The organism is Pseudomonas sp. LBUM1653 (assembly GCF_059716115.1).
Genome location: NZ_CP166803.1, coordinates 2,803,693 through 2,861,363 on the forward strand (window position 1 = coordinate 2,803,693; position 57,671 = coordinate 2,861,363).

General features: G+C 57.6%; 48 protein-coding genes, 5 pseudogenes and 1 riboswitch (2 of these 54 only partly in view). Of the genes and pseudogenes, 27 read left to right on the forward strand and 26 right to left on the reverse strand.

Annotated features, from left to right (window positions below; genetic code table 11):
* The 5 genes from ACA054_RS12785 to ACA054_RS12805 form a co-directional block, all read left to right on the forward strand.
* Positions 1-104: the 3' portion of an MOSC domain-containing protein gene (locus ACA054_RS12785; RefSeq protein ID WP_497689703.1), read on the forward strand. The gene continues 565 nt to the left of window position 1, outside the view; the window shows 104 of its 669 coding nt (coding positions 566-669); the start codon falls outside the window, past its left edge; the stop codon is at positions 102-104.
* 310 nt (positions 105-414) lie between these two features.
* Positions 415-1,932, forward strand: a complete 1,518-nt coding sequence (locus tag ACA054_RS12790; protein ID WP_497689704.1) for a CoA-acylating methylmalonate-semialdehyde dehydrogenase — start codon at positions 415-417, stop codon at positions 1,930-1,932.
* Between the two features lie 128 nt (positions 1,933-2,060).
* On the forward strand, positions 2,061-2,450 hold the full coding sequence (locus ACA054_RS12795; RefSeq protein ID WP_497689705.1) for a tautomerase family protein: 390 nt from the start codon (positions 2,061-2,063) through the stop codon (positions 2,448-2,450).
* A gap of 34 nt (positions 2,451-2,484) precedes the next feature.
* Positions 2,485-3,534, forward strand: a complete 1,050-nt coding sequence (locus ACA054_RS12800; protein ID WP_497689706.1) for an NAD(P)H-dependent flavin oxidoreductase — start codon at positions 2,485-2,487, stop codon at positions 3,532-3,534.
* A 68-nt stretch (positions 3,535-3,602) separates the two neighbouring features.
* Positions 3,603-4,157, forward strand: a complete 555-nt coding sequence (locus ACA054_RS12805) for a nucleotidyltransferase family protein (protein WP_497689707.1) — start codon at positions 3,603-3,605, stop codon at positions 4,155-4,157.
* Positions 4,158-5,217: 1,060 nt separating this feature from the next.
* Here ACA054_RS12805 and ACA054_RS12810 read toward each other — a convergent pair.
* Both ACA054_RS12810 and ACA054_RS12815 read right to left on the reverse strand, forming a co-directional pair.
* Positions 5,218-5,424, reverse strand: coding sequence for a hypothetical protein (locus ACA054_RS12810; protein WP_497689708.1), 207 nt, complete (start codon positions 5,422-5,424; stop codon positions 5,218-5,220).
* Between the two features lie 191 nt (positions 5,425-5,615).
* A complete protein-coding gene (locus tag ACA054_RS12815; RefSeq protein ID WP_497689709.1) occupies positions 5,616-6,362 on the reverse strand; it encodes a hypothetical protein in 747 nt (248 codons plus the stop codon).
* Between the two features lie 271 nt (positions 6,363-6,633).
* Between ACA054_RS12815 and nspC the strand changes: the two genes are divergently transcribed.
* The 3 genes from nspC to ACA054_RS12830 all read left to right on the forward strand — a co-directional run bounded on the left by nspC (position 6,634) and on the right by ACA054_RS12830 (position 10,300).
* Positions 6,634-7,731: a carboxynorspermidine decarboxylase gene (gene nspC / locus ACA054_RS12820; protein ID WP_497689710.1), complete on the forward strand. Its 1,098-nt coding sequence runs from the start codon at positions 6,634-6,636 to the stop codon at positions 7,729-7,731.
* 27 nt (positions 7,732-7,758) lie between these two features.
* Positions 7,759-9,003, forward strand: coding sequence for a saccharopine dehydrogenase family protein (locus ACA054_RS12825; RefSeq protein ID WP_497689711.1), 1,245 nt, complete (start codon positions 7,759-7,761; stop codon positions 9,001-9,003).
* Between the two features lie 238 nt (positions 9,004-9,241).
* Positions 9,242-10,300, forward strand: a complete 1,059-nt coding sequence (locus ACA054_RS12830; RefSeq protein ID WP_497690286.1) for an IS110 family RNA-guided transposase — start codon at positions 9,242-9,244, stop codon at positions 10,298-10,300.
* Positions 10,301-10,625: 325 nt separating this feature from the next.
* Here the strand turns inward: ACA054_RS12830 and ACA054_RS12835 are convergent, their stop codons facing one another.
* The gene (locus ACA054_RS12835; protein WP_497689712.1) at positions 10,626-12,017 is read right to left on the reverse strand and encodes an aldehyde dehydrogenase family protein; all 1,392 of its coding nucleotides are present in this window, start codon (positions 12,015-12,017) and stop codon (positions 10,626-10,628) included.
* A gap of 100 nt (positions 12,018-12,117) precedes the next feature.
* Here ACA054_RS12835 and ptrR point away from each other — a divergent pair, with 100 nt between their 5' ends.
* Positions 12,118-12,990: a putrescine utilization regulator PtrR gene (gene ptrR, locus ACA054_RS12840; RefSeq protein WP_497689713.1), complete on the forward strand. Its 873-nt coding sequence runs from the start codon at positions 12,118-12,120 to the stop codon at positions 12,988-12,990.
* A gap of 21 nt (positions 12,991-13,011) precedes the next feature.
* On the opposite strand, the pseudogene ACA054_RS12845 reads toward ptrR, so the two are convergent.
* Positions 13,012-13,161 (reverse strand): annotated as a pseudogene (locus tag ACA054_RS12845) (LysR family transcriptional regulator); the annotation flags it as partial.
* On the opposite strand from ACA054_RS12845, the pseudogene ACA054_RS12850 reads away from it, so the two are divergent.
* The 3 genes and pseudogenes from ACA054_RS12850 to ACA054_RS12860 form a co-directional block, all read left to right on the forward strand.
* Positions 13,160-13,936: pseudogene (locus tag ACA054_RS12850) on the forward strand (isocitrate/isopropylmalate family dehydrogenase); the annotation flags it as partial. The pseudogenes ACA054_RS12845 and ACA054_RS12850 overlap by 2 nt on opposite strands.
* Positions 13,937-14,043: 107 nt before the next feature.
* Complete coding sequence (locus tag ACA054_RS12855; RefSeq protein WP_497689714.1) at positions 14,044-15,399, forward strand: dicarboxylate/amino acid:cation symporter; 1,356 nt, start codon at positions 14,044-14,046, stop codon at positions 15,397-15,399.
* An 881-nt stretch (positions 15,400-16,280) separates the two neighbouring features.
* Entirely contained in the window at positions 16,281-17,684 is a 1,404-nt protein-coding gene (locus tag ACA054_RS12860) for a DHA2 family efflux MFS transporter permease subunit (RefSeq protein ID WP_497689715.1), read from the forward strand.
* Here ACA054_RS12860 and ACA054_RS12865 read toward each other — a convergent pair.
* Complete coding sequence (locus tag ACA054_RS12865; RefSeq protein WP_497689716.1) at positions 17,681-19,144, reverse strand: sensor histidine kinase; 1,464 nt, start codon at positions 19,142-19,144, stop codon at positions 17,681-17,683. The two genes, ACA054_RS12860 and ACA054_RS12865, sit on opposite strands and share 4 nt — an antisense overlap.
* A gap of 361 nt (positions 19,145-19,505) precedes the next feature.
* Between ACA054_RS12865 and ACA054_RS12870 the strand changes: the two genes are divergently transcribed.
* Complete coding sequence (locus tag ACA054_RS12870) at positions 19,506-20,351, forward strand: helix-turn-helix transcriptional regulator (RefSeq protein ID WP_497689717.1); 846 nt, start codon at positions 19,506-19,508, stop codon at positions 20,349-20,351.
* 45 nt (positions 20,352-20,396) lie between these two features.
* On the opposite strand, the pseudogene ACA054_RS12875 reads toward ACA054_RS12870, so the two are convergent.
* Positions 20,397-20,908 (reverse strand): annotated as a pseudogene (locus ACA054_RS12875) (YkgB family protein).
* A 305-nt stretch (positions 20,909-21,213) separates the two neighbouring features.
* Here ACA054_RS12875 and ACA054_RS12880 point away from each other — a divergent pair.
* A complete protein-coding gene (locus tag ACA054_RS12880) occupies positions 21,214-21,915 on the forward strand; it encodes a glycosyltransferase family 2 protein (RefSeq protein WP_497689718.1) in 702 nt (233 codons plus the stop codon).
* Positions 21,916-21,977: 62 nt separating this feature from the next.
* Complete coding sequence (locus tag ACA054_RS12885) at positions 21,978-22,409, forward strand: DNA methylase (RefSeq protein ID WP_497689719.1); 432 nt, start codon at positions 21,978-21,980, stop codon at positions 22,407-22,409.
* Positions 22,410-22,428: 19 nt separating this feature from the next.
* Here the strand turns inward: ACA054_RS12885 and ACA054_RS12890 are convergent, their stop codons facing one another.
* Positions 22,429-23,703, reverse strand: coding sequence for an MFS transporter (locus tag ACA054_RS12890; protein ID WP_497689720.1), 1,275 nt, complete (start codon positions 23,701-23,703; stop codon positions 22,429-22,431).
* Positions 23,704-23,803: 100 nt separating this feature from the next.
* On the opposite strand from ACA054_RS12890, the gene ACA054_RS12895 reads away from it, so the two are divergent.
* The gene (locus tag ACA054_RS12895; protein ID WP_497690290.1) at positions 23,804-24,262 is read left to right on the forward strand and encodes a winged helix-turn-helix transcriptional regulator; all 459 of its coding nucleotides are present in this window, start codon (positions 23,804-23,806) and stop codon (positions 24,260-24,262) included.
* Positions 24,263-24,297: 35 nt separating this feature from the next.
* Here ACA054_RS12895 and ACA054_RS12900 read toward each other — a convergent pair whose 3' ends face one another.
* From ACA054_RS12900 to ACA054_RS12940, 9 genes are all read right to left on the reverse strand, one after another.
* Positions 24,298-24,693 (reverse strand): GFA family protein, encoded by a 396-nt coding sequence (locus tag ACA054_RS12900; RefSeq protein WP_497689721.1) that lies wholly within the window; start codon positions 24,691-24,693, stop codon positions 24,298-24,300.
* 83 nt (positions 24,694-24,776) lie between these two features.
* A complete protein-coding gene (locus ACA054_RS12905) occupies positions 24,777-25,142 on the reverse strand; it encodes an avidin-fold protein (protein WP_497689722.1) in 366 nt (121 codons plus the stop codon).
* Positions 25,143-25,237: 95 nt separating this feature from the next.
* Positions 25,238-25,891, reverse strand: a complete 654-nt coding sequence (locus ACA054_RS12910; protein ID WP_497689723.1) for a hypothetical protein — start codon at positions 25,889-25,891, stop codon at positions 25,238-25,240.
* A 95-nt stretch (positions 25,892-25,986) separates the two neighbouring features.
* Positions 25,987-27,321: an OprD family porin gene (locus ACA054_RS12915; RefSeq protein WP_497689724.1), complete on the reverse strand. Its 1,335-nt coding sequence runs from the start codon at positions 27,319-27,321 to the stop codon at positions 25,987-25,989.
* Positions 27,322-27,341: 20 nt separating this feature from the next.
* Positions 27,342-28,133: an ABC transporter ATP-binding protein gene (locus tag ACA054_RS12920; RefSeq protein ID WP_497689725.1), complete on the reverse strand. Its 792-nt coding sequence runs from the start codon at positions 28,131-28,133 to the stop codon at positions 27,342-27,344.
* A complete protein-coding gene (locus tag ACA054_RS12925) occupies positions 28,130-29,146 on the reverse strand; it encodes a FecCD family ABC transporter permease (protein ID WP_497689726.1) in 1,017 nt (338 codons plus the stop codon). Before ACA054_RS12925 ends, ACA054_RS12920 begins: the two co-directional genes overlap by 4 nt.
* On the reverse strand, positions 29,143-30,156 hold the full coding sequence (locus ACA054_RS12930) for an ABC transporter substrate-binding protein (RefSeq protein WP_497689727.1): 1,014 nt from the start codon (positions 30,154-30,156) through the stop codon (positions 29,143-29,145). The genes ACA054_RS12925 and ACA054_RS12930 overlap by 4 nt, the downstream gene beginning before the upstream one ends.
* A gap of 144 nt (positions 30,157-30,300) precedes the next feature.
* Positions 30,301-30,495: riboswitch (cobalamin riboswitch) on the reverse strand.
* Between the two features lie 33 nt (positions 30,496-30,528).
* Positions 30,529-31,701: an acetyltransferase domain-containing protein gene (locus tag ACA054_RS12935; RefSeq protein ID WP_497689728.1), complete on the reverse strand. Its 1,173-nt coding sequence runs from the start codon at positions 31,699-31,701 to the stop codon at positions 30,529-30,531.
* Between the two features lie 1,048 nt (positions 31,702-32,749).
* Positions 32,750-34,966, reverse strand: a complete 2,217-nt coding sequence (locus tag ACA054_RS12940; protein WP_497689729.1) for a TonB-dependent siderophore receptor — start codon at positions 34,964-34,966, stop codon at positions 32,750-32,752.
* Positions 34,967-35,247: 281 nt separating this feature from the next.
* Here ACA054_RS12940 and ACA054_RS12945 point away from each other — a divergent pair, with 281 nt between their 5' ends.
* Positions 35,248-36,444: a patatin-like phospholipase family protein gene (locus ACA054_RS12945; protein WP_497689730.1), complete on the forward strand. Its 1,197-nt coding sequence runs from the start codon at positions 35,248-35,250 to the stop codon at positions 36,442-36,444.
* Positions 36,445-36,523: 79 nt separating this feature from the next.
* On the opposite strand, the gene ACA054_RS12950 is transcribed toward ACA054_RS12945, so the two are convergent.
* The 8 genes and pseudogenes from ACA054_RS12950 to ACA054_RS12985 all read right to left on the reverse strand — a co-directional run.
* On the reverse strand, positions 36,524-36,904 hold the full coding sequence (locus tag ACA054_RS12950; protein WP_497689731.1) for a response regulator: 381 nt from the start codon (positions 36,902-36,904) through the stop codon (positions 36,524-36,526).
* 35 nt (positions 36,905-36,939) lie between these two features.
* Positions 36,940-37,962 carry a sensor histidine kinase gene (locus ACA054_RS12955; RefSeq protein ID WP_497689732.1) on the reverse strand — a complete coding sequence of 341 codons (1,023 nt, stop codon included), beginning with the start codon at positions 37,960-37,962 and terminating at the stop codon, positions 36,940-36,942.
* A 9-nt stretch (positions 37,963-37,971) separates the two neighbouring features.
* Entirely contained in the window at positions 37,972-39,453 is a 1,482-nt protein-coding gene (locus tag ACA054_RS12960; protein ID WP_497689733.1) for an ATPase domain-containing protein, read from the reverse strand.
* On the reverse strand, positions 39,450-39,884 hold the full coding sequence (locus ACA054_RS12965) for a hypothetical protein (RefSeq protein ID WP_497689734.1): 435 nt from the start codon (positions 39,882-39,884) through the stop codon (positions 39,450-39,452). The genes ACA054_RS12960 and ACA054_RS12965 overlap by 4 nt, the downstream gene beginning before the upstream one ends.
* A 292-nt stretch (positions 39,885-40,176) precedes the next feature.
* Positions 40,177-41,133, reverse strand: a complete 957-nt coding sequence (locus ACA054_RS12970) for a 2-hydroxyacid dehydrogenase (RefSeq protein WP_497689735.1) — start codon at positions 41,131-41,133, stop codon at positions 40,177-40,179.
* 33 nt (positions 41,134-41,166) lie between these two features.
* Positions 41,167-41,925, reverse strand: coding sequence for an SDR family oxidoreductase (locus tag ACA054_RS12975; RefSeq protein WP_497689736.1), 759 nt, complete (start codon positions 41,923-41,925; stop codon positions 41,167-41,169).
* Between the two features lie 42 nt (positions 41,926-41,967).
* Entirely contained in the window at positions 41,968-42,660 is a 693-nt protein-coding gene (locus tag ACA054_RS12980) for a fumarylacetoacetate hydrolase family protein (RefSeq protein WP_497689737.1), read from the reverse strand.
* A gap of 495 nt (positions 42,661-43,155) precedes the next feature.
* Positions 43,156-44,361 (reverse strand): annotated as a pseudogene (locus ACA054_RS12985) (MFS transporter); the annotation flags it as partial.
* 593 nt (positions 44,362-44,954) lie between these two features.
* Here ACA054_RS12985 and ACA054_RS12990 point away from each other — a divergent pair.
* The 8 genes from ACA054_RS12990 to ACA054_RS13025 all read left to right on the forward strand — a co-directional run bounded on the left by ACA054_RS12990 (position 44,955) and on the right by ACA054_RS13025 (position 54,277).
* Positions 44,955-45,887: a helix-turn-helix transcriptional regulator gene (locus ACA054_RS12990; RefSeq protein WP_497689738.1), complete on the forward strand. Its 933-nt coding sequence runs from the start codon at positions 44,955-44,957 to the stop codon at positions 45,885-45,887.
* Between the two features lie 136 nt (positions 45,888-46,023).
* Positions 46,024-47,292, forward strand: coding sequence for a cystathionine gamma-synthase family protein (locus ACA054_RS12995; protein WP_497689739.1), 1,269 nt, complete (start codon positions 46,024-46,026; stop codon positions 47,290-47,292).
* Positions 47,293-47,434: 142 nt separating this feature from the next.
* Complete coding sequence (locus tag ACA054_RS13000) at positions 47,435-48,874, forward strand: amino acid permease (protein ID WP_497689740.1); 1,440 nt, start codon at positions 47,435-47,437, stop codon at positions 48,872-48,874.
* A gap of 50 nt (positions 48,875-48,924) precedes the next feature.
* Complete coding sequence (locus tag ACA054_RS13005; protein WP_497689741.1) at positions 48,925-49,815, forward strand: LysR substrate-binding domain-containing protein; 891 nt, start codon at positions 48,925-48,927, stop codon at positions 49,813-49,815.
* Positions 49,816-49,833: 18 nt separating this feature from the next.
* Positions 49,834-51,222: a threonine synthase gene (thrC, locus tag ACA054_RS13010; protein ID WP_497689742.1), complete on the forward strand. Its 1,389-nt coding sequence runs from the start codon at positions 49,834-49,836 to the stop codon at positions 51,220-51,222.
* A complete protein-coding gene (locus ACA054_RS13015) occupies positions 51,219-51,656 on the forward strand; it encodes an Lrp/AsnC family transcriptional regulator (protein WP_497689743.1) in 438 nt (145 codons plus the stop codon). Before thrC ends, ACA054_RS13015 begins: the two co-directional genes overlap by 4 nt.
* Before the next feature lie 148 nt (positions 51,657-51,804).
* Positions 51,805-52,845: a homoserine dehydrogenase gene (locus ACA054_RS13020; RefSeq protein WP_497689744.1), complete on the forward strand. Its 1,041-nt coding sequence runs from the start codon at positions 51,805-51,807 to the stop codon at positions 52,843-52,845.
* A 13-nt stretch (positions 52,846-52,858) separates the two neighbouring features.
* A complete protein-coding gene (locus ACA054_RS13025; RefSeq protein ID WP_497689745.1) occupies positions 52,859-54,277 on the forward strand; it encodes an aldehyde dehydrogenase family protein in 1,419 nt (472 codons plus the stop codon).
* A 240-nt stretch (positions 54,278-54,517) separates the two neighbouring features.
* Here the strand turns inward: ACA054_RS13025 and ACA054_RS13030 are convergent.
* Positions 54,518-54,757 (reverse strand): annotated as a pseudogene (locus tag ACA054_RS13030) (zinc-binding dehydrogenase); the annotation flags it as partial.
* A gap of 60 nt (positions 54,758-54,817) precedes the next feature.
* On the opposite strand from ACA054_RS13030, the gene ACA054_RS13035 reads away from it, so the two are divergent.
* A complete protein-coding gene (locus tag ACA054_RS13035) occupies positions 54,818-55,723 on the forward strand; it encodes a LysR family transcriptional regulator (protein WP_497689746.1) in 906 nt (301 codons plus the stop codon).
* A gap of 164 nt (positions 55,724-55,887) precedes the next feature.
* On the opposite strand, the gene ACA054_RS13040 is transcribed toward ACA054_RS13035, so the two are convergent.
* A complete protein-coding gene (locus ACA054_RS13040; RefSeq protein ID WP_497689747.1) occupies positions 55,888-56,847 on the reverse strand; it encodes a LysR family transcriptional regulator in 960 nt (319 codons plus the stop codon).
* Positions 56,848-56,925: 78 nt separating this feature from the next.
* Here ACA054_RS13040 and ACA054_RS13045 point away from each other — a divergent pair, with 78 nt between their 5' ends.
* Positions 56,926-57,671, forward strand: partial view of a nucleobase:cation symporter-2 family protein gene (locus ACA054_RS13045; protein WP_497689748.1) — the 5' portion only. Its footprint extends 628 nt past the window's final position; only the first 746 of its 1,374 coding nucleotides appear in the window; it begins with the start codon at positions 56,926-56,928; its stop codon lies off the right edge, out of view.

Below are 57,671 nucleotides of genomic sequence, written 5' to 3' on the forward strand. Positions count from 1 at the left end.
TGATCGACGATTTGCTGGCATTGGCGGGCAGTCATGGCCTGGCCGAGGACTGGAAGCGTCGCTTGTCCGAGCGGGCGAAGTATCTGCATAAAAACGCTTGCTGATTCAGCCAGCAATCCCGCGCCCAGACGGTGTTCGCGAAACAAAACACCCCCCTGTGGCGAGGGGATTTATCCCCGCTGGACTGCGCAGCAGTCCCTTCTCCAAGAGAGAAGCGGGGGCCGCTGCGCAGCCCAACGGGGATAAATCCCCTCGCCACAGAAAACATATTCACAATTTATGATCCATAAGATCATTAATCATCATTTTACATGATTTATCGGCGGGCCTACCTTGGCCATGTCGGGAGCGCTCAACAGCCCCGGCCTGACAACAAAAAGAGATGGCTCTTATCCACCACCAGGGACACCCGCCATGAGCACCCAGCCTGCAGACATCGCACACTATATTCACGGTGGCCTGACAACAGGGACTTCCAGTCGCTCGCAGCACGTCAGCAACCCCGCCACCGGTTCGGTGATCGGCAAGGTGGCCCTGGCCAGCGCATCTGACGTCGACGCCGCGGTGCAGTCGGCCGCCGCCGCATTCCCAGCCTGGTCGGCGACGCCGCCGCTGCGCCGCGCGCGCATTCTGTTTAAGTTCCTCGCGCTGCTCAACGAGCACCGCGACACCCTGGCCCGGATGATCACCACCGAACATGGCAAGGTCTTCACCGATGCCCAGGGCGAAGTGACGCGCGGCATCGAGGTCGTCGAGTTCGCCTGCGGCATTCCGCAGCTGCTCAAGGGCGACTACACCGAGCAGGTCTCGACCAATATCGACAACTGGACCCTGCGCCAGTCCCTGGGCGTGGTGGCCGGTATCACACCGTTCAACTTCCCGGTGATGGTGCCGATGTGGATGTTCCCGGTGGCCATCGCCTGTGGTAACACCTTCGTGCTCAAGCCGAGCCCGATCGATCCATCACCGGCGTTGCTGATCGCCGAACTGTTCAAGGAAGCCGGGTTGCCGGACGGCGTGTTCAATGTGGTGCAAGGCGATAAGGAAGCCGTGGATGCGCTGCTCGACCACCCTGAAGTCAAGGCCGTGAGCTTTGTCGGCTCGACACCGATCGCCAACTACATCTACGAGACCGGTGCGCGCCACGGCAAGCGTGTCCAGGCGTTGGGCGGGGCGAAGAACCACATGGTGGTGATGCCCGATGCCGACGTCGACCAGGTGGTCGACGCGCTGATCGGTGCGGCCTTCGGTTCGGCCGGCGAGCGCTGCATGGCGATCTCGGTGGCGGTGTTTGTCGGCGATGTGGCGGACAAGGTCATGCCGAAACTGGTGGAGCGCACCCGGACGCTGAAGATCCTCGAGGGCATGAACCTGGCCGCCGAAATGGGCCCGATCGTGTCGCAAGTGGCGCTCCAGCGCATCACCGGCTACATCGAACAAGGCATCGCTGAAGGCGCCGAGATGCTGGTCGACGGCCGTGATTTTGATGGCTCGCAGGCCGGTGCCGATTGTGCCGGGGGGTTCTGGCTCGGTGGCACGGTGTTCGACCATGTCACCCCCGAGATGAAGATCTACAAAGAGGAAATCTTCGGTCCGGTGCTGGCGTGCATGCGGGTCAAGGATTTTGCCGAGGCGGTCGATCTGGTCAATGCCCATGAATTCGGCAACGGCACCGCGTGCTACACCCGGGACGGGCACATCGCCCGTGAATTCGCGACCCGCATCCAGGTGGGCATGGTCGGCATCAACGTGCCGATTCCGGTGCCGATGGCGTGGCACGGTTTCGGTGGCTGGAAGCGCTCGCTGTTCGGCGACATGCACGCCTATGGCGAAGAGGGCGTGCGCTTCTACACCAAACAGAAGTCGGTCATGCAGCGCTGGCCGAACAGCATTGCCAAGGGCGCCGAGTTTGCCATGCCGACCTCCAAGTAGACATTCACCCGCTTTCGGGTTGGAGGGCGTGCAGGCGCGGGCTTGCACGCTGTCCGTTGTCCCAGGGGGACGGCTGTGCCTTTTCTCAAAGGCGGCTCGCTCCCAATTTCTTGCCAAGGTAAACCGCGATGCCATTGCTCAAGTTCGACATCATTCAGGGCCGTAACGACGAACAGCTGCGCTCGTTGCTGGAGGTGGCGCATCAGGCCATGGTCCAGGCGTTCGAGGTGCCCGCCAGCGATCGCTACCAGAGCGTGACGCAACATCGGCCGGGGGAGTTGGTGCTGCACGACACGGGGTTGGGTTACTCGCGATCGGACAACGTGGTTTTGCTGACGGTGATTTCGCGTCCGCGCCCACAGCAGCAGAAAGTCGCGTTCTACCGCTTGCTGGCCGAGCAGCTGCAGGCCGAGTGTGGTCTGTCGCCCGATGACCTGATCGTTTCATTGGTGGAAAACACCGATGCGGACTGGTCGTTCGGTCGTGGCCGCGCACAATTTCTGACTGCAGAGCTCTAGCGTTCACTTTCATTCATCAGGTCCAGGTGCTGCCATGTCCAATCCTCTGTTGTCCCTTTTGAACATCGAATTGCCGATCATTCAATCGCCGATGGTGGGCGTCTCCACCCCCGGGCTCGCGGCGGCGGTGTCCAATGCTGGCGGGTTGGGTTCCATCGGCATTGGCGCGAGCAATGTCGAGCAGGCGCGGGCCATGCTGCGCGAGACGGCGGCACAGACCGGCAAACCCTTCAATGTGAATGTGTTCTGCCACCAGCCGGCTGTTCGGGACGCCGTGCGGGAATCCAGGTGGTTGGAATTCCTGGCAGGGTTTTTCACCGAATTTGGCGCCGAGCCACCGGTGTCGCTGCGGGAAATCTACACCTCGTTCGTTGAAGATGCCGAGGTGCTGCAGATGCTGCTGGAAGAAAAGCCGGCGGTGGTCAGCTTCCATTTTGGCCTGCCTGCGCAACCGGTCATCGATGCACTCAAGGCCGCCGGTATCCTGCTGCTGTGTTCCGTGACCAGCCTGGCCGAAGCGCTGGCGGCGCAGCACGCAGGAGTGCATGCACTGGTGGCCCAGGGTTACGAGGCCGGCGGGCATCGCGGGGTCTTCGATCCGCGGCGGGATCTGCAGATGGGCACCTTGGCGCTGGTGCGTGTGCTGGCCGATGCCTGCCGGCTGCCAGTGATCGCAGCAGGCGGCATCATGGACGGCGCAGGCATTAAAGCCGTCATGCAGTTGGGCGCCAGTGCCGCGCAGCTGGGCACGGCGTTTATTCTCTGCCCGGAGTCGTCGGCGAACGGCGCCTATCGGGAAGCGCTCAAAGGGCCGCGCGCACACCAGACCCGCGTCACCAGCGTCATCTCCGGCCGCCCGGCCCGGGGCATGGTCAATCGCAACTTCACCAGCCTCGATGCAGCAGGTATCGCCTTACCGGACTACCCGCTCACCTATGACGCCAACAAGGCGCTCAATGCCGCGGCAGCGGCCCGGGCCAATACCGATTTTGCCGTGCAATGGGCAGGGCAGGGGGCTCCCCTGGCTCGGGAACTGCCAGCCGCGGCGTTGGTGAAGTTGCTCGTGGCAGAGATGAAATCCTGAGTGCGGTCTTGTTATGGTTTTGTTGTAACTTAGGCGCCAGGACTGAATCGGCTTCCAAGGGATGAACCATGACATTGACGGCCGAAAGGTTGGTTGGCATCGCAATGACCAACCCCATCAACGCTGAGTTGACCTCACGCTTGCCTGCGCTCGGCCTGGATCAATGCATGCTCACGGCAGGCTGCCTGTTCCAGGCGGTATGGAATCAAAAGGCGCAACGGGATCCTGGCTGGGGCATCAAGGATTACGACGTTTTTTACTTTGACAGCGACCTGTCCTGGGAGGCCGAGAACGAGGTCATTCATCGGGCTCAACGTCTATTCCAGGATCTAGGGGTTAACGTCGAGCTCAAGAATCAGGCGCGCGTGCACCTTTGGTATAGTCAGCGCTTTGGCGGGACTTACCCCAGGCTTGAATCGGCCAGGGACGGGATTGATCGCTACCTGGTGGCGGGCACCTGTATCGGCCTGGATGTCGCCACCCGCGAAGTCTATGCCCCCTACGGCCTGGCGGACGTAGAACAGGGCGTGCTGCGCATCAATCCGGAAAACCCCAGGCCTGACTTGTTTGAGCAGAAAGCGAAGAGTTATCAGGTTCGCTGGCCTTGGCTGAAAATTGTGTAAGGCGGGGGCCAGGGTTCCGGCGGGTGAATGCCCCTGTAGGAGCCCGGCTTGCCGGCGAAGGCGTCCTGACAGCCGACCACTCGCTCGCGGATGCACCCGATTTACTGTGGGAGCGGCGGTGCGACGATTCGACTTGCTCGCGAAGGCGGCCTGACAGCCGACCTATTGTTTGTTGACGGCGTACATATCCATTCCTGCGGTAACGGCCACCTAGGGTTTCGCTTTTACAGCGAGTCACTTGGAAGAGCCTGTAGGAGCGAGCATGCTCGCGATGGAGGTCAACGATGACGCGGGGAGCCTGACACCCCGCGGTGCTCTCAGGTTTTTCGCGAGCATGCTCGCTCCTACAGAGCCCGCCGCGATGGGCCATCCTTGGCCCAGCGCGGCTAACCCGGCATCCATGCCGGGTGGCCCACTGCGCAGAACCTCCACTCGGCCTCTCGAGGGGGCAAGAAAATCAATAGCCAAAGCAACGGCAACAGCAACAGCAACAGCAAGAGCGAGGCGGCCTTATAGCCGACCTGGCTGTGGATGCGTGCGCTTGACCTGATCGTTCCCACGCTCTGCGTGGGAATGCATCCTGTGACGCTCCGCGTCACCATTGCGCATGGCTCACGTCATGCGTCGTCAGCGGAACGCGGAGCGTCCCTGGCGGCATTCCCACGCAGAGCGTGGGAACGATCACATCGGGTACAGCCGCAAAAGTCAGGTCGGCTGTCAGGCCGCCTCGCTTTGGCTTTAGATTTGGGCGCCCCGTTAAACCACGATGGCCTAACGCAGGCATTGCGCAGTGGGTAAACCGGCAGGACGCCGGTTTAGCCGCGCTGGGCCAGGGATGGCCCATCGCGGCGACCCACGGAGCAATGCCGGAGAGAGGGCATGCCGAGCCTAAGCGAGGCACCGAGTGGTGGGGCAAGAGCCTTTTGCTTACTTTTGGCTGGGCCGGCATTCCGGCTCTTTCAAAAGTGAGTCGCCGTAAGGGCGAAACCATAAGCGGCCGTTACCGCAGCAATGGATATGTACGCCAAAAGAATCCAGCAAAAAAGGCCATCGAGCGCCCTCAGGCTACAAAGGCCGTTACCTGGGCGAGGTTGTTGTCCTGGGCTGCGGCAACCAGATGCAGAGGGACATGCGGTTGCTCGGCGGGTGTAAGAATTTCAAAGCTTCCTACAATATGAAGCTGTCGCTCGCTCAGTCCGGTCGACTCTTGTTCCTTTGCTTTAGCCATTCTCGCGTGGTTCGCTGCGATTTCGTTGAGAGTTGACACGTTACATCTCCGGTGACTGACCAAGCGTATTGCTGGAGTCCTTTAGCGTTGATTGGATGGCCGTCGCGTCAGATTTATGTCGTTCGCGACAGCTAACGCGGGCCGGTGCAATCCCCACGCCAGAGAAGACCGGGATTTAGCCGAGGCGATTCCATTTGCGACGAAAGGTTATGGGCAAGGCCTGGGTCGGTTTAAAACACGATGCCAAGCTTTACGCCGTACTCGTCTCGGGTCTGTTTGTCGAAGTCGGTAAACTGAAACTGACCGTCCAACTCATACTCGTAACGGTTGAAATAAAGGCTGGCTATCACAGGAACCGACCCTTGCTGGTTGAACAGCCAGCTCAGCTCGACGTAAGGATTGGTGGTGTCCTTAAGGTCCAGCTCCTGGCTGCCCAAATCGTGGATTTCCAACTGCGAGTCGCCGTCAATAACCTGGCGAACCCCTGCTTCCAGGCGCAAGGTTGAACTGCTGAATGCGTGGTTGTAGCCGGCTGCCACTTTTGCGAAGGGAGTGCGGTTGGTGAGATTGATGTCGTACCGGTTGTAATCCGGGTCATAACGGTTCCACTTGTAGCCTGCTCCGATCAAAACGTCTAAAAAATTGTCGGCATCCAGGGCCATTCTCCAGCCAAGGTCGAGGTCGGCCTGGCCATCGGTGACGCGCTGATGCTTTTGTTCGGAGTACTGCCCGGTGATTTCTGCCTGATACACAAGGCCGGCCCGGGCAGTCATCTTGTTGCCGAAGTTCAGGAACAATCCCGCTTCGGGGATATGCTCTGTGCTGGTGGTGCTACGGCCCGTGAACTCCAGTTCGCTATAACTTCCCAGTACGCCGACAGCAAAAACAGGATCTTCAGAAGGTGCTGCGCAAGTGAGTGGAGGGGCAACGCCCGCGAGGAGGGAGGTGACAACAGCAGCAAGACTGGTCCTATTCATGAGAACTCCAGCAGCGCACTGACGGTCCGTAATGGACCTGTCACTAACAACAATAGTCTGTTTTGGTGCGCCGTTAGACCGGTCGTCGGCAAGAATGCAAAAAAGATGGCATTTGGCCTTGACGTCATCTTTTTGTCGCCTGCCAGTGCAATTCTGCAGGGTCTCTATAGGGATACCTGTCCCACGAACTGCGCTTCTGCTCTTTCGATATGTGGCCAGTGCGGGCACAATGCGCATCCTTTTTTTGGCTGGCCTTGCCGGAGGCCTCGAAATGATCAAAACGCCGTACTACCTCATCGATAAGCAAAAGCTGCTGGGCAACATGGAAAAGATTGCCTACGTGCGTGAGCAGTCCGGGGCCAAGGCCCTGCTGGCACTCAAGTGCTTCGCCACCTGGTCGGTGTTCGACCTGATGCAGCAGTACATGGATGGCACCACGTCGTCGTCGCTCTATGAGCTCAAGCTCGGTCGGCAGAAGTTCGCTGGCGAGACTCACGCCTACAGCGTTGCCTGGGCCGATGACGAAATCGAGGAGATGCTCGACAACTGCGACAAGATCATCTTCAACTCCATTGGCCAATTGCAGCGCTACACTGAAGCTTCTGCAGGCAAGGTCCGTGGTCTGCGGGTCAACCCCCAGGTGAGCAGCTCCGATTACCTGCTGGCCGACCCGGCACGGCCGTTCAGCCGCCTGGGCGAGTGGGACCCGGTGAAGATCGAGCAGGTCATCGAACAGATCACAGGCTTCATGTTCCACAACAACTGCGAGAACGGCGACTTCGGCCTGTTCGACCAAATGCTGTGCACCATCGAAGAGCGTTTCGGCCATCTGCTGCACAAGGTCGAGTGGGTCAGTCTCGGTGGCGGCATTCACTTCACCGGTGAAGGCTACGCACTGGACGAGTTCTGCGCGCGCCTCAAGGCCTTCTCGCAGAAGTACGGCGTGCAGGTTTACCTGGAGCCGGGCGAAGCGGCCATCACCCAGAGTGCGTCGCTGGAAGTCACCGTGCTTGATACCCTTTACAACGGCAAGCACCTGGCGGTCGTGGACAGCTCGATCGAAGCGCACATGCTCGACCTGCTGATCTACCGCCTGAACGCCAAGCTGGCCCCGAGCGAGGGTGAGCACACCTACATGGTGTGCGGCAAATCCTGCCTGGCCGGAGACATTTTCGGTGAGTACCAGTTCGATCGTCCGCTGGCCATCGGCGACCGCCTGTCGTTCGTCGACGCAGCGGGCTACACCATGGTCAAGAAGAACTGGTTCAACGGCCTGAAAATGCCGTCCATCGTAGTGAAACAACTCGACGGTAGTGTCGAGGTGGTTCGTGAGTTCGGTTACAACGACTATATGTCCAGCCTCTCGTAAGCTGGCTGAGAAGGAGAGAGAGAAAAATTGAAGAAGAACGTACTTATCATTGGTGCAGGAGGTGTCGCCAAGGTGGTGGCCCACAAGTGCGCGCAGCACAACGACGAACTTGGTCGTATTGCTATCGCGTCGCGCAACATCTCCAAATGCCAGGCCATCATCGACAGCGTCAAGGCCAAGGGCAGCCTCAAACAGCCCGCTGAAATCAAGGCATTCAGCCTCAATGCCCTGGACGTCGAGGCGACCAAGACGCTGATTCGCGAAACCGAATCGCAGATCGTCATCAACGTCGGTTCCGCCTTCCTCAACATGTCGGTGCTGCGTGCCTGCATCGATACTGGCGCGGCCTACCTGGACACCGCCATTCACGAAGAGCCGGGCAAGGTCTGCGAAACGCCGCCCTGGTATGGCAACTACGAGTGGAAGCACCTCGAGGAATGCCAGCAGAAAAATGTCACCGCCATCCTCGGTGTGGGCTTCGACCCGGGTGTGGTCAATGCCTATGCGGCACTGGCCAAACAACAGTATTTCGACAGCATTGATTCGATCGACATTCTCGACGTCAATGCCGGTTCCCATGGCAAATATTTCGCCACCAACTTCGATCCGGAAATCAATTTCCGCGAGTTCACCGGGCAGGTGTGGAGCTGGCAGGACAGCCAGTGGACCAGCAACACCATGTTCGAAGTCAAGCGTACGGACGACCTGCCGGTAGTCGGTTCGCAGAACCTGTACCTGACCGGTCACGATGAAGTGCACTCCCTGTCGAAGAACCTCGGCGTGCCCAACGTACGTTTCTGGATGAGCTTCGGCGAGCACTACATAAATGTGTTCACCGTTCTCAAGAACCTCGGTCTGCTCTCCGAGCAACCGGTCAAGACCGCCGAAGGCCTGGAAGTCGTACCGCTCAAAGTGGTCAAGGCCGTGCTGCCTGATCCGAGCTCGCTGGCCCCTGGCTACACCGGCAAGACCTGCATCGGTGACCTGGTCAAGGGCACCAAGGATGGCAAGCCGCGCGAGGTGTTCATCTACAACGTTGCAGACCACGAGGAAGCCTTTGCCGAAACCGACAGCCAGGGCATTTCCTACACCGCCGGTGTTCCACCGGTGGCTGCAGCCTTGCTGGTAGCCCGCGGTGAGTGGGACGTGCAGCGCATGGTCAACGTCGAGGAGCTGCCAGCCGAGGCGTTCCTCAAGGCGCTGGACGTGATGGGCCTGCCGACCCGCATCAAGGACGAGCACGGCGACCGTGCCTGGGACTGCAACGCCTGAGGCGTCTCGGTGCAAAAAACGCCGCTCATTGAGCGGCGTTTTTGTATCTGAATCAAAAACAAGATCAAAAGATCGCAGCCTGCGGCAGCTCCTACGTGCGCCCAATCCCTGTAATTGGATGGACTCGCCCCAGCCGAGGCGTCAATGCGCCACGATGGCAGTCTAAACAGCCAACGACAGCGAGGGCGAGTCCATGAAAAATCATAGTTCGATTGATCAATCCCTGTCTTCTTCCGATTTGTCGGCCTGCACAACTTTGGCGGTCGATCTGGCCAAGCAGGTCTTTCAGGTCGCCGGTGAAGATGTCCTTGGCCAAGTGCGCTACGAGCAGCGGATCAAGTCGCGTGAGGCGTTTTATGAGTTTCTCCAACAGTTGCCGCCTCATTTCGTGGTTTTGATGGAGACCGGTCCGGGGGCTCAAGCCTGGGCCCGGCAACTGCAAGACAAAGGCAATCTGGCGCGGATTCTTCCAGCCGGTTTGGTGGCCACACACCGCAGCGGGCCTAAAAATGATCGCAACGATGCGCTGGCGATTCTGCGGGCGGGTCGCGATGAAAAAATCTGCGCGGTACCGGTCAAAAGCGTTGCGGCGCTGGCAATGCAAGCGCTGCATCGCGCCCGTCAGGGCTATGTGCGTCGACGCACAGCGGTAAGCAATCAGATGCGCGGCCTGCTGCTCGAGCACGGCGTGGCCTTGGCGCAGGGCGATGTTGCGATCAGTCAGAAAATTCCGCGGGTACTGGAAGATGCCACCCAGCCGGTGCCGGGCCTGCTGCGTGAACTGATCCACGAACTGTTGGCCGAGTGGCGCCATTTGGGCGAGCGCATCAGCGTGCTGACGGGACGCCTGGAAGTGGCCGCCAACGCCGACATGACGGCGAAGCGACTGATGACTGTGCGCGGCATCGGCCCAGTCACTGCCACGGCACTGGTGGCCAAGGAAAGCAAGCCTGAGCGATTTCCCAATGCCCGCAAGTTTGCCGCGTACTTTGGCATGGTACCTGACCAGCACAGTAGCGGGCAGACGGTCCGGCTGGGGGACATGACCAAGCGAGGTGATGTTTATTTACGCAGCCTGATGATCCAGGGAGCCCATGCGGTGCTGCAACAACTACGACCTGATTCCCAGCAACCCGATGACCGCCGCTTGTTGCGGTGGATGAGCCGACTGGGCCGTAAGGAGGCTGCGATCAGGCTAGCCAACCGCAACCTGCGAATCGTCTGGGTGCTTCTACAGAATGACCAGTCTTATCGTCGCCATGCTGGTGATGGTCAGCAAGCGACGATGAGCCACTGAGCGACAGAGTTCTGCCACCGAGGTACTGACTGTCTGACCCTTTGCTGAAAAAAATTGACCCCAGGTAAGACCGGCGTGGATTGATGCCTAAGCTCCTACTGGCCTTCGAGGCCTGACTGTAATCGGCATACCACGAGCTCTTCCAATTTTGGCCAGAGGCCGAAGACGGCTTCCACGAATAGGCCTAATACATAGATGCAACGGGGCGACAGTTTTTCAAAAGCGGGTAGACAGTGGGGGCGAGTCCATACATAGGAGCTGCCGCAGGCTGCGATCTTTTGGCGGACAGCGCTGCATCCAATGGTTGCAGCCGGCGCCAATTTGATCAGTGGCGATCCAGCCACACCGTCTGTGCATTGCAGAATTCGCGCACGCCGAAATGCGACAGCTCGCGGCCGAATCCGCTTTTCTTCACACCGCCGAACGTCACGCGCGGGTCGCTTGCGCAGTAGCCATTGATGAAGACCCCACCGGTTTCCAGTTCACTGGCCATCTGTTGGGCCTGCTCGACATTGCCGGTGTAGACAGTGGCAGCCAGACCAAATTCACTGTCGTTCGCCAGTTCCAGCGCATGCTCTGCGTCGCGAGCGGTAATGATCGAAGCGACCGGGCCAAACAGCTCCTGTTTGAATGAAGTCATCTGGTCAGTGACACCGGCCAGGACCGTAGGCTCATAGAAGTTGCCCGGGCCTTGGGCTTTCTTGCCGCCCATCAACAAGGTCGCACCTTCCTCCAGGGTGTCGCGCACCTGTTGATCCAGCTCATCACGCAGATCAAAACGGGCCATCGGGCCGATGTACGTCTCGGCGGACAATGGATCGCCGACCACCAGTTTGCGCGTGGCGTCGACAAACCGCCGAGTGAATTCCTCGACGATGCCTTGCTCGACGATCAACCGCTTGGCCGCCGCACAGACTTGTCCGGTGTTCTGATAACGACCGATCACCGCCGCTTTGACGGCGTCGTCGAGGTTGGCATCATTGAGCACAATGAACGGATCGGAACCGCCCAGTTCCAGCACGCTCTTTTTCAGCGCCGCGCCGGCCTGGGCGCCGATGGCCATGCCGGCTCGCACACTGCCGGTCAGGGTGACAGCGGCGATGCAGGGGTCGGCAATCGCGGTAGAAACACCGTCTGGCGTGACGTTGATGACCTCGAAGACGCCTTCGGCAAAACCCGCCTGCTTGAAGGCATCCAGCAGCAAGTAGGCGCTACCCATTACATTTGGCGCGTGCTTGAGCACGTAGGTGTTACCGGCAAGCAGCGTCGGGACCGCACCGCGCAGCACTTGCCAGATCGGGAAGTTCCACGGCATGACCGCGAGAATCGGGCCCAGCGGGCGGTATTCGATGCGCGCCTTGCCGCCTTCGACCAGGGTCGGTTCAGCGCTCAACATGGCCGGACCGTGTTCGGCATACCAGCCGCACAGCTGCGCACATTTTTCAATTTCACCGCGGGCCTGAGCGATCGGCTTGCCCATTTCAAGGGTGATCATGGTGGCCATGGCTTCTGCGTTGGCGCGCAACGCCTGGCCAAGGGCAATCAAGCGCTGCGCGCGTTGTGCAACCGGTTCGCGGCGCCAGGCACGGAACCCGCTAGCTGAACGCGACAGGGCAGCCTGCAATGCCGCAGCGGATTCGAAAGGGTAGTGGCCGATCTGTTCACCGGTCGCCGGGTTGATCGAAATGGCATGGGTAAGGCTGGAAACGTTGGTCATGGCACCGTCCTGCGGGGTAGGAATGCGCTCAGGTTACGGTGCTGTATGTTTTCTTGAAACTGAATAATAATGAGCGTCTTGTTCACGTTTGGAGAATGAATTGGACCTGGTACAGCTCGAGATTTTCAAGGCTGTCGCCGAGCACGGCAGCATCAGCGTGGCCGCCCAGCACATCCATCGGGTGCCGTCGAACCTGACCACGCGGATCAAGCAACTGGAGCAGGATCTGGGCGTGGACCTGTTCATCCGCGAAAAAAGCCGTCTGCGCCTGTCGCCGGCCGGCTGGAGTTTCCTCGACTACGCCCGCCGGATTCTCGACCTGGTCCAGGAGGCCCGCGCCACGGTGGCGGGCGAAGAACCCCAGGGCACATTTCCCCTGGGATCGCTGGAGAGCACTGCGGCGGTGCGGATTCCCCAGCTGTTGGCGGCCTATAACCAACAGTACGCCAAGGTCGAACTGGACCTGTCCACCGGACCTTCCGGGACCATGATCGACGGGGTGCTAGCAGGTCGCCTGACCGCCGCTTTTGTCGATGGGCCAGTGCTGCACCCGGCGCTGGAGGGTGTACCGGCATTCGAAGAAGAAATGGTGCTGATCGCACCGCTCAACCACAGCCCGATCCATCGCGCGCAGGACGTCAACGGCGAAAACATCTATGCCTTCCGCTCCAACTGCTCCTACCGCCACCACTTCGAAAGCTGGTTCGCCAAGGACGCGGCAGTGCCGGGCAAGATCTTCGAAATGGAGTCCTATCACGGCATGCTCGCCTGCGTCAGCGCCGGCGCCGGCCTGGCACTGATGCCGCGCAGCATGCTGCAAAGCATGCCCGGATGCAGCACGGTCAGCGTCTGGCCGTTGTCGGAGTCCTTCCGCTATTTGCGCACCTGGCTGGTATGGCGCAGGGGCACGGTGTCGCAGAGTCTGACCATGTTTGTGCGGTTGCTGGAGGAGCGGGGTGAAGCGATGAGTTAGCTCGAAGCGCCAGTTCAGATGCTAGCTCTCCTCAATGTTATCGATGTGCTCGAAGCGTTCGATCAGAAAGTCGATCAGGCAGCGCACTCTCGCTGATAAATGCAGCTGTTGCGGATAGACCGCGTATACGTCTGCGTGGGTGGGTGTCTGGTCTTCCAGCACCAGGCGCAGCCAAGGCTTCGATCAATACGCCAATGTGCGGCCGGCGCGAGTGCTGCCTGGAGTGAAAAGCCCTCTGCACAACGGCGACCAGATCGACTGGGTGGTGGTGCGAGAAAACTCCGAGGGCGAATACTCCGGTAACGGCGGTCGCGTGCACCGGGGGCTGCCTGAAGAAGTCGCGACTGAAGTGTCGGTGTTTACCCGTGCCGGGGTAGAGCGCATTCACCGCTTCGCTTTCGAACTGGCGCAAAGCCGGCCACGCAAGCACTTGACCATGGTCACCAAGTCCAACGCCCAACGTCACGGCATGGTGCTGTGGGACGAGATCTTCTTTGAGGTCGCCAAGGATTTTCCGGACGTCAGGATCGACAAGGAACTGGTCGACGCCGTGACCACGCGCATGGTGCTCAAACCATCGACACTGGACGTGATCGTCGCCACCAACCTGCACGCCGATATTCTCTCCGACCTGGCCGCTGCTTTATCCGGCAGCCTGGGCATCGCGCCGACTGCCAACCTCAACCCATCGCGCAGATTCCCTTCGATGTTCGAACCGATCCACGGCTCGGCCTTCGACATCACCGGCAAAGGTGTCGCCAACCCGATCGCAACATTCTGGACTGCGGCGATGATGCTCGAGCACCTTGGCGAGCCAGGCGCGGCCAAGCAACTGATGTCGGCCATCGAAGCCGTGACTGAAAGCGGTCTGCATACCCCGGATCTGGGCGGTAACGCCACCACCCGGCAGATCACCGAGGCCATCATCGCCTTGATCAACCGCTGATATTTTCCAACGATTCAAACTAGTACTGCGGCACAACGCCGAGGGGCGGATCACTGGGTCCGGCTCCTTGGCATTTCCTGACAACAATAAAAAATCAGGGCCCTGTCATGAAAAGACTATTCGGCAAACTCTACGTACAAGTGCTCCTCGCTGTCATCCTCGGCGCCATCGTCGGGGTCTTCATTCCCGAGACCGGAACTGCGCTCAAGCCCTTGGGCGACGCATTCATCAAACTGATCAAAATGCTCCTGGCCCCGGTGATCTTCCTGACCGTGGTCACGGGCATCGCCAAGATGGAGAACATGAAAGAGCTTGGGCGCGTCGGGTTTCGCGCATTGATTTATTTCGAGGTGGTTTCCACCTTGGCCCTGGTTGTCGGCCTGGTGGTGGTCGATGTCTTCAAACCTGGCGCCGGAATGAACATTGACGTCGCCACCCTCGATACTTCAAGCCTCGCTACCTATACCACTGCGGTCAAGCACGCGTCGTTCATGGACTTCATCATGAACATCATCCCTGACACCATTGTCGACGCCTTTGCCAAGGGCAATGTCCTGCAGATCCTGCTGTTTTCGATACTGCTCGGTATAGCACTGGCGTATGTAGGGCCACGGGGAACAGTGTTCGTCGACACGCTCGATAGCCTGATGCAGGGCATGTTCCGCATCGTCAACATGGTCATGCGCCTGGCACCCATCGGTGCATTCGGCGCCATCGCGTTCACCATCGGCAAGTACGGCTTTGGCTCGCTATTCTCGCTTGGCAAACTGATGGCCTGCGTCTACCTGACCTGCGCCGTGTTCGTGATTTTTGTCCTGGGGCCGATCTGCCGCTACAGCGGTTTCAGCCTGTGGAAGTTTCTAAAGTTCATCAAGGAAGAACTGTTCACGGTGCTCGGCACCAGCTCTTCGGAATCGGTGTTGCCGCAGATGATTGCCAAGATGGAAAAGGCCGGTGTTTCCAAACCTGTGGCCGGGATGATCATTCCCTCGGGCTTGACCTTCAACCCGGACGGCCAGGCGATTTACTACACCATCGCCGCGATCTTCATCGCCCAGGCCACCAACACGCCACTGACCCTGACTGATCAGTTGATTGTGCTGGCGGTGTTGATGTTCACCTCCAAAGGTTCGGCGGGGGTCACTGGCTCAGGCTTCATCATTTTGGCGGCGACGCTATCGTCTCTCGGCACCATTCCGGTGGCGGGCATGGTGTTGCTGTTGGGTGTCGACCGGTTCATGTCGGAAGCGCGGGCGATCACCAATACCATCGGCAATGGCGTGGGCACCATGGCCATCGCCAAATGGGTCGGAGCGCTGGACACGGTAAAAATGCACAAGGCCCTCAATGGGGACGCTGAAGACAGAACGCTGGAGGCCGCGCAGGCAGAGAGTGCTGCTGTGGGGTCATCGTTAGCCATCAATCCCTTGCGGTCAAATATGGAGAAAGCCACGAGGGCGTAATAAGGATTGGATTGGGGGGATATCCATTGCTGCGGTAACGGCCACTTATGGTTTCGCCCTTACGGCGACTCACTTTTCCAAACGCCGGAATGCCGGCCCAGCGAAAAGTAAGCAAAAGGCTCTTGCCCCACCACTCGGTGCCTCGCTAGGGCTCGGCATGCCGTAACGAAGGCATTGCTCCGTGGGTCGCCGCGATGGGCCGTCCCTGGCCCAGCGCGGCTAAACCGGCGTCCTGCCGGTTTACCCACTACGCAATGCCTGCGTTCGGCCATCGTGGTTTAACGGGGCGCCCAGATCAAAAACAAAAGCGAGGCGGCCTGACAGCCGACCTGATTTCAAGTGAGCACGTTGATCGTTCCCACGCTCCGCGTGGGAATGCATCCTGTGACGCTCCGCGTCACCATTGCGCATGGCTCACGTCATGCGTCGTCAGCGGAACGCGGAGCGTCCCTGGCGGCATTCCTTTGCTGCGCGTGGGAACGATCACATCGCGGACAGACCTGCAATCAGGTCGGCTGTCAGGCCGCCTCGCTTTTGCTCTGGCTTTTGATTTTCTTGCCCCCTCGAGAGGCCGAGTGGAGGTTCTGCGCAGTGGGTAACCCGGCATGGATGCCGGGTTAGCCGCGCTGGGCCAAGGATGGCCCATCGCGGCGGGCCCACGGAGCAGGACCGGAGCGAGGGCATGCCGAGCCTTAGCGAGGCACCGAACGCCAGGGGCAAGAGCCCTTGGTTACTTGGGGCTCTTCCAAGTGACCCGCTGTAAGAGCGGAACCATAAGTGGCCGTTACCGCAGCAACGGATATTCACCCAATCCAAACTCCCCGGGTCATTATTGCTAACGTACAGTGTCGAGCAACGACGCAGTCGACCAGGAATGACCAATGTCTCAACGCCGCTCAACATGGATTGCTCTATTGGTAGCGGTCACGTTCTTCATGGAGAACCTCGACGCCACAGTGATCGCTACCGCGTTGCCTGACATGGCCAGGACGTTTGGCGTCGCGGCGGTGGACGTGAACATTGGCATGAGCGCCTACATGCTTGCCGTGGCTGTGTTCATTCCCATCAGCGGCTGGTTGGCAGATCGCTTCGGTTCGCGCCTTGTCTTCAGTTCGGCGATCGTCCTGTTCACCCTGTCTTCGTTGATGTGCGGGTTGAGTGCAAGCCTGGAAACCTTTGTCGCCGCGCGGGTGCTGCAGGGTATCAGCGGCGCGATGATGGTACCGGTGGGGCGCTTGGCGGTGCTTCGTACCACCGAGAAGAAAGACCTGGTGCGTGCGATATCATTTATTACCTGGCCCGGTCTGGTCGCTCCGGTACTCGGGCCTCCCGTGGGCGGTTTCATTGTTACCCACGCTTCCTGGCCGTGGATTTTCTTCCTCAATTTGCCTTTGGGCGTGCTAGCCCTGATTGCCGCCTTGACCTTGCTTCCCAAACGGGACGACGTCAGTTCCAGAACTTTCGATTTCAGTGGCTTTCTGCTGGTCGGTATATCCAGCGCTGCATTGTTGTATGGCGTGGAGATGCTCGGGCAAAGTCGTGACGATGTTTTGCAAGACCTGGCACTGAGTGGTGCCGGTTTGGTTATCGGCGTGTTTGCCTGGCGACATATGCGTCGGCATGCGCACCCGCTATTGGCGCTGGGTGTGACAGCTATTCGTACCTTCAACGTCTGCCTGTGCGGAGGCTCGATTTTCCGGATTGCCATCAGCACCTTGCCGTTTCTCCTGCCGCTGATGTTTCAACTGGCTTTCGGACTTTCTGCGTTCGATGCGGGGCTGCTGGTATTGGCGGTATTTGCCGGCAATCTGGCGATGAAACCCTTCACTACAGCGGTGATGCAGCGTTGGGGATTTCGTCCGGTGCTGATGGTCAACGGCGTCCTTGGCGTACTGGCGATAGCGGCGTGTGCGTTGCTGGATGAGCGCATGAGTCCAGCGCTGATTCTGTTCATCCTGTTCGTCGGTGGCTTGTCGCGCTCCATGCAGTTCACCGTGTTCAACACACTGGCGTTTGCCGAAATACCTAAAGAACAGATGAGCGACGCTTCAACCTTGTTCAGCATGTTCTTCCAGTTGAGCATGGCGATGGGGGTGGCCATCGGTGCGTTGCTGCTACCCCTTGCCATGAACATCCATGGCACGGCAGGGCACGCCGAGACTGTCGACTTCCAGCTGACATTCGTGTGTGTGGCGGTGATTGCGGCCATCGCTTTGCTGGACAACCTGCGACTGCCGCCACAGGCGGGGGAGTCGGTGTTGCAACGTGCACGAGCCAAGGATTAGCGCGGTGCATTGGCTCTCCTGTCCTGAACCCTGAATCTCAAGTGCATGGAGGTTCCCTGTTTTTCATGAATTGTCAGACTCGCTTCGCCGCCGAAGCTTTCCATGATCTGCTTCACCATGATCAATCCAATCCCCAGCCTGCCTTGCCTGGTGGTGTAGAAAGATTTGCAGGCCATTATTTCCTGTTGCCGTGAAGATCCACCGCCGGTGTCGCCAATGGTGAGATTCAGCCATTGATGGGCTTCATCCACACTAGCCTGAATGTTCAGTTTTCCTGCTGCCGGCATCGCCTCTATGGCATTGGCAATGACGCTTCTTAAAATCTGCGAGAGTAAAAGCGGATTGCTGATTATCCGGGGCATGGGCTCATTTTTGAACTCGACCTGGATTTTTGATTGACTCAATTGCGCGCTGAAGCTGTTGAGGGTGGCCTGTACCATCTGCATCGGATCTACCAGTTCTGCCTCTCCGCGGATCGGGCCAAGACACAGGAGCAATTCCTGCACCCACCGCGACATCCGATCCACCTGGCTGACAATATCGTCGATCTGCTTCTTTGCAGGCTGGCCCTCCATCTCATTTGCCAATTCTGCGCTTGAACGGATGCAGGCCAGGGGGTTGCGAAGGCTATGGGCGACGGCCGTGGACATTTCGCCCAAGCCAACATAGGTCTTGTTGGCAACGACTTGAGCTTCTTGTGACGCCAACTGAATCGATATTCGTCGAGCAATCCAGTAAATCCCAAAGTAAAAAAGCAGACCACCCATGGTGGACAGCCAGATTATCCAGTGCCCGTGGTTGAGGCGTTCAATCAGGTCGACTGGCTCCCTGTAGATTTCAACCACCGCCAGAATGTTTCCCTTATCATCGACAAGAGGGATGTAACTTTCGATGAAGAACTTTTTCGGTGGGTGCAAGAATTTCTGTTCGCTGCGGTCTGCGTCGACATTGCTGTATTTAGTGGATATCCGTTCTTTGGAACTGAATGCCTGTTCAAGCTCGTCATTCGAAACGGCGCGCCCCACCAGCTTCTGGTTGGTTGACCAGACGACTGTTCTAAGTGGGGAATAGATGTTGATCAGGAGCGAGTTTGGGAGATGCGCAAGATAGTCCAGGAATTCGAAGCTAATTTCCTGTTCGCTCTGCTTCTTGTCTTCTGGCATCGTCTCATCTTGAGCGAATGCCAGAACCTCCCCGATCTGCATTCCTGCAAGTCCGTGATGACGTATCTCACCTTTCGCTATGGTCTGGATGAACTGTGCTGACATCAGTGCATCGCGTTCAAGGCTTTCGGCGACCAGGAATCTTGTCGACCAAGAGCCCACCCCGAAAGCTATCACACTGATGAGAAGGAAACTGACGATCGAAAACCATCGCAGCAGATTGAATTGTTTAGTGGGTGCAATCGAGTCAACTGTTCCAGGGTGGAAGCGTTTATACAATACGTCGATTGCAGGCATAGGGAGTACTCCTTGGGTATGCTGCGTTCCAGCAGCTTCAACCTCTCAACTAAGCCTTGGGTGAACAGCAGTATCCATGCCAATGCAACGCCGCGCTTGGTCGGTGCACCTTGCAACCATTTCGCCAGGAAAACGCTAAGCACGAAACGAGTGTTGCACCCCATATTTGGGGATAATTTCCCCTGAGTGTGGGATAGCGGTTGCGCGCCCCCCGAGGTCAAACAGGTTGCATCACAGCGTGAAGCGGCCCGTCGCTTCAGGCGCAGATGGACCAGCCAGGAAGTACAGCATTTGAACCACGTCGGAGCGCAAACCGTCGGTGCTATGATCTGAGCGTCTATGTCCCGCCAAGAGATCGCCCATGGATCGCTTGTCTACCTTGTTGTCGCAGTTCGGCGTGCGCGCAAACCTTTTTTACAACGGCAGACTGTGCGGCCTGGCGTCCTACGATGGCGCTGAACAGCGTGGTTATATCCACCTGCTGCAGGCGGGAAGCGTCACCTTGCTGGGCCCCGATCGCAAGGACGTGCTGCTGACCCGGCCCAGCCTGATTTTCATGCCACGCCCCAGTCGGCATCAACTGTTTGCCGGTGAGTCCGAGGGCGCTCAATTGTTGTGTGCGTCAATGGAGTTTGAGGGCGGGGTCGATAACCCGTTGGCGGCTTCGTTACCTGATTGCCTGGTGCTGTCCCTGGATGAGCTGCCCATGCTGGCCGATATGCTGAAATGGATGTTCGGCGAGGCGGCTGGCGCGCATTGTGGCAGGGAGGCAGCGCTGGAGCGCTTGTTCGAACTGTTGATCATCCTGTTGTTTCGGCATCTGCTTGATCACCAACAGTTGCGTACCGGAATGATGGCTGGACTGGCGGATTCGCGGTTGGCACGCTCTCTGGTACAGATTCACAACTCACCGGAGCGTGCCTGGTCAATTGCGCAACTGGCGAGCGAGTCGAACATGTCTCGCGCAGCCTACGCCGTGCATTTCCGGGCCGTTATCGGGCAGACGCCTGCCGAGTATCTGTTGAGTTGGCGTATCAGCCTGGCGCAGAAGCGTCTGCGTGAAGGGCGGTCGATCACGCTGATCGCCGCCGAGGTCGGCTATGAAAGTCCTTCGGCACTGGCGCGCGCGTTTCGACGCAAGACGGGCTACAGCCCGCGGGACTGGATGAAAGATCTGGCAGGTGAAGATGATGGGGCAATGGCCTGAAAACATCGAACTGCTTCAGGCCATTGCGCAAGGTCGATCATCGGTTCAACGGCTTTGCAACTCAGTCAGGGAGTGGCCGGCCACAAATATCGATGCGGCAAGCAACCCGATGTCTTTGAGAAGAAACTGGCCCGGCGCGACCGTAATGCCTGGAAAACCGAGGCCGGGTTCAATCACGCCGGGGGTCGAGAACATGAAGCTCAAGGTGGTGAAGAACAGTCCGGCAGACAGCGCACCGCCGATCAATGAAAGCTTGGGTGTGACAGCAATCGACCCGCAATCAGGACACCGATCGAGACCTCCAGGATGCCGAGCAGACTGGAGAAGGTATCGACACTGAAATAGTCATAAACCCAACCCAGGAAAGGGCTGTTACTGACCAGCGGAACCAGCCCGACGGCTTCGTAGTGCGTGAACTTCATCCCGCCGAACCAGAAGTAAATAACCGCGAGCGCAAAGTAGGCACCGTAGGTGCCAAGCGCCATGATTTTGATCCCGAGCGTTGAAGGGGTTTGTACGTTGTTGGTTCTGCCGTTCTCGATGCTTAAGGTTTTCATGATCAAGGCTTCCAGGAGTGTGGTGAGGAACGCTAATCAGCAACCCGGCGCGGTGTGCGTTGGGAGTGCAGACAGTGTTGCCTTTGATTCCACGCTCGTGGCGTCTGAACGTATTGCGTTCAGTGCAGATCGTCTTGACTCATTGCATGTGAGTTCCACGCCAAGGCCGACGGTTTGTGTATGTCCAGGCGGATGGCTTGAAGTGAGGCCCAAGCGTCGCGACACCCCAGATTCTTTAAACCTTCTTTTGCAGCGCAGTGTCGATAGCTGGAGTCCTCACACTTTGCCAGAACGAGAGAATGCCAATGATCGGTGTTGTGATTCCTGCCCATAACGAAGAAAAACACATCACCAACTGCCTGGCATCTGTTGGGCTGGCCGCCAGGCATCCAGGCCTTCGTGGGCAGTTGGTCACGGTACTTGTCGTCCTGGATGAATGTTCGGACAACACAGGTCGATTGGTTTCGGCGCAAAGCGTAGCGAAACTCGACGTCTCTTTTCAGAATGTGGGGAAGGCCAGGGCGACTGGCGCGCAGAAATTACTAAGCGCCGGAGCACAATGGCTTGCGTTCACAGATGCCGATACAGTCGTTCCGCACGATTGGCTTGCTCGCCAGATCGAGTTCAAGGCTGATGCGGTATGTGGAACGGTCGAAGTCGACAGTTGGAACGAGCATGGCACCTTGGTGCGCTCCAGGTATCTCGAGTCGTACCAGTTCATCGAGAACCATCGCCATATCCACGGAGCCAATCTCGGACTCAGCGCCGAAGCCTATCGGAATGCCGGAGGATTTCAGCATCTTGTCGCCCATGAAGACGTGCACCTGATAGCTGATCTTGAAAGGATCGGCGCTCGCATCGTTTGGACGGCGACGAACCCGGTGGTGACTAGCGCCCGAAGGGACTACAAATGTCGTGGCGGCTTTGGCGAATATCTCGCCTCTCTTGGCGCTTCACTTGGACTGCCCGTACTCAATCCGCAAGTGAATGCTGGCGTTGCTCCTTGAATCGAGAGACAGCAGAAAAACCGCTGTGATTGCGTTGTCCGAAGTGTGTGGAGAGGCGCCCAATGTCCAAACTCATCAGCGCGAAGGATTTGCAAATCAGTCTCGACGACGCGAACGAACAGGGGTTGTTCAGGTGGTTGATCGCCAGCTTTCTGATGGGCAAGCGAATCCAGGGAGCAATTGCCGCAAAGGCCTACCAGGTGATCGTGGATCAACACCAGCGTGATACGCCGCGAAAGCTCGCCCACTGCACTCACCGCGAACTGGTTGCGATGCTCGGTGAAGCTCATTACGTGCGCTATGACGAAACCACGGCGTCCCGGCTGTTGGCGTTAGCTCAAAAACTCAACCACGAATACGCTGGAAAGGTGAGCAACATCGTGGCGACCAGTGCTGATCGTCAGGCGTTTGAGAAACGCCTTGCTGCTTTCGAAGGGATTGGCCCCAAGACCATAGAGATCTTTATGCGGGAGGTGGGTAAGGTGATTTTTTGAAACTGCCAGTGGGTTTCGATCATCCTTGATTGGCCGTTGACAGATGAGATATGAAAACCCAGACAAACAGGGCACTTGCGCTGATCAAGGCGCCCAGCAGGCTGACGGCCGTCCAGCCCCATAGCGCATAAACCTGGGTCGCGGCGGCGGCGCCCAGCGCGCTGCCGACCGAGTAGAAGCACATGTAGGCGCCGACCATGCGACTTTGCGCGTCGGGGCGTGCAGCGAAGATGATGCTCTGGTTGCTGACGTGTACTGCCTGCACCGCAAAGTCGAGCAGGACGACGCCGCAGACCAGCGCGATCAGGGACGTCTCGGCAAACGTGATGGGCAACCAGGACAGCGTCAGGAGCCCCAGCGAAATGCCGGTCACCCGTTGCCCCAGGCCTTGATCGGCCCAGCGACCGGCTCTCCTGGCCGCCAGGGCACCGGCGACGCCGGCCAGGCCAAACAGGCCGATGGCCGTGTGTGAAAGCGACAGCGGCGGGGCGCTCAAGGGCAGCACCATGGCTGTCCATAACACGGAAAAAGCGGCAAAGATCAGTAGGGCCAGCAGGCCCCTGGCGCGCAAAGTGCGCTCGGTGATGAACAGTTTGAACAGCGAACCGACGAGCGCGAGGTAGGATTCTTGATGCCTTGGAGACATGGTGACAGGCACCACTTTCCACAGCACCGCAGCGATGGTCAGCATCAGTCCTGAGGACACAAAGTACACAGCGCGCCAGCCGGCAATGTCGGCAATCAGGCCAGAGGTAAACCGCGCCAGGAGAATGCCCAGGACGATTCCACTGGTTACCGTCCCCACTGCATGTCCGCGTTGCGTTGGCGTTGCCAACATGGCGGCGTATGCCACAAGCACCTGAACCACCACTGCCAGCAAGCCCATTACGATCATTGCAGCCAACAGGGCCAGCCATTGCTGTGCAGCACCGACCGCCGCGAGCGCCACCGCAGACAGCAGTACTTGCGTCAGAATCAGCCGCTTGCGGTTTACCAGATCCCCCAACGGGACGATGAACAGCAACCCCAGCGCGTAACCCACCTGAGTGGCCGTTACCACAACCCCGATCATTGATGAGGCCACGCCCAGGCTCTGGGCCATGGAATCGAGTAACGGCTGCGCGAAGTAAACGTTGGCTACTGCAAGCGCGCAGGTGATGGAAAACAATAGCCTGAGCGACGGCGAAAGCCCTGGTGCGCGGTCGATCCTGCTGCTCTCTCCACTTCCCGCAGGCGATATTTGCGAAGGCTGCCTGACCAGACATTGGGTGGCTGAATCGGTATCTGCTGTCATGCGCGCCTCCATGGCGTTAAGCTGGTTGCAATTGAAAACTGGATTCCATTGTTGCCGCATCAGGTTTCAAATTGCAACCACATTCCGCAAGGGTAAAAAAATGGGCGACGACGTTTCACCGCAAGGCAGCGAATGCCCGGTAGCAAGAACACTGGAGGTCATCGGCGATCGCTGGTCGCTCATGATCATCCGCGACGCTTTCGACGACATTCGCCGATTCAGCGAATTTCAAAAGAGTCTGGGCGTGGCCAAGAATATTCTGGCATCGCGACTGAAGACGCTGGTCGAGGTCGGGATATTCGATGTTCGACCGGCGTCGGATGGCAGCGCCTACAAGGAGTACGTGCTGACGGAAAAAGGACGGGAGATCTTTCCGGTTGTGGTCAGCATGAGGCAGTGGGGCGAACGTTTTCTGTTCGAACCGCAGGAGAACCGTTCCGTGCTGTTGGACAACGCGTCCGGCCAGCCACTGATGCCGATTGAGGTGCGCTCAGCAAGCGGGCAGAAAGTGGGACCCGCTGATTGCCACAGGGTGAGGCTGGTTGATGGCCAGTTGTGAATCTGCAGATGTGATCTGGCCAAGCAAACTTTCTATCATCGCCCGGGCTGCCATTTTGAGTATCCTGGCAGACCTTCCCCATTCAGCCACGCTACGTCCTGCTCCGTCCAGATGTGATATTCGGGCCTGGAGCCAGGATCCTCGTCCAACGTCGCCACGCGCACGATCATCGCGTTTGAGCCGTTACGCTCAGCCACAAGGTGCGATCCGCAGAGGGAGCAGAACTGTCGGAGCTTCCCGGGAGATGACTCGAAAGCCCTCAATGCGTCCAGGCCTCGTGTCCACCTGAAATGCTCTCTCAACACTCCAGCCGTGGAGACGTAAGCAGCGGCATGGGTCTTGCGGCAGGTACTACAGTGACAATGGCTGATTGGCATATCAATGCTATCGATCTCATAGCCTACAGCCCCACAAGCGCAGCTTCCTTTCAATTCATCCTCCGGTTTTGTAACAGTGCGAAGATCATCGCTTGCATGGCTTTTCGCAGTCTGACGGCGCCGCCGCCAGTTGTTTGCTACGCAGTAAGCTCGACGTAGCTCGACTCCCCACCTCCAGTCGCACCGGACAGCCAACCCCATACAAAGGACAGCGTGGTACGTCCCGCCTGATCAACGCCTACCGTGCCACGAGACCAGCCGGACAGAATCTCACCCTCCGTAGTCAGGCAATGAAAAAGAAGCTCGATGGTATCGGGGCCTGTCACGCGGCCGACTTGATTGCCCATGCGGATCTTGCCGCCTTGGTAGGTACCCGAAACGGCATCTCCCTCGACATGGTAATGAAAAACCGTGCCTGCACCGGATAGCCCGTGGGCGTTGCCCGCTACCGTAAATCGTCGATTGTGCAAACGCTCGTTGATTTGAGAAAAGGGGATTTCCATAAATGTCGCGTCCTTTAGTCGAGAGGGTCCATTCCAGCGTTCGATTATCCTAACCCGATACTCGTCTACCTTTCTCCCTCAAACGTCACATCAATTCACGTTCTCTGCATCAGCCTCGCAAACTCCTGTCGGCAAGAGGGCTGATTTTTTCCGGGAAGCGATGCGATCATTTGATCAAAGGCCGTTACCGAATATCGTCCATCAAGGTTTTCTACGGTGGGCATTTTTGCAGGAAACCCGAATCGCACTCTGCCGGGAAGCACTTCATCCATGGCTGAGTACCAGGTCAGCAGAGCCTGTTGGAGGCGCACGTGTAACTCGAATCTATTCCGTCGGCGGGTGGTGTCTGCTTTGGCTCGTTCTCGCGCGAGTTGAGGATCTATGCGGCCAACAATGTAACAGTCAGCAAAGCCAATACGTCCTTGTGCAATGGTTTCTCTTGTGGCGTCCAACTCTACTCGCCAGTCGTGTTCGCTCGCCTCGCCGATCTGCCAAAGGCACCAAATGTAGTGGAGCTTGAGAGGGTCACTGTCACACAAAGCCCACGAAGAAAAGTCTTCCATGGCCAACGCTTTTTGCCAGCGATCCACGTTTCGCTCTGCCCAAAAAATGGCTGCTCCGACTGGATCCTTTATCCGATCCGGCTCGTTTTCAAAGCGGCCGTTTTCAGGAATGACATGCTGCCCTCCATGCTTGGCGCACCAAGTGGTTTTCCCGCTGGCGCTGATACCTTCAACAACCAAAATCATCGTTATGACTGCTCCATTAATTGCGCCATCCTGGTAAGTCCCAAAGCATCGGGGGTTTACGTGGTTTCTGTCCAGGGAGTTGGCCGCCAACAGGCTCAGAACCTTCCTGTCAGTGGGTACTCCACAGCCAGGCGTATCTGGTCCGTGTCCAGTTCTGCCTGGGCCGTATTGCCCCGATGTACATTGTGTTGCAACGACAGGGTGGTGCCTTTCGCCACGCCACCTTGCACCACATAGCGCACCTGCAGGTCACGTTCCCAATGTTTGCCGCCTTCGCCATAACCCAGATAGGCATAGCCGCCTTGCGGGTCGACATGGCTGCCATCGATTTGGCTGCCGCGTACATAAGCGGCGCTCATGGACAGGCCCGGTAACCCCCAGGGGGTGACATCCAGATCGTAGCGAGCTTGCCAGGACTGTTCATTGGGTGCGTTGAAGTCCGACAACTGCACGGCGTTGCTGATAAAGATCGCACCGCGGGTGACGTAGTCAAACGGCGTGTGTGCATCCACCTTCTGATAACCGAGGCTAAAGCCATGCGGGCCTTGGGTGTAAGTGGACATCAGGCTCCAGGTGGTGTTGTCGATCCTGCCGGATAACGACTGGCCCTCATCAGTGGTTCGGTACAGGTTCAGGTTGAGTGTCAACGAGCGCCTTTCATCCAGCGGCTGGATGAAGGTGCCGCCCAGGTAATGCTGGTTCCAGGTGTCCGCATAGCGAGAGGTATAGACGCTGACGTTCAGTTTCTTTCCCGGTGTGAAGACCATGCCCGCGAGATCGAAGGCATTGCCTTTCACGGCGTTGGAATAGTTGACCACGAAGCCCTGGTCATGACTGCTGGCATTTCGATCGGTACTTTCGGTGAAATGTCCTGCGACCAGCTTCAGTGCCTCGAACTCGTTGCTGGAGAGGAACACGCCGGTGGCGGTCTCCGCAAGCAGGCGGCTATCGGACGAACTGAATACCGGGGTTTTCACGCGCTGCTCGCCATAGCTCAGGACTGTCGACGACAGGCGAAGTTTGACCGCCGCACCGCCGCGGCTGAACGCGTCCTTCGGATGGCCCTGGTTGTCGAGAGCGAGCAAGCGCGCTTTCCCTGCGCGGCCACCGCCGCTGTCCAGTTGTGTGCCGAGATAGGCATGCGCATCCATACCCACCCCGATCAGGCCATGAGTGAAGCCCGATTGCACCGTACCCATCAGCCCGTAGGCCCATTCTTCGGCGTAGCCATTTCGCTCGTCACGCGGTTTGTAGGCATTGCGCGCAGCGTTGTTGCGGGCGCCATTTCGGTACTCGCGATGGTCGTAAACCGTGCGATTGAGCACGCTCCAGGTGCTGTCCTGGATAAATCCATTGGATTGCGATTGAGCCGAATCAGCGAGTGCGAGTGGACTTGCCAGGGCGAGGAGAAAGGCTGATCGGGTATGCATATTGGGTGTCCACAAACGAATCAGGAAGAGCGCAAGCGCAGGATGTACGCTCCGTCAAACGGGTCAATGAGGTAGTGCGCGTGGACACCGAACGTGTCCAGAAGGCGTTGTGGGGTCAACACTTCGAGCGGTTTGCCAAGGGCCACCAGGCGTCCCTTTTCCAGCACAGCCAAACGATCACAGGTGAGTGCCTGGTTGAGGTCGTGCAGGGCAATCACGGTGGTCACGGGCAGCGCGTGAACCGCGTGCAAAATCGCCAGCTGGTGCTGGATATCCAGGTGATTGGTCGGTTCGTCCAGCAACAGGATCTGCGGGCGCTGCGCCAGGGAGCGAGCGATATGTACGCGCTGACGCTCGCCGCCAGAAAGGCTACGCCAGGTGCGCCTGCTCAGATGCGTCGCATCAACGTCACGCAAGGCTTGATGGACGATGTCATCGTCCGCCTTCGACCATGGACTCAAGGCCGACAGCCACGGCGTTCGGCCCAGGGCCACGGCATCGAACACACTGATCGCATCCAGTGTGTCGGCTTGCTGTTCAACCACCGCCAGGGTTTGTGCGATGGTTCGCCGTGACAGTGTCTTGAGGCTTTCGCCGTTGAGATGGATGGCTCCCCGGCTGGGGAGGCGCACGCCGGCCAGCAGTTTGAGCAGCGTGGATTTTCCTGAACCGTTGGGCCCGACAAGGCCCAGGGTCTCGCCCCGACGAATGTCCAGGTGGATCTCGTGCAGTAATTCAACATCGCGGATATGGAATCCGAGGCTGGAACAACTCAGCACGGCTTCGTCGATAACAGGGGCAATAGCATTCATCGGGCATTCCTCCGACCGACCAGGATCAGCGCGAACACCGGCGCGCCGACCAATGCCGTAATCACGCCGACCGGAATCACCTGGCCCTTGATCAGCGTCCGGGACAGAACATCCGCGCCAATCAGGAACACTGCACCCCCCAGCGCACTGGCCGGCAGCAGCCGCGTATGCCGAGTGCCCAGCAACAGCCTGGCGGCGTGGGGTATGACCAGCCCAACGAAACCGATGGAGCCGACAATCGACACCATCACCGCCGTCACCAGGGCGGCACAACTGATCAACAGAAATTGCACAGGCCGTACCGCAATGCCGAGCGAGGCCGCGGAGTCGGCGCCAAAGGTGAAGGCATCCAGCGCACGCCGGTGCCACAGGCAAACCGCCAGACCGGCTAGCGCAACCGGTACGGCCAGCCACACCGATGGCCAGCGCACGCCACTGAGATTGCCCAGCAACCAGAACATGATGCCGCGAGCCTGTTCGGAACTGGCCGACTTGGTGATCAGGAACGCCGTGAGCGCATTGAACAGTTGCGAACCGGCAATCCCCGCCAGGATGATCTGCCCGGTACTGCCAGGCGAACCGCTGGCGCGGCCCAGCAACACAACGACGGCGAAGGCAGCAACGGCGCCGGCAAACGCCCCGACCGACATCGAAATCGCTCCGGCACCCAAGCCCAGCAACGCCACCAGCACCGCGCCCGTCGAGGCCCCCGCAGAAATGCCGAGCAGGTAGGGATCGGCCAACGGGTTACGCAGCAGCGATTGCAGGATCACTCCGCAGGTCGCCAGGCCCGCCCCGCAAGCCGCCGCCACCAGCGCGCGAGTCAGGCGGTAGTTCCAGACGATGCCCTCGTCGATGGGATCGAGAGCATACCCGGCCGCCCACAGTTTGTTGGCCAGCACCTGGAACACCACACCGGGTTCGATGCGGGTTTCACCGATGGCCACGCCGGCAATCACGGCCAGAAGCAGCGCCACCAGTGCAAGCAGAGTACGAATCAGCGTCACGGTCATTTCGGCAGGTCGTAGCTGTTGATGGCCGTCGCCAGCGATTCGAGACCGTCGAACATTCTCACGCTGGCCTGCATGGCCATGGCGTCGAGGATAATGATGCGGTTGCTTTTCACGGCATCCATGTTGCGGGTCACAGGATCGCTACGCAGGAATTCCAGCTTCTTTTGATAGTCATCAGCCGGGAAACGACGGCGATCCATGCGGGCGATGACCAGGAACGTCGGGTTGGCCTTGGCGATGGTTTCCCAGCCAACGGTTGGCCACTCTTCGTCGGACTGCACCACATTGCGCACGCCCAAGGTGCCCAGCATGAAGTCGGGAATGCCCTTGTGCCCGGCGACATAGGGATCGATATCCAGGCTGGCACTGGAAAACCAGACCAGCGCGCTGGTGTGCTTGAGGTCTTTGTCTTGCACCGAGGCGATGGACTTGGCCAGGCTGGCCTGCAGCTGCGCGTTCAGCTGCTGCGCACGCGCCTGGACATCAAAAATCTCAGCCAGCTGGGTGATGCTCTTGTAGATGCTTTCAATACGAAATGGCTGCAGGCGGGTGCCGTCGGCGCCGACCAGGTTGTCCTTGGACTCGCAGTCCGAGGGCATGAGATAGGTTGGAATCTGCAGTTCGTGAAACTGCTCGCGGGTAGCGACTGCGCCTTGCGGGCCGACCATCCATTCCAGCTCGACGGCGACCAGTTCCGGGCGCTTGCCGATCACCGACTCGAAACTCGGCTCGTTATCGGCCAGGCGTTCGATCTTGTCGTTTTGCACCTTGTACTGACCCAGCACATCATTGAACCACAGCGAAGTACCGACCAGTTTGTCGCCAAGTCCGAGGGCAAAAAGCATTTCGGTGCCGGCCTGGCCGATCGTCACAGCCCGGGCAGGGGCCTGCGCGAACGTCAGTGGGCTGCCGCAGTTTTCAATCGTCAGCGGGTAATGAGTCGGGGAGGCATAGGCGAGGGAACAAACACCCAGGCCTGTGACGAGGGCGAAAAAGCGCGGCAACAGCATGATGCAATCTCCATTTGAACCGTACACGCAGCAAGGGTGCAAGGTCTGGAAAACACATCATCGAGCGCTGCCGAAAAAGCAGTGCAAGGCCGATCACCTGAGTGGCGCGCGCAAGGATGTCCTTCCCGGACACCCCGCCGGTTAGTGATTGTTGCTTGGCCGGCAGGTCTCCTGACTGATGCGTCATGGCGTGCTCCAGCCTTCCCGGGAATCGATCCCAGTGGCAGTTCAGGAGCAGGCTCGGCACCTACAGTTGCGGGGGCAGTTCCGTTTGATGCGTTGGCAGCATCACGGATTCCCTATTAATCCCGTTTGGGAACCGGCGGCGGCATGGTAGTCGATCATGCCGCCCGAGGCGAACCCATCTACTGATCAGAAGTATTTGAGCCAGCCGATATCGCGACGACGCGCCTTCAATGCAGCGAACCAGCGCACCGGTAGATACAGCGATGCAGCCAGGAGCACGGCCGTCAGCCACACAGCCCACATGCCGTCGAAGCCGAAGTAGTCGCCCTGGTTCAAGCCGAACGACGCCACGCTGAGCAGATACAGCATTTTCAGCACATAAAGATGGAGCAGGTAGAAGAACATCGGCGCCGCACCAAATACCGCCAGGGTGCTGATCCACTTGTGTTGCCGGGCCCGCTCAAAGCCAAGCAGCAGCAACAGCCCTACGCCTAGCGTCAGACACAGGAACAGCAGGGAAGGTGGGTATTTGGTGATGTTGAAGAAACTCATGAGGCTGTGCGTAATGCTTTCATGGACCACCCAATGCGCCTCGCCATAACCGTTGACCAGGCGCAGGGCGATGAAGCCGATCAATGCGCCGGCCCCGGCCAGCAACAGATAGCGCTGACGCACGGCGGCCGAGGTTGAGCGTGCGAACCAGGGGCCGATGCAGTAACCCAGGGCGATGACCCCGATCCACGGCAGCACGGGATAGGAGCTGCGCAGGCGCAAGTTGTCGGAGAATTCGATCCAGCCGCGATCATGCAAAATGGCCCAAGGCAGATGCAGCGCCGATCCGACCGGGAAGTGCAGGGGATCGAGCAGGTTGTGCCCGCCGACGATGACCAGGCCCACCACACACAGGATTGGCCGAGGAAGCCAGACCAGTGCGGCGAGGGCAATCATGCTGACACCAATCGCCCAGATCACCTGCAGGTAGATCACGGTGGGCGGGAGCTGGAAGGTCCAGGCGAAATTCACCAGGGTGAACTCCAGCACAACCAGGAACAGGCCACGCTTGAACAGGAACATCGATACATCGTTCTTGCCCTGGTGCTTTTCGCCGTACAGGTAAGCGGACAGTCCAGTGAGAAGCACGAACACCGGCGCACATAAATGGGCGAGTGTCCGGCTGAAAAACAACGTCGGTTCAGTGCTGTCGATGAGCATCGGGTCAGCGACCTGGCGGTGCAGAAAGAACGTCTCGCGCACGTGATCCAGCAGCATGAACAGGATCACCAAGCCCCTGAGGGCATCGATGGACATCAGGCGTTGGTTTAGGCTGGTGGCGGGCGGGGGTTGAACAATGTTTGTCATTGAAAGTCGCAGGCAGGGAGTGGATCACTCTGTCGGTAAACAACCGACGGTTAATGTATTGATATAACGTAACATATAATCTTGGCTTGTGGGCTTGTTTTCTACGAGTGTCGTGGTGCTGCAAAACAAAAAGCACAACACTGCCGTAATGCTGTTCACTTTGGGTTGGGGGCTGCTGGTGCATATTTGGATTGGGTGTATATCCGTTGCTGCGGTAACGGCCACTTATGGTTTCGCTTTTACAGCGAGTCACTTGGAAGAGCCTGTAGGAGCGAGCATGCTCCGGGCGGCGTTCCGACGATGGTGGTCAACAATGACGCGGGGAGCCTGACACCCCGCGGTGCTCTCAGGTTTTTCGTCGGAACGCCGCCCGGAGCATGCTCGCTCCTACAGAGCCCGCCGCGCTGGGCCGGAACGAAGCCTCTCGATGGGGCAAGAAAATCAAAAGCCAAAGCAAAAGCGAAGCGGCCTGATAGCCGACCTGATTGCAGGTCTGTCCGCGATCCAACTGTGGGAGCGAGCCTGCTCGCGATGGACTTCCAGACAACGCGTTCATGCAGACAGGGCGCGTTATCGTTGACGTCCATCGCGAGCAGGCTCGCTCCCACAGGGGATTGGGGGTATCCGCAAAAGTCAGGTCGGCTGTCAGGCCGCCTCGCTTTGGCTTTAGATTTGGGCGCCCCGTTAAACCACGATGGCCGAACGCAGGCATTGCGCAGTGGGTAAACCGGCAGGACGCCGGTTTAGCCGCGCTGGGCCAGGGACGGCCCATCGCGGCGACCCCTGTAGGAGCGAGCATGCTCGCGATGGAGGTCAACGATGACGCGGGGAGCCTGACACCCCCCGGTGCTCTCAGGTTTTTCGCGAGCATGCTCGCTCCTACAGTAAGGGCGAAACCAAAAGTGGCCGTTACCGCAGCAATGGATATCCCCCCAATCCAGTTCTTAAATAAAACCCCATTCTTAAGTGAACAGCATTGCAACACTGCCGGTGTTGTGCTGTCTTCGTCGCGTTCATCTCGGGTAGCAATATCACCCGGTCCGCTGCCTTAGAAGCGATACTTCGCGGAAGCGGTAATGCTACGCGGTGCGCCATACGTCAAGGCACCGTAGGCATCGAAGATGTCGAAGTACTTCTGGTCGGTGACGTTGTCGGCATTCACCTGGGCCGAGAGGTTTTCGGTGATTTCGTAGCGAGCCATCAGGTTGACCAGGGCATAGGCATCCTGCTGGATCTTCTCGGAATTGCCTGCCGGGTTGGTGGCGTAGGTGTAGATCGAGTCCTGCCAGTTGACCCCGCCGCCAATGGTCAGCCTGTTGAAAGCACCTGGCAGACGGTAGGTGGTAAAGGTGCGCAGCAACTTGGTCGGGTACAGCGTGTTGACGTCGTCGCCGTGGGCGTCTTCAGCCTTGAACTGGGTGTAACCCAGCGAGGCATTCCAGTCCGTCGCGAGTTCGCCGGAAACTTCCAGCTCGAAACCCTTGCTGGTCGCGCCTTCACTGGCCTCGTAGGCGAAGCCGCCGACAGGGTTCGAAGGATCGATCAGCTCGCCGGTGTTCTGCCCCAGATTGTCCTGCTTGATCTGGAAAATCGCCGCGGAGGCGTTCAGGCGGCCACCGAAGTACTCACCCTTGAGACCGAGCTCTGTGCTCTCGCCAACGATCGGCTCCAATACCTGGCCGCTGCTGTCGCGTACCGATTGCGGCAGGAAGATTTCCGTGTAGCTGGCATAAGCAGAGAGGTTGTCGGTGAGGTCATAGACGACGCCGGCATAGGGCGTCAGCTCATGATCGACATCGACCTTGCTCACTTCCGAGAAAATGTCATCGCTGGTCTTCTCGTACCAACTTTCACGCGCCCCAAGAATCACTTTCAAATCGTCGGTCACGTTCAGCCGGGTTGCTGCGTACAGTCCCTTCTGGCGGGTCTCGCTGTAGCCGTAGTCGGTCCTCGGGCCCCAGATCGGCTCGGGGAAATGGCCGTTGTAGGCATCGAAATTGGCGACACCGTCAAAGCCTGTTTGCGCGTCGAGTGAATCGGCGTCGAACTTCTGCTTGCTGTCCACATAACCGAAGGCCAATTCGTGCTCACGACCCAGGAACGAGAGCGGGCCATTGAAGCGGATGCCGTAGTCGTCCTGGGTAGTCTCGGTCTTGTAGGTCGCCGGGAACGAAAACATGCCCGAGCTACCGTTGCGGCCTGGATTGCCGGACAGGTACAGCAGGGACGAGTCGCCGGTGCGCTCGCCACGGTTGTAGCTGAGGTTGACTTGCCAGTCGTTGGCAAAGCGGTGATCAAGATTGACGAAGTAGGTTTCAAAGGTGGTGTCCCACTTGCTCCAGTCGGCGGAGGTGGTCTTGGAGCGACTCCAGTTGGTGCGGTCGCCGTCTGCGTACCAGACGGGCAGGCCACCCCACATCGGCGAGTCAGCGTTGCTTTCTTGCCGGCTCAAACCAAACCACAGCGTGGTGTCGGGCGTAAGGTCGATGTCCATTGTGCCGTAGAGGGTCTGGCGCTTGGTCGAGTTCATGTCGATCCAGGTGTCGCCTTCGTTGGTCTCCGCAACGAGGCGCCCACGCACAGTGCCTTCGGAGTTAAGTGCGCTGGAGACATCGGCCTCCACGCCATAGGTGTCCCAAGTGCCGGCGCTCAATTCCAGCGAGCCCTTCAAATCCGTGCTGCTGGCGCGCTTGCGCACCATGTTGATGGTCGCCGAAGGGTCGCCCGCACCGGTCATTAGACCGTTGGCACCACGCACTATTTCAACGCGGTCATACATGGCCAGGCTGCTGAAAACCTCCCCCGAACTCCATGGCTGCTCGAAGATGGTGGGTACGCCATCGATCATCAGCGAGTTGAGCTCAAAGCCCCGGGCGTTGAACTGCGCCCGGCTGGTCTCGTAGCGGTTGACCGACACACCGGTGGCATTATTGACCACGTCGAGGATGGTTTTCAGATCCTGGTCTTGTATGCGCTGCTGGGTGACGACGCTGACCGACTGCGGCGTCTCGCGCAGTGACATGCTCAACGGCGTGGCCGTGCGTGCGGCGTCTGTCGTGTAGGAGTGGGTATCTTCCGTGATGGCGCTGCGTTCGCCTGTAGCAGTCTCGGTGATAGCGATAGGCGCCAAGGTAACAGAGCTTCCCGTCTCTGCCTGTTCAGTCTGTTCCGTCGCTTGCAGGCAGGGCGCAACGAAGGCGATACCGGCTGCAAGCATGTGCACTGCGAGAGCCAGGGGGCGCAGTGCCAGAGGCGCGCGCGGCATAACGGAGTCGGGTGAACACGGGAGGATTGGGGCGGACATGCGGAACTCACATTTGGCGGTGTTATTTGAGAATCAATATCATACGCAAATGTGATTGATAACTAAACACTTGTTGCCCAATGATTTTTTTTATCATGTAAAGGAGCGCAAAATGAGCGACCTGCATTCGAGTGACGGGTCACGGTCGGCTGGCCTGTAGTCATCTCGGGCACCCTGGGTAAGGACTTTCGCGGGTACGATGAGCGCGCTTGCTGTCGACTGCGGGAGCCGGAGGACGCGTTTTGAAACCATTCCCGCTCAGACCTGGCGCCTCACCTCTGGACACGTTCCTGCAAGCGTGCCTGCCACGCCGTGACGCTGTTCCGCCAAACTTGACGGAAAAAGCGGTCATCCCAGGCATTCCCAATGCTCGCTACAGGTTGGACTACGACTTGAATCCGTTCATTCAGGATGCGGTTCAAGCCAACAAACGTGAGAGCGAGGAGCTCGCCAAGGCCGGGAAGCCGAACGATATCCTGCCGCTGGCAAGCATGCTGGCCGTTTCGGGCGGCGGCGATGCAGGCGCATTCGCAGCGGGACTGATTGCGGGATGGACCACCCATGGATCCAGACCCATGTTCAAGGTCGTCACGGGCATTAGCGCGGGAGCCCTGGTCGCCCCGTTCGCTTACCTGGGGCCGGAGTACGACGGCGTGATTCGGTATGTCTCCAACGCGATCGGTCCAAAAGACATTTTCCATTCGCGAAACGTGCTGACCCGTCTCGCCAGCGACGGCATAGCGGACAGCAAGCCACTGTCACGGCTAATCACAAAATACATCACTGTGCAGATTCTTGCGGCGATTGCGGCGGAATACGCCAAGGGAAGAATTCTGCTGATCGGCACAACTGACCTTGATTCAGGGCGACCCGTCACCTGGAACATGGGCGCTATTGCCGCAAGTGGGGCGCCAGGAGCGCTAGACCTCTTTCGCAACATCATGATCGCGTCGATGAGTATTCCCGGTGCAGTCTCACCCGTCATGATCGATGTCGACGTCGACGGCAAACAGTTTCATGAAATGCACGTGGACGGGGGCGTCATCACCCAAGTGTTTCTTTACCCACCGGGCACCCTGGTGGGGCTGAACAGAGCCACTGGCGTACCTTTGCGACACGAACGTCATTTCTATGTCATTCGTAATGGGACACTGGAGCCGCAGTGGTCCGGGACGAAGCGCCGTACATTGAGCATCGGCGGTCGAGCCATCAGTGCATTGATTCAAACTCAGGGGATCAGCGACCTGGAGCGAATCTACCGTATGGCGCAGCAGGATGGAGCGGACTTCAATCTTGCGTACATCGGCTCCGACTTTGACTTTGCGCACAATCGCAAATTCGATGGTGAGTACATGAAGCGTTTATTCGATTACGCCTTTCAACTCAGCGCGAAGGGCTATCCGTGGCATAAGTCGTCGCCGAACGAGAGTACGCGATAGAGACTTGATCCTCCTATATCTCTGTTGCAAGCGGGTTGATCGAAACACACGAATATTGAAAGTCAGTGGTAGCGCCAGTTCAATGTGGGCCAGATCTCTGGAGTGGGCCTAGCACGTCCAGGACTGAGTTGAGCATTGCATCAGCCGTCCAGGGTTTGGCGAGAAAGCTGATATTGGGGCCAAGCTCAAGCACCTTGGGCACCTTTCCTGACGTCAATATCATGGGAAGTGAAGGCCATCGGAGCGCCACGATTTTGCTCAACTCATACCCGTCCAAAAGGCCTGGCATGTTTATATCACTGACGATCAGGCAAAGTTGATGGGCGCTTTCCAGAAAAATCATTCCCTCATCGGCCGACGCGTAAGCGATGACAACTTCCCCGATGTCTTCGATGATTTCTGTGAGCAATACCCTGAGAAGGTTATCGTCTTCGAGAACAAGTACCGAGGGAGCGTTCATTGTTATGTACTCCTCTAATTAGTATTGGAAAGCTGTTAAGGACGTGCCAGCGGTAACGTCACAATAAATACACTGCCCTTGCTTTCACCTTCGCTCCTGGCAATTACCTTCCCACCGTGCGCTTCAACCAACTCACGGACCACGGTAAGGCCAATCCCCAAGCCGGAACCGTTGAAGCCTATGGCCTTTACGTCCTGCACATACGGATCAAATATGAACGGAAGTGTTTGTGCGTTAATGCCGATGCCATTGTCGGAAACAGTGATTGTCAGTTCGTCGGGTACTAACGTCACGGATAACTCAACGATGCCCTCGTTTGGCGTGTACTTGGTGGCATTGGTCAGAAGGTTGTGCAGGATTTGAGTAAGGCGCACGGAATCGACATTAATGACTAATGTTTCATGTGGAAACCGTCTACTGAACTGCAGATTTTTAGCCCGCATCATCGGGCGGCATGCCTCTATGGCATTAGAGATGAGCTGGATGATGTCAACATCGCTGCGATTGAGGCGCAGCTTGCCACTACTGACGCGAGACACGTCCAACAAGTCCTCGACCATGCGTGACATAAGTTGAATCTGGCTTTCAATCAGCGTCCGCATTCGAGGCAGCTCGACGCTGGGCATACTGACCATGCGCTCTGCAATCATGCTGATAGGCGTCAACGGATTGCGCAGCTCATGGGCCACTTTGGCGAGAACCCCTTTTTGCTGGGCCAAGGCCTGCTCGGCCTTGGCCTGCATGTCTTGAGCGCTTAGGGCGGCAATAACCAGCTGCTCGTTTGCCTCAAGGGTTTCCCGGTATAAATCGGGTAATTCTGCATCCGCAGGCGCTGGCGCCTCTGATAACGCCCCGAGCACCGACAATACTAATTGTTGATTAGCCTCAAGCAGCCGCTCCGTTTGCAGGCTGTCTCTCAATTCACTGTTGACTTCAACCAGCTCTTTTTCCAGGGATACCAGAAGAGTCCGGGCCTTGACGATTTTTTTACCCAACGATAAAAGTTCGTGGGCGGCATTTGCCAACTCACGTTCGTTCTTGCTGTCGGTTTCGCTCATACCGGGAACTCAATCATTGTCATCTCCTGGACGTCCTGTAAGGACTGTTTTTTTGGGCCGTCCACCCAACAAACCTTCCTGGCCGTGAAGCATTTCTCCAACCTGCAAACCGTTATCGTCGATATGGTACAAACGCAGTTCATCCGAATGAGCGCTGGCCCGAACCTTGACCACGCCCATGATGCGCAGTAAGCGGCTGTCAACTTCGATATAACGCTGAACGACGATGGCATCGGTCAGGAACGCTGTACCATACGGGCTGAATCGCAGATCGGTATAGCGGTCTTCGAGCTCGGAGGTCATCAGCACCGTGACACCGACACCGGTCAATGCCGTGATCAGGCGCGACAAGGATTCGCGGAAGTCGTCGCGGAATGTCGGTGCCACCGCCAGTTCGAAGCCAGAGAGTGAATCAATGACCACCCGGCTGGCTCCCAGGCGGCGGATCTCGGTGAGCAACAGTTGGACAATTTCATCGATGGACAGATCTGCCGCGTGGCTCTCCACCAGTCCGACCTGTCCATTTTGAATCAATGCGGTGAGTTCAGCATTACGCAGGTGATTAGGACGTTGCTCGAATACCGCGACGACCCCGGTTTCACCATTGCGAGCACCTTCGGCGAGGAATGTCGACGCCAGTAAGCTTTTCCCTGACCCGGAAGGACCGGCAACCAATAGCGAGTACCCTTTGGGCAGGCCACCTCCGAGCATTTCATCAAGACCCGGCACGCCTACTTTCAATCGAGCGGGTTGCTCGTTAGTGAGTGGATTCGAAGCTTTGGCGGCACTCGCGCCGGCCGGCGGGAAGACCTTAATCCCCGAACCGGCAATGCGGAAGGTGTGCAGCCCCGGCAGGGTAGGCTGGCCGCGCATCTTCATGATTTCCATCTTGCGCACCATGGAATTGCGCTGCACGTTCTGGCGCAGCCAGATCAAGCCATCGGCCACCGTGAAAATGGGATTGGTATCAGTCTCGGTGAAGTATTCGCCAATCAAAAATGTGGTCGCTTGCCAGGTGGTCATCAACATACCCAGTTGCTGAACGAACTGCGGCAGATTGTTGTTTGGGTTGACCTCGGTCTGGCTGGCGAGCACGACAGAGCGGAACGAGTCGACGAACACCAGGGCGGGTGTGTGGTTTTCCACCTCGACGACGATGCGGCGCAATACTTCGTCCAGATTACCCGCCAGGGTATCGTCCGCCAGGTTGATGTAACGAACCGATGTGTTGATCGCTTCGCTGTCGAAAAAGTCGAATTGCTGTTGGTAACGCAGCATCTTCAGGGGGGGTTCACCCAGCACGGTAAAAAACAGTGCCGGACGTTCCGGTGTCGCCAGAGCGAACATCATTTGATGCGCCAGGGTGGTTTTACCGCAGCCAGGCGGGCCGGCAATGAGGTTGAAGGAGAACTCCGGCAAACCTCCGCCCAGCACCTCGTCCAGCCCAGGTACGCCCGTAGCCAAACGGTTGATTGTCACTTTGGTACTCATGGCGAAGTTTCCTGCGCAGGTGGGGCGCTCAAGTTGTTGTCCCACACATCCAGTAGCAGGCGTGTAGAAAGCGATGGGCCGATCAGCGTGGCCAGCAACTGGTAAAGCGCTTTCAAGCATTCCTCGCCAAAGAATATGGCGTCGGTTCGATTTTGCTGGATGAGCAGGGATTTGAGGTCTGTCAGGTCCAGAGGGTCTGCCAGATCCATGTAAATGGTGGCCAGACGTGGATGCCCAGTGGTGCAGATGTGAAGACTACGGCGATAGAGTGCAGCGACGCCTTTCGGGCCGATGATCGGAACGAGAGCAGCGTTTGTATCTTGAAACATCGCAAAGATCGCCTCGGCGACCTGGCAATCGTCAACGATGTGATCAACCCGGAGCGCCAGGGACGCAACGATCCGGCGGCCCTCTTCGCTTTCCGTAGGCATGGCTCAATGATTCCCATGTGTGTCTCTGGAGTTTACACGGACCGAAGGGGGGCAGCGCTTTTTCGGGAGTGCATGTCTCCTGATCACTTTGACTATGGGTTTAGCCTATAAGTTTGAACCGGCATAAGCTGCGAGTCCGTCCTAAAAACTCAAGGAGGGGAGGTGGCCAAGGAAACTGCCCCTTGGCGCTACCTCTACCCACCGGACGCTGGTGACTGGAGAGAAAAGCGGAAAAGTGGAGCTGCTGGTGCGCCCGGTCATCAACAGCAACTTGCCATCATGCGACCAACGTTCAGTCAGTGACAGACCCCTGCGGTATTCTCCCGGCGAAGCTGTCCACCAGGCTCGCCACTACCATCTCTCCCATCCGCGTGCGGGTCTGCAGCGACGCACTGGCGCGATGGGGCTGCAGTACCACTTTCTCGTTCGTAAACAGTGTCTCGGGGACGTTCGGTTCATCGACAAACACATCCAGCGCCGCACCCGCGATTTCACCAGCGGCAAGGGCCGCCACCAGATCGACCTCGTTGACCAACTTACCGCGCGCCATGTTGATCAGATACCCGTCCTTGCCCAGCGCCTGAAGCACCTCGGCATTGATGATGGCTTCAGCCTTGTCGGCCGCGGCCGCGAGAACCAGCGCATCACTGTTGCTGGCAAGCTGCTTCAGGTCGGCGATGAAGGTGTGGTTCACATCGCTCATCGGCTGTAGATCGGTGTAACTGATCGGGCAACCGAACGCTGCGGCGCGGGTCGCCACGGCACGGCCGACCCGGCCCATGCCGACGATGCCGATGCGCATGCCGGACACTTGGCGCGCCAACGGCAACGGGGCCAACGGTGTCGGACTATGGGGCCATTGGCCCGAACGCACATAGCGATCACTGGTGCACAGACCCCGGCACACGGCAATCAACAAGCCGATGGCCAGGTCCGCGACATCTTCGGTCAGCGCGCCGACGGTCGCGGTCACGCGAATCCCGCGATCCCGAGCGTACGCCAGATCCACCGCATCGGTGCCGACGCCATTGATCGCCACCACTTCCAGTTTGGGTAATTGCGCCATCAACGCCTGGCTGATACCCGTGTGACCGCCGGTGATCACGCCACGAATGTTCGCCCCGTGTTCCTGCAAATAAGCTTGCTTGTCGGCCTGCTGGAAGTAACGTCTGACGGTAAACAGCTCATCAAGCCGCGTGTTGATTTCAGGGATCAGGATCGGGCTGAGCTGCAAGACTTCTGGCTTCATGTAAACCTCGCGTAACGGAATAAAAAGGCCGGTTCAACCGCGACCGGCAAACGGCATGGCGCTGGCCATGACGGTCATGTTCAGGACGTTCGCCTCCAGCGGCAGTCCGGCGATGTAGCGCACGGCATCGGCTACATGCTTGACGTCCACCATTGGCTCCACCGCGATGGTGCCGTTGGCCTGGCGCACGCCTTTGGTCATGCGCACCGACATTTCGGTCAAGGCGTTGCCGATGTCGATCTGGCTGCAGGCGATGTTGAATTCACGTCCGTCCAGGGCCAGGGACTTGGTGAGTCCCAGCACCGCGTGTTTGCTGGCGGTGTAGGCGCTGCTGAGCGGGCGTGGGGTATGGGCCGAGATCGAGCCATTATTGATGATGCGTCCGCCCTGCGGCTGTTGCCGGCGCATCAGTCCAAAGGCACCATGGGCACAGAGGAAAACGCCGTTGAGGTTGGTGTCGATCACGTTTCGCCACTGCTCGTACGTCAGCTCATCCAACGGCACCGCAGGGGCGTTGACCCCGGCGTTGTTGAACACTACATCCAGGCGTCCGTATACCTCGGTGATGGTGGCAAACAGTGCATCGACACTGGTTGGGTCGCGCACATCAGTGGGCACCGCCAACGCTTTGTGTCCTTCGCTGAGCGCCAACTCGGCCAATGCCTGCAAAGGCTCTGGCCGACGTCCGGCCAATACCAGGGCAAATCCGTCGGCCATCAGGGCCAGGGCAACGGCACGGCCTATGCCACTGCCGGCGCCGGTGACCAGGGCCACTTTCAAAGGACTGTTCATGGGGTTATCTCCTTTTACAATTCACGAGGGTGTGTACCCGGTTCAAGGGCGCTGACTGACGCGCATTTCCAGTTGGCCGATGCCATCGATCCCAGCGTTGATGATGTCGCCTGGTTGCAGCACATCCACGCCTGCCGGGCTGCCGGTCATGATCAAGTCACCGGCCCGGAGCGCTACCGACTGCGAAATGCGGCTGATGATTTCACTGACCGACCAGATCTGGCTGTCGAGGCTGTCGCGCTGGCGCTCTTCGCCGTTGACGTTCAGCCACAAATCGCCGTCCGGGTGTCCTGAGCGAGTGACCGGCACAATGGCGGTCATTGGGGCGGCGCCGTCGAACACCTTGGCACCTTCCCAAGGCAAACCACTGCTCTTGGCCAAGCGCTGGACATCGCGACGAGTCAGGTCAAGTCCGACGGCGTAGCCCCAGACATACGCCAGGGCCTGGCTCTGCGGAATGTTCGCACCACCTTCACCAATGGCCACGACCAGTTCTATTTCGTGGACGAACTCTTCGGTCAACGGCGGGAACGCCACTTCACCCAAGGCATCAATCACGTTGCTCGCCGGTTTCATGAAAAACACTGGCGGCTGGCGCGACTGGCCTTGAGTGTCTGGCCAGGGGTAGTTGCGGCCGACGCAAAATACCCGGCCAACGGGAAAGCGCTGCTGGCTGCCGGCAACCGGCAAGGTCACTGGCAAATCCGGAGTGAAAACATATTCGGTCATAGTCATTTTTGTAGTTGTCCTGTTGGAAGCATCAGCCTACGGCGGCTTCGTTTTGCGAAGTTGGACGAAAGCCGCTTCGTGTTGGAGAAAAACGCTTATCTGAGCTCAGCGCGCCTTGAGTTCGATGCGATACAGGCGACCGAGCAGTAACGAATAGGACAAGGTGCCAATCAGCGCCACGCCGCCAATGAACCAGAAGGCGTAGGCAAACGAGCCGGTCGCGTGGACGATGCCGCCAATCACGATCGGGGTGACGATCCCGCCGATATTGGCGGCCAGGCTGGTGACCCCGCCGGTCAGGCCGATCAGTTCCTTGGGCGCCACTTCCGACACCGCGGCCCACGACGATGAGGCGATGCCCTGGGCGAAGAAGGCGATGGTCAGCACCGCAATGCAGATCACGTTCGAGTCGGTGAAATTCACCAGTACAATCGACATTCCCAGCATGGAGCCGACCACCAATGGCAGCTTGCGAGCGAAAGACATTGAATAGCCGCGACGGATCAGCAGGTCGGAAATAATCCCGGCCAGCAGAATGCCAACTGTTGCGCCCACGAACGGCAGTACCGCGAAGATCCCCGACACCGCGGCCCACGACGATGAGGCGATGCCCTGGGCGAAGAAGGCGATGGTCAGCACCGCAATGCAGATCACGTTCGAGTCGGTGAAATTCACCAGTACAATCGACATTCCCAGCATGGAGCCGACCACCAATGGCAGCTTGCGAGCGAAAGACATTGAATAGCCGCGACGGATCAGCAGGTCGGAAATAATCCCGGCCAGCAGAATGCCAACTGTTGCGCCCACGAACGGCAGTACCGCGAAGATCCCGGCCTTGATCATGGTCAGCTTGCGTTCTTCGATCAGGTACGTCGGGAACCAGGTGAGGAAGAAGTACAGCGCCGAGGTGCTGGCGAACTTGCCGATGCAAATCGCCCAGATCTGCCGATAGCTGAACAGCTCGGCGATCTGCCGCCAGTTGAATTTGGTACGTTCCTGACTGCTCTTTACCAGGCCACCGCCGGATTCGATGTACTTCAGTTCTTCCTTGCTGACTTTTTTGCAGTTCAGCGGATCGCGGTACAGGTACAGCCAGGCCACACCAAAGACGATGCCGAGTGCCCCGGTGCTGTAAAACACATGGCGCCAATCATAGGTTGTCGCCAGCCATAACAGCACGCCGGTAAACAGCGCCGTGCCCAGATACTGGCCGCACACGTAAATGCTGCTGGCCATACCCCGTTCCCGGGCCGGAAACCACACCGTCACCGCGCGGCTGTTAGCCGGAAAGGCCGGCGCCTCCATGGCGCCGACTGCCAGGCGCAGCCCGAACAGCGACGCAAAGCCCGTGGCAAAACCCTGGCACACGGTAACTGTCGACCAACTGATCAGCGATACGCCGTAGGTAAATCGGGAGCCGAAGCGATCGGCCACAAACCCGGCGGGCACCAGGGCGAGGGCGTAAGTCCACGCAAACGCGGAAAAAATCAGGCCCATTTCGATCTTGTCCAGGCCCAGATCCTTGGCAAGGAACGGTGCCGCAATCGAAATGTTCACGCGGTCGATGTAGTTGATGATCGTTGCAATCAGCAGTAGCGACAGCATGAACCAGCGTCGACGCGTTGGCAGTCGCTGAGGCAGCACGGCGTCCCGGGCGTCGACACCCACCGACGGCGCGGTGGATGGGGAGGTTTGCGAGTTCGACATGAGTAGACCTTTTTATTGTTAGAGGAATCGAGATGTTCGCGCGCAGCCGAAGCCGATGCCTCCGGTGCCGGGGCAGAGCAATCGCTACTTGAATGAGAGGCGCGGACAGCCGCTATCAGGCGCTCAGAGACGCCTTCGGCCCAGGGCATGCGGGGGAGGGGGCGTGAGGGAAAAAAGCGGGTTCATGGGGGCGCACCTGTTGATTGTTTTTGGAAGGGTCGGGCTGCATTGGCTATCACAGTGGTCGTACAACAATTGAAAATCAACGGAGGCGTTAGATCGTTTTTTCTCTTCAAAACAGCAGTTAACGTAGATGTCCAAAAAATAAAAAATCATAAATTTTCTATTTTTCTTTTAGCTAGTTTCGTTAACTATTTGTTCTACATTAGTTTTTCTAATTTTAAGTATTTTTTAGCGAGCATCATTTGTTGGACAGTCGACGTAGCTCACACCAATACAATTATTTTTCGGATTGTCGGTGTCATCCTATGACCCGTTGATATCAACCGTGTCCGCCTACACAATCATTCACGTCGCCGCTTGCATCTCGGCGCGACGACAACCTGTCCATGTACCTCGAGGAATTCCTGGCGATGTCGTCAACCGATCGAGTGCCCACCTACGTCATGCAGCAACGCAGTGAATTGACGGACTTCTACATCCGCGACAAAAAGGGACGGCGCGCCGAAACCAGCCCGCATCGCCACGAGTATTTCCAGATCCAGGTCAACCTCGGTGGCGATACCGTTCAGCATATCGGCAACGTTGAACGTCCGTTTCCGCGCAACACGCTGGCCTTCATCCTGCCGCATCGCGTGCACGTGATTCCGCATCCAGCCGACAGCAATTTCATGGTGATCAATTTTTCCCAGACCTTTCTGCTGCCGCACTTGCAGTGCGACCCGATGGATCTGGAGGAAGTCTCGATTCTCTTGGCGCCTGAGTTGTCGCCGTTCCGCTTTCAGGAACATCTGGATTTCATTCTGGGCGATGAGGATTTCACCAGCGTCTGTGCCTTGATCGAACAGATGCGAGTGCTGGATGAAAACCGTCAGTTCGGCACCCGCGAGATGCTCAAGGGGTTGCTGCTGCAACTGGTGGGCAGCGTCTGTGCCTTGTACGCCGAGCCGCTCAAACGGTTGGCCGAAGAGAATGCCGCTGAAGTCAGCCGACGAGACGCACTGAGCAGGATGTCCGAATATTTGCGCAAGAATATCGCTGACCCCGATCTCAACCTGATCAAGGTTGCTGCCGCGACCTACCTGTCACCGACGTACCTGACGCACTGGTTGCGCAAGGAAATCGGCAAGACCTTCACCGAGCTGGTGCTCGAGCGCAGGATGCACGCGGCGCGCAATTTTTTGCTCAATGGAACACGACCAGTGGGGGAGGTGGCGAGATTATGCGGTTTCGCTGATGAAGCTTATTTCTCCCGACGCTTTCGCCAGATACATGGCCAGCCCCCGGGACAATTCAGACGCCAGCAACTCAATCCCGACACGCCGCAATCACCGTCCAATACGTGAAAGACTGTCTCTGTCATCCATTAAAAAAAGCACCCCTTAGCCCCAGATAACATGATTTTTCACACGCTCAACCCTTCCATATAGTCATCGCAAGCCCAATCGGAACATGTGTGTTCCCTCGATGCGAGATAGATTTATGGATGACGAATTAAAACCCGGTTTGAGCCAGGGTGCTGGTTTGGGGACTCGAGTGGTTTGGGGAGGGGAGCAAGTTCAGCATCCCTACAACGCTACCCAGACTCCCATCGTCGTCAGTGCCGCCTACGGTTACCATGACATCGATGAATGGTATGACGTAGCGCTGGGTAAAGAGCCTGGCTTCATCTACAGCCGCATGAGCAACCCTACTGTCTCTGTCCTGGAAGATAAACTCTGCGAACTGGAATGCGCAGAGTCGGCTGTCGCTTTCAGTACCGGGATGGCTGCAATCAGTGGTGTGCTGCATACCTTCCTGTCCTGTGGTCAGCGCGTGGTTTCTACCCGTGACAGCTACGGGGGTACAAACAAGATCTTTGAAGAGTTTCTCCCTCGCATGGGAGTTGAAGTCACGCTTTGCGATACTCTCGATACAGAAGCTATCGAGCATGAAATCTCTAAAGGCTGCAATGTCCTCTACCTTGAAACTCCGACGAACCCGACACTGAAGGTTCTGGATATTCGACGTCTTGTGGCGGCGGCGAAGCATGTTGGGGCTTTGGTCATAGCAGACAATACGTTCGCGACGCCTTTGAATCAGAATCCCCTTGCTCTCGGGGTAGATGTGGTAGTGCACAGCGCTACCAAGTTCCTGTCCGGTCATGGCGATGTACTTGGCGGTGTGGTCTGCGGCAACGAGCATCTTATGTCTCAGGTTCGCCATTACCGCGAAATCAATGGGGCCTCGCTGGATCCGTTCTCGGCTTATCTCATTATCCGGGGTATCAAGACTCTGGCTTTGCGACTTCGCCAGCAACAGGTGAGCGCGCAAGCACTGGCCGAGTTCCTATGCACCGAGCCGCTCGTTGAGTCCGTAAACTATCCGGGACTGCCTCAACATAGAGGTCACGCCATTGCTCGCTCGCAGATGCGCGGATTTGGCGCGATTGTCAGCTTTGTGCTGGTAGGGGGCATGGACACAGTGACTCGTTTGTTACCGCTGCTCAAGTACGCACATCGGGCGGGTAACCTGGGTGCGGTTGAAACTATCTATGGGCCGGCACGGACAACCAGTCACGTGGAAAACACCCTGGAGGAACGGGAGGCACTTGGGATTTCCGAGGGCTTGGTCAGGGTCTCCGTGGGTATTGAAGATACGGCCGATTTGTTGGCTGATCTTAAACAAGCATTTGCCTTGGTTCGCAGTAAACATGGGCATGCAAGCCACCACGCAGGAAACACCGAGTGTTTTACTGAGGTGGGAACCTGAACTCGGTTAAGACTTCCGAATTTATTATCGGATAGTCCTTCATGAATAGTGAAAAACAATAACAACTAGCGACAATTAATTGTGCTGCCTAATAGTCGGTTACAAGAATTTTTTTGTCCGAACATTTCATGAGAACATAAATATGACCATCCAAACAAAAAATGATCAGTCAGATCCAGGGTTAAATTTTAAGAAAGAAATGCAAACCCGCCACATTGTCATGTTGGCGTTGGGCGGTGTAATCGGTACGGGATTATTCCTCACCTCCGGCTACACGGTTAATCAGGCAGGGCCGCTCGGCGCCGTGATTGCCTACATCATCGGTGCGGTGATGGTGTATCTGGTAATGGTCTGTCTCGGTGAATTAGCGGTACAGATGCCAGAAACCGGATCTTTCAGTAGCTACGCAACTCGATACCTGGGCCCAGGTACGGGCTATACGGTGGCCTGGCTGTATTGGCTCACTTGGGCAGTCGCTATCGGCTCTGAATTTACGGCGGCGGGCATCCTGATGGTTCGGTGGTTCCCCGATACACCGGTGTGGATCTGGAGCGCGATTTTTGCCATTGCAGTCTTTTTAAGCAATGTTGTCTCTGTTCGTTTGTTTGCAGAAACCGAATTCTGGCTTTCGCTCATCAAAGTGCTGACCGTCATTACGTTCATCGTCATTGGTGGTGGGGCTATTTGCGGTCTCTTCCAGGTGCAGCATTTGCAGGGTGCCGGGCTCTCGAACTTTACCCGTGAAGGGCTTTTCCCGACGGGGTTCCTACCCATTGCGATGACACTTCTAGCGGTCTCTTTCGCATTTTCGGGGACTGAGCTAATCGGGATTGCGGCAGGTGAAGCGCAGGATCCACAGACCAGCGTACCCAAGGCGATCCGTACTACGGTGGTACGTCTTGCGTTGTTCTTCGTGGGTACGATTTTCGTCCTTGCTACCTTGTTGCCCCGCGAGCAGGCGGGAGTGGTAGAAAGTCCATTCGTGATGGTGTTCGACCTGATTGGCATCCCCTATTCAGCGGACATCATGAACTTCGTCATTCTCACGGCCTTGATTTCCGCCGCCAACTCGGGACTGTATGCGGCTTCGCGCATGCTTTGGACGTTGAGTGATCAAGGGCACATGCCTAAGCGTTACGCCAGGCTTTCGCGCCAGGGCACGCCGGTTAACGCGATCGTTTTGAGTATGGCGGGGGCATTGGCGTCGCTGCTCAGCAGTGTGCTTGCCCCTGATACGGTTTACTTGGCGCTAGTGTCGATTTCGGGTCTCGCGGTCGTGATCGTGTGGATGAGCATCGCCGCGAGCCAAATCGCCTTCCGACGCCAATACGTCGCTAATGGCGGGCGAGTTGAGGACCTGCATTTCCGTGTGCGCGGCTACCCTTGGGTTCCTATCGGTGCTCTGTTGTGTTGCTTGCTGGCCTGCGTCGGCATTGCTTTTGATCCTGAGCAGCGAGTGGCGCTTTACTTCGGTCTTCCGTTTATCGCGTGGTGCTACTTCGTTTATTGGATCACTCGCAAGAAGCGGGAAGAGCGGTTGGCATTAGCAGCGGCTGCGCATCATTCTGCTGGTGTAGCGTGAATCGCTCAGGCGATGATTGAGCACAGATAAGTCCCGATGAGGTTGCGCCGATGAGTCAAAAATCACTACCGCCCTTGAATTGGCTGAGGGCATTCGAAGTGTCGGCGCGGTATTTGAATTTCACCCATGCAGCGCAGGAACTGCACCTGACTCAAGGTGCAGTCAGTCAGCAGATCCGTCAGTTGGAGGGTCACCTCGGTGTCGCGCTATTCAAGCGTCTGCCCCGAGGGCTTGGCTTGACTGAAGAAGGGCAGTCATACCTGCCGGTAGTACAAGACGCGATCAGTCGGCTTGCAGTGGGTACGAACGAGATTTTCGGCCAGCACAATCGAAGGCATGTGAAGGTGCGTGGCAGCCTTTCCTTCCTTCACTATTGGTTGGCCCCTCGGCTCGTGGATTTTTGTCGAGAGTATCCCCAGATAGACATCCGCTATATCAGCAACCTCTGGGTGAAGGAACCGGATGGAGAAGATGACCTGGAGATTCGCTGGGGATGCGGTGAGTGGTCGGGATTGCACTCTCAGCGATTGACCTGGGACATCCTCCAGCCCGTTTGCTCGCCCGAGCTCATGGCCCGCTCACCGATACGTGAGCCTCGCGATTTGATCAACCATTCTTTGCTCCATGTGTTGGGGTACGAGGAAGGGTGGGGTTACTGGTTGAAGCGGGTTGGAGCAGACGATGTCGATTATTCACGTGGTCTTCAGTTCGACACGCTCATTTCCACAATTCGCATGGCAGAACTGGGCCAGGGTGTTGCCTTGGCGCGGTCTTCCGTAGTGGAAGATTTGCTCAAGAATGGACACCTGATTGCTCCATTCAGTCACCGAATCGAGGCCAGCGAGTCTTTTTATCTAGTGCGCGAGCAGGCCGAGGTTCTTTCGCCTGATGCCGCGATTTTTTCTACTTGGCTGGTGGCTCAAGCCCACCGCCTTTTGTAATTCTGATCTGGAGTCATCATGCATTACGTAAGCACACGCGGCGGTGACGTGGGGGCGGACTTTCGCAGTGTGGTGCTGTCGGGGCTTGCCGAAGATGGCGGACTCTATGTCCCGGCGAGTTTGCCTGCCTTCACCGAGAAGCAGATTGCCAGCTGGTCGTGGCTACCATTCGATGAGCTGGTCTGGCGCGTGGTCTCGCCCTTTGTTGGCTCTACCATTGACGAAAGTACGCTGCGTGCTTTGCTGAGCGACAGCTATCGAAACTTTAACCACCGCGCCATTACGCCGCTTGAACAGATTGGCCATAACGAGTGGATACTCCAGCTGTTTCATGGCCCGACCCATTCTTCCAAGGATTTCGCTGCGCAACTGCAATCGCGCCTGGTGGAGCATTTCCTGGGCGAAGTCGGTGCACAAGCGCTGATCGTCGGTGCGACCAATGGTGATACCGGGCTGGCTGCGCTTGAGGCGTTTGCTGACTGCCGGGGCACTCACATGGCGATATTGTATCCACGCAACGGGGTATCGGCTGAGCAACTCTGTGCCCTGCAGGCGGCAGACCCTGAGCGGGTCCAGCTTATTCCAGTGGACGGTAATTTCGACGACTGCCAGACGTTGGTGTCTCGGCTCTTGCGCGACTGGCCGTTAGACGGGGTAATACCGATCTGTTTCAACTCCACTAACTGGGTCGGTGTCCTCGCACAGATCGTTTTTTATTTCCACGCTGCCTTGCAGCTGGGCGGCGGGACACGTCCAGTAGGCTTCAGCGTGCCAGCAGCCAGCTCTGCTGAAATCTACGCCGGCTACATTGCTCAAAAAATGGGATTACCCATCAACCAGGTGATCATTTCCACGAATAGTAATGATGCACTTCACCAGTTCATTCATCGCAATCGCTATTCGACCCGAGTGTGCAACCGAACGTTATCTCCTGCGATGGATTTCTCCCTGTTCTCAAACCTGGAGCGGTTCATTTGGGAGCTGTATGGGCACGATGGGAGCTCCGCGAAGGCGCTGATGGAGCACTTTGAGGACTGCGGCGAGTTAAGCATTGGCAACCAGCAATGGCTGCGAGCCCGAGTGCTGTTCGATTCCTATGCAGTGGACGAAGCACAGGTTCGCGACGAAGTCGTCAAATTGTTCCGTGAGACCGGGTCTGTAATCGATCCCCATACCGCTGTAGGTGTGCTGGCTGGCCGAATTCATCGACGCAGCCTGGGGGCTCCCATGGTGACCTTTGGACAAATTGCTCCGGCCAGGTCTGCGGCGTTATTGGCCGGGTTGGGAGTCTGGCAGGGAGAGGTGCCACCGACTTGCGACGTTCATGCTCAGCCACCGAGTCTGGCTAAAGGCGATCTGGACGGGCTTTGCCGGGCCCTCTTGCTTGCGCAGCAGAGGCACGTATGAAGCGCATTCTGGATCCGCTGGATGAGCGCATACTTGCCGAACTCACAGCGAATGCTCGAATCGCCCATGCTGAGCTGGGTGCCAAGGTCAACTTGTCGCGCAACGCTGTGCGCCAGCGCATTGAGCGTCTTGAGCGAGACGGCGCCATCCAGGGGTATACGGTACGTCTCGGTGATTCCCGAAGGCCTTCATCGCTGATCAGTGCGGTGATCTTTGTCTACCGATACGATCGCATGCGTGGAGAAGAGGTTCTTGCTGTGCTGCGCTCTATCCCCGAGGTGGTTCAGTGTGAAGTACTGAGTGGTGAGTTCGATTTGATGCTTCGAGTCAATGCTGCCTCTCCCGAACGTGTTCACCACGTCTGGAAAGAAATCTCTGCGATGCCAGGGGTGGAGAACACCGTCACTTCATTCGTCCTTTCTGCAGTGTTCTGAACACAAAAAAAGGGGCTTTCTGCCCCTGTACACCTCGTCTTTCTGTATGGGCAAAACGGCCAACTAATACAGCACTCTGCCATATTCAACTGCCAGAGCCCGACTCTTACGATGTTCCTATCGAACAACGACAAAGAGGACTGCTTTCATGACTGAATACAAAATTGCCCTGGTGGGTTTTGGTGGCGTCAACCGTGGCCTGGCTCAACTGGTTGCAGATCGTAATGCCGAGTGGAAAGCATCTCTGGGTTTTGGCATCAAAATCGTCGGTGTGACTGATCTTTTTCTCGGCTCCATCGTTGCTGAAGAGGGTCTGGATGCAAAGCAGTTGGTCGCTCTGCCTAACGAGAAGGGAGTATTCGCTCAACTGCCAGGAGGAACCGCCGAGGCGCTCAACGAAACCATCATCAAGCATTCTGGTGCTGACATGATCGCTGAAGCCACCTTCACCAACCCTATCGATGGTGAGCCCGCGACTACGTTCTGCCGCTGGGCACTGCAAAGCGGTATTCATGTTGTGACTACCAACAAGGGGCCAATTGCGCTGCACGGCGCTGAGCTCAAGGAGTTGGCCCGTCGCAATGGTGTTGCCTTCGAGTACGAAGGTTCGGTTATGAGCGGTACGCCGGTGATTCGTTTGGCAAGACAGGCTCTGGCAGGTGTAGAGGTTCAAGGCTTTGAAGGCATCCTGAACGGGACTTCCAATTACGTGCTGACCCGCATGAAGGACGGCCTGACCTTTAACGACGCAGTCGCCGAGGCTCAACAGCTCGGTTATGCCGAGGCAGACCCAACGGCCGATGTGGAGGGGTTTGACGTGCGCCTCAAGGTGGTGATCCTCGCCAACGAACTGCTCAATGCTCGATTGAATGTCAGCGATGTGGCTTGCTCAGGTATTAGTAGCATCAGTCCAGAAGACATCGCTCAGGCAACTGCCAACGGTGCAAGTTGGAAGCTGATCGGGTCTGCAAACCGCGAAGTTGATGGCTCGGTTCGAGCGAGTGTGGAGGCTCGACTGTTGCCCAATTCGCATCCTCTTGCAGGTATTTCCGGTGCCACGAACGCGGTGTCGTTCAATACTGGACTGCTGGGTGCCGTCACTGTCTCCGGTCCTGGAGCCGGTCGTATCGAGACGGCCTATGCGTTGCTGTCAGACATCATCGCCATCCATGCCACCCACGGTAAGTAACAGGAGAATCATCATGAGTGTATCCAGCATGGCCTGCGTCCAGCTTGTTGATGCCAAACAGATTGATGTGTTCAGTCCATTCGATGGTCGCCTGGTGGGAAGCGTCCCTTACCTCGATGCAACCGCTGTTCCTGGCTTGCTGGAGCGCGCGCGAATTGGCGTGCGTGAGAGTGCGGCAATGCCTCGTCACCTGCGTGCAGGCATCCTTGAGGAAGCGGCCCGGCGTGTAGAGCTTGCCTCTGAAGCGTTTGCCAGACTCATCGTTGCAGAGGCGGGAAAGACACTTCGACAAGCAGAGAAGGAAGTGAAGCGTTGTGTGAACACGCTGAAGCTATCGGCGCAAGAAGCTCGTCGTAACGCCGGGGAGGTGATTCCATTTGAGGCATATGAAGGCTCCGAATCTCGCCAAGGCTGGTTCACTCGTGAACCGCTGGGGCTCATCGTCGCGATCACCCCGTACAACGATCCGCTGAACCTGGTCGCCCATAAACTGGGCCCAGCCATTGCCGGTGGCAATGCCGTGATCCTGAAACCCTCAGAGCTCGCACCGTTGTCTGCTCTCAAGTTGGTTGAATGCCTGGTGGAAGCGGGTCTGCCTTCGTCTGTGGTAACCCCGGCCACCGGAGGCGTCGATCTGGGTAAGGCATTGGTGGAGCTGCGCGAAGTGCGGATGATTTCCTTCACGGGTGGTTTTGCCACGGGAGAGTCCATTGCTCGTAGTGCAGGCTTGAAGAAGCTGGCCATGGATCTGGGGGGAAATGCGCCGGTTCTCGTGCTTGAAGACTGTGATCTCGAACCGACCGTAGAATCTTGTGTATCTGGCGCCTTCTGGGCAGCAGGACAGAACTGTATCGGCACGCAGCGCATCCTCGTACACAGTTCAATCTACGAAGATTTCCGTGAGCGTTTCGTCAGTCAAACGCGTGCATTGGTAGTGGGTGATCCTGATCAGCGAGCAACGGATGTTGGCCCGATGATTACGGAGCAGGCGGCTCGTCGCACCGAACAATGGGTGAACGAAGCGCTGGTCGAGGGGGCTCTTCTTCTGTGCGGACACCATCGCCAAGCGGGAAGCTATGCGCCGACCGTGCTGGAGCGTGTAAGCCATGACAGTCGGATTTGGCAGCAGGAAGTTTTCGCGCCGGTGGTCATCCTGGAGCCGTTTGACCACCTGGATGATGCTGTTGCCCTGGCCAACGCTCCAGAATACAGCCTGCATGCGGGGCTCTTCACACGTGATCTTTCCAAGGCCTTGAAATTGGCGCGCCAAATTGAAGCCGGTGGCGTGATGATCAATGATTCTTCCGATTATCGTTTTGATGCCATGCCTTTTGGTGGCTTCAAGTACGGAAGCCTGGGGCGAGAAGGTGTTCGGTTTGCCTATGAGGACATGACGCAACCCAAAGTGGTCTGCATCAACGAAATGGGTTGAGCCATCAAAGTAGCTGATACCGTCGACGTTTACATCGGGTTAAGTCGCGCGTCCCGTGGCACCCGATGTTTTTTTCAACTCTGGCCGACCACGCTTCTCCGTGGCAGTGCGCAGCGTAGCAGGATGAACGCTGCTGATTCCTTGCCGCTCCCATCGTGACTTCAAGACGTTAGGGAGTGAGCGCATTCGAGCCTTTTCCCTAACGTTAGCGTTTGGAACGGTCAAATCGCCCTTGCATGATCAGATATCGACGACGACTTTACCTTTTGCAGTTCCGCCAGACACGATTGCATAGGCTTCGTTGACAGTGTCGAGGGTGAATTTGCGGTCATCAAGCAGAACACGCAACTGCCCTGATTCAGCCAAACGAGTGGCCTCGGCCAGGATCTCACCGTGGTGCTTACGCCCTTTGCCAGTCAAGAGCGGCAGCAGTGTGAATACGCCAGAGTAGGTAGCGCCACGGAATGACAGGGGAGCGAGTCCGATAAGTAGGTAAATCCCTATAGTTATGATTCCAAAAAGCGAATAAATCGGAATCAAATGGACACGCTCGAATCGATGGCGATTTTCGTCCGGGTAGTGGAGCGAGGCAGTTTTTCTGCGGTTGCCCGGGAAATAGGTGTAAGCCAACCGACCATCAGTAAACAGATCAGCGCCTTGGAAACCCGGCTAGGTGGTCGTCTGTTCGCTCGCAGCACTCGTCAATTGTCCATGACAGATGAGGGACAGCGGTACTACCGACAATGCAGAGCCATTTTAGCTTCCGTAGAGCATGCGGAGCACACTTTTCATACCGGTCAGGAGCGTATTGCAGGGTCTTTGCGTGTCGGTTCATCGGGTAGTTTTGGACGAGTACAAATCGCCTCCAGGCTGCGCGGTTTTCTAGAGCTTTACCCAGACGTGTCTGTCGATTTGCAATTGAATGATGAAAATGTTGATTTGGTGAGCGCGGGCATCGATGTCGCGGTGCGTATAGGCGAACTCAAGGACAGTAGCTTGATTGCCAGACAAATTGGACTGACACGGCGTCGTGTGTTCGCAGCTCCCAGCTACTTGGAACGACATGGGGTACCTTCATCGCCGAAGGATTTGACCGACCACAACTGTCTTGTTTTCAACCAGCTGGAGCATTTTGCCAACTGGCGATTCGAGCACAATGGCAGATGGAATAGCGTGCAAGTCAGTGGCAATGTTCGCAGCAATAACAGTGAGGCGATCAGGCAGATGGTATTGGACGGGTTAGGTGTTTCGCTTTCTCCATTGTGGCTATTTCGACAAGACCTCAGGGAAGGGCGCGTAGTCACATTACTGGAGAGTTACTCGCCGGCTTCTCTACCCATTCACGCTGTGACTCCCCCGGATCGGAGACAATCTGCGCGGGTTAGAGCATTCACAGACTATTTGCGCGATGCATTTGCAGGGGACAGCGATATTTGCCCGGCGTGACGTGGCACAAAGGTTGTGCAGACAGTTTTGTTGGGTTTACTTCACGGACGACGTTAACGAAGGCGCGCAGGCTTGGGCATATGTCGATTGGCTGGATAGAAGAGGCTCACCCCGCAAACAAGGGCGTCCAATCAGGTGTCCGGCGGGCATGTAGTGCCCGCCGCTCACGTCCTGGCAGTCGTGATCTGAGTCCGCCCGAGAGTGTCACGCAGCCATGTGCCTGCTTTTCCAGAACGTAAAAGTGACGACCATACCAAATCGACACCCACGGTCCAGTCCGTAAATGGATAAGCATCCAGTTCCAGCTCAACCAGCTGCCCATCGGGACTAAGGTCCTGCATTAGTTGCTTGGGTACGGTGGCCCAACCCATTCCTTCGCGCAGCATGTTCATCAGTGTGAGATAGCTTTCGACACGCCAATGGTTGGGTGAGTTGAGGTACTCGCTGGTGGGCAGCCTGTCCTGAAAAGGCAGATAGACCAATTGCCGGAAATTGCTCAGCTGGTTGAAGCTGACAGGGTGCATCTGGGTCAACGGGTGATCCCGACATACGACGTTGCTGAATGTGATGCTGCCAAGCCGTTTGAACTGCAGGTTCTTTGGGTAATGCGAGCGAGTACACATTACGCCCAACAGCACTTTTTTCTCTTCGATCATGCCAAGGGCATCCTGCCTGGATGGATGCAGCACGGTCAGGTCGACATGGGTGAAGTGGTTGGAAAAATCCTGCATCACGGGTGCGAGTGCCTGATAGGGGATGGCATCGTCGATGCTGATCACCAATTCGGTTTCCAGCTCTTCGGCCAAGCTACTTGCGCGGTTCTCCATGTTGAAACACTGACCAAGAATGGCCTCGGCGTCGCGCAACAGCGCACGACCCTCCGTCGTCAACTGGGGATAGCGGTGGCTACGGTCGAACAGCGTGACGCCCAAGTCGATCTCAAGGTTCGCGACGGAAATGCTCACGGCTGACTGCGATTTGCCCAGTTTTCGCGCTGCGGCCGAGAAAGAGCGCTCACTGGCGACTGCAGAAAATGCGGCCAGTTGCTCCAGAGACAACCTCATAGATGCACCATAAAAAAAATCAATAGGTCCCATTTTTACAACGGGAGCGGTGGGGCGCATTTTGGCCCTGCCTTACCAGACAACCACAACAATAACCTATCCCATCACTGCCTCGACAATAACAACCAGGAGAGGACAATGACCAATGCTGTGCACCCTGTGGATCAGCGGCTACCGCTGGCTCAAACCGTGATACTTGGCTTTCAACATGTGCTGGTGATGTATTCGGCATGCATCATCGTGCCGCTGATTCTCGGCGCCGCACTGCAACTCCCCAAAGACCAGTTGACCCTTATCATCAACGCAGACTTGTTTGCCGCGGGCCTGGCGACACTCGTGCAATGCGCAGGAAACAGGTTTTTCGGCATTCAGTTGCCGATCATGATGGGCGTGACCTTCGCATCGGTAACCCCGATGATCGCCATTGCCCTGAACCCGTCCCTGGGGCTGCCAGGCGTCTATGGTGCGATCATCGCATCCGGTCTGTTCGGCATTCTCTTTGCCCCGGTCATGGGCCGATTGCTGCGCTTTTTTCCGCCGGTGGTAACCGGCACTGTGCTCCTGGTTATCGGCATCAGCTTGATGCGTGTCGGAATCGACTGGTCAGCCGGAGGCCATCCGTTACTGGCCGATGGCAGCTCCAATCCGGACTACGGCAATCCGGTTTACCTGGCCATTTCTCTTTTACAGCTGATCCTGATCCTGGGTATCAACCGCTTCGCCAAAGGATTCATTGCCAATATCGCGGTGCTCCTGGGGGTACTGGTCGGCTTTTTCATAGCGTTCTTTCGCGGCGATATCGTGCTTGACGGCATACATCAGACTCCATGGTTCTCGACGATTACACCCTTCGCGTTTGGCGCGCCGAAATTCGATGTTGTCGC

Coding starts and splice junctions, on each gene's coding strand:
- ACA054_RS12790 (WP_497689704.1), top strand. CDS start 415: ATGAGCACCCAGCCTGCAGACATCGCACACTATATTCACGGTGGCCTG.
- ACA054_RS12795 (WP_497689705.1), top strand. CDS start 2,061: ATGCCATTGCTCAAGTTCGACATCATTCAGGGCCGTAACGACGAACAG.
- ACA054_RS12800 (WP_497689706.1), top strand. CDS start 2,485: ATGTCCAATCCTCTGTTGTCCCTTTTGAACATCGAATTGCCGATCATT.
- ACA054_RS12805 (WP_497689707.1), top strand. CDS start 3,603: ATGACATTGACGGCCGAAAGGTTGGTTGGCATCGCAATGACCAACCCC.
- ACA054_RS12815 (WP_497689709.1), bottom strand. CDS start 6,362: ATGAATAGGACCAGTCTTGCTGCTGTTGTCACCTCCCTCCTCGCGGGC.
- nspC (WP_497689710.1), top strand. CDS start 6,634: ATGATCAAAACGCCGTACTACCTCATCGATAAGCAAAAGCTGCTGGGC.
- ACA054_RS12835 (WP_497689712.1), bottom strand. CDS start 12,017: ATGACCAACGTTTCCAGCCTTACCCATGCCATTTCGATCAACCCGGCG.
- ACA054_RS12855 (WP_497689714.1), top strand. CDS start 14,044: ATGAAAAGACTATTCGGCAAACTCTACGTACAAGTGCTCCTCGCTGTC.
- ACA054_RS12860 (WP_497689715.1), top strand. CDS start 16,281: ATGTCTCAACGCCGCTCAACATGGATTGCTCTATTGGTAGCGGTCACG.
- ACA054_RS12865 (WP_497689716.1), bottom strand. CDS start 19,144: ATGCCTGCAATCGACGTATTGTATAAACGCTTCCACCCTGGAACAGTT.
- ACA054_RS12870 (WP_497689717.1), top strand. CDS start 19,506: ATGGATCGCTTGTCTACCTTGTTGTCGCAGTTCGGCGTGCGCGCAAAC.
- ACA054_RS12880 (WP_497689718.1), top strand. CDS start 21,214: ATGATCGGTGTTGTGATTCCTGCCCATAACGAAGAAAAACACATCACC.
- ACA054_RS12885 (WP_497689719.1), top strand. CDS start 21,978: ATGTCCAAACTCATCAGCGCGAAGGATTTGCAAATCAGTCTCGACGAC.
- ACA054_RS12890 (WP_497689720.1), bottom strand. CDS start 23,703: ATGACAGCAGATACCGATTCAGCCACCCAATGTCTGGTCAGGCAGCCT.
- ACA054_RS12895 (WP_497690290.1), top strand. CDS start 23,804: ATGGGCGACGACGTTTCACCGCAAGGCAGCGAATGCCCGGTAGCAAGA.
- ACA054_RS12905 (WP_497689722.1), bottom strand. CDS start 25,142: ATGGAAATCCCCTTTTCTCAAATCAACGAGCGTTTGCACAATCGACGA.
- ACA054_RS12910 (WP_497689723.1), bottom strand. CDS start 25,891: ATGATTTTGGTTGTTGAAGGTATCAGCGCCAGCGGGAAAACCACTTGG.
- ACA054_RS12915 (WP_497689724.1), bottom strand. CDS start 27,321: ATGCATACCCGATCAGCCTTTCTCCTCGCCCTGGCAAGTCCACTCGCA.
- ACA054_RS12920 (WP_497689725.1), bottom strand. CDS start 28,133: ATGAATGCTATTGCCCCTGTTATCGACGAAGCCGTGCTGAGTTGTTCC.
- ACA054_RS12925 (WP_497689726.1), bottom strand. CDS start 29,146: ATGACCGTGACGCTGATTCGTACTCTGCTTGCACTGGTGGCGCTGCTT.
- ACA054_RS12930 (WP_497689727.1), bottom strand. CDS start 30,156: ATGCTGTTGCCGCGCTTTTTCGCCCTCGTCACAGGCCTGGGTGTTTGT.
- ACA054_RS12935 (WP_497689728.1), bottom strand. CDS start 31,701: ATGACAAACATTGTTCAACCCCCGCCCGCCACCAGCCTAAACCAACGC.
- ACA054_RS12940 (WP_497689729.1), bottom strand. CDS start 34,966: ATGCCGCGCGCGCCTCTGGCACTGCGCCCCCTGGCTCTCGCAGTGCAC.
- ACA054_RS12950 (WP_497689731.1), bottom strand. CDS start 36,904: ATGAACGCTCCCTCGGTACTTGTTCTCGAAGACGATAACCTTCTCAGG.
- ACA054_RS12955 (WP_497689732.1), bottom strand. CDS start 37,962: ATGAGCGAAACCGACAGCAAGAACGAACGTGAGTTGGCAAATGCCGCC.
- ACA054_RS12960 (WP_497689733.1), bottom strand. CDS start 39,453: ATGAGTACCAAAGTGACAATCAACCGTTTGGCTACGGGCGTACCTGGG.
- ACA054_RS12965 (WP_497689734.1), bottom strand. CDS start 39,884: ATGCCTACGGAAAGCGAAGAGGGCCGCCGGATCGTTGCGTCCCTGGCG.
- ACA054_RS12970 (WP_497689735.1), bottom strand. CDS start 41,133: ATGAAGCCAGAAGTCTTGCAGCTCAGCCCGATCCTGATCCCTGAAATC.
- ACA054_RS12975 (WP_497689736.1), bottom strand. CDS start 41,925: ATGAACAGTCCTTTGAAAGTGGCCCTGGTCACCGGCGCCGGCAGTGGC.
- ACA054_RS12980 (WP_497689737.1), bottom strand. CDS start 42,660: ATGACTATGACCGAATATGTTTTCACTCCGGATTTGCCAGTGACCTTG.
- ACA054_RS12990 (WP_497689738.1), top strand. CDS start 44,955: ATGTCGTCAACCGATCGAGTGCCCACCTACGTCATGCAGCAACGCAGT.
- ACA054_RS12995 (WP_497689739.1), top strand. CDS start 46,024: ATGGATGACGAATTAAAACCCGGTTTGAGCCAGGGTGCTGGTTTGGGG.
- ACA054_RS13000 (WP_497689740.1), top strand. CDS start 47,435: ATGACCATCCAAACAAAAAATGATCAGTCAGATCCAGGGTTAAATTTT.
- ACA054_RS13005 (WP_497689741.1), top strand. CDS start 48,925: ATGAGTCAAAAATCACTACCGCCCTTGAATTGGCTGAGGGCATTCGAA.
- thrC (WP_497689742.1), top strand. CDS start 49,834: ATGCATTACGTAAGCACACGCGGCGGTGACGTGGGGGCGGACTTTCGC.
- ACA054_RS13015 (WP_497689743.1), top strand. CDS start 51,219: ATGAAGCGCATTCTGGATCCGCTGGATGAGCGCATACTTGCCGAACTC.
- ACA054_RS13020 (WP_497689744.1), top strand. CDS start 51,805: ATGACTGAATACAAAATTGCCCTGGTGGGTTTTGGTGGCGTCAACCGT.
- ACA054_RS13025 (WP_497689745.1), top strand. CDS start 52,859: ATGAGTGTATCCAGCATGGCCTGCGTCCAGCTTGTTGATGCCAAACAG.
- ACA054_RS13035 (WP_497689746.1), top strand. CDS start 54,818: ATGGACACGCTCGAATCGATGGCGATTTTCGTCCGGGTAGTGGAGCGA.
- ACA054_RS13040 (WP_497689747.1), bottom strand. CDS start 56,847: ATGCGCCCCACCGCTCCCGTTGTAAAAATGGGACCTATTGATTTTTTT.